Origin of the sequence: Cohnella thermotolerans DSM 17683 (genome assembly GCF_000429825.1) — a bacterium.
GTDB lineage: Bacteria > Bacillota > Bacilli > Paenibacillales > Paenibacillaceae > Cohnella > Cohnella thermotolerans.
In genome coordinates this window covers 1-57049 of record NZ_AUCP01000023.1, presented here as the reverse complement: position 1 = coordinate 57049, position 57049 = coordinate 1, and the positions used below count along the sequence as shown (strand labels likewise).

At 60.3% G+C, this 57049-nt stretch carries 54 protein-coding genes and 1 riboswitch (1 of these 55 cut by a window edge); of the genes, 43 read left to right on the top strand and 11 right to left on the bottom strand.

Going from position 1 to position 57049, the window contains the following annotated elements:
• On the top strand, positions 1-2901 hold the 3' end of the coding sequence (locus G485_RS25125) for an S-layer homology domain-containing protein (protein ID WP_169732294.1). Its footprint begins 3513 nt before the window's first position; the window shows 2901 of its 6414 coding nt (coding positions 3514-6414); its start codon lies beyond the left edge, outside the window; the stop codon is at positions 2899-2901.
• 75 nt (positions 2902-2976) lie between these two features.
• Here G485_RS25125 and G485_RS0104950 read toward each other — a convergent pair whose 3' ends face one another.
• Positions 2977-3336, bottom strand: coding sequence for a phage holin family protein (locus tag G485_RS0104950; protein ID WP_027091641.1), 360 nt, complete (start codon positions 3334-3336; stop codon positions 2977-2979).
• 147 nt (positions 3337-3483) lie between these two features.
• Between G485_RS0104950 and G485_RS0104945 the strand changes: the two genes are divergently transcribed.
• The 17 genes from G485_RS0104945 (at position 3484) to G485_RS0104855 (ending at position 17712) form a co-directional block, all read left to right on the top strand.
• The gene (locus tag G485_RS0104945) at positions 3484-5847 is read left to right on the top strand and encodes an endonuclease MutS2 (protein WP_027091640.1); all 2364 of its coding nucleotides are present in this window, start codon (positions 3484-3486) and stop codon (positions 5845-5847) included.
• A 22-nt stretch (positions 5848-5869) separates the two neighbouring features.
• Positions 5870-6301 carry a DUF350 domain-containing protein gene (locus G485_RS0104940; protein WP_027091639.1) on the top strand — a complete coding sequence of 144 codons (432 nt, stop codon included), beginning with the start codon at positions 5870-5872 and terminating at the stop codon, positions 6299-6301.
• A 109-nt stretch (positions 6302-6410) separates the two neighbouring features.
• Positions 6411-6959, top strand: coding sequence for a hypothetical protein (locus G485_RS0104930; protein WP_027091638.1), 549 nt, complete (start codon positions 6411-6413; stop codon positions 6957-6959).
• Positions 6956-7873, top strand: coding sequence for a cysteine synthase A (gene cysK, locus G485_RS0104925; RefSeq protein WP_027091637.1), 918 nt, complete (start codon positions 6956-6958; stop codon positions 7871-7873). The genes G485_RS0104930 and cysK overlap by 4 nt, the downstream gene beginning before the upstream one ends.
• Positions 7874-8177: 304 nt before the next feature.
• Positions 8178-8429, top strand: a complete 252-nt coding sequence (locus G485_RS0104920) for a spore coat protein (protein WP_205620115.1) — start codon at positions 8178-8180, stop codon at positions 8427-8429.
• 28 nt (positions 8430-8457) lie between these two features.
• On the top strand, positions 8458-8856 hold the full coding sequence (locus G485_RS25120; protein ID WP_051318032.1) for a spore coat protein: 399 nt from the start codon (positions 8458-8460) through the stop codon (positions 8854-8856).
• 186 nt (positions 8857-9042) lie between these two features.
• Positions 9043-9534, top strand: coding sequence for an Lrp/AsnC family transcriptional regulator (locus G485_RS0104910; RefSeq protein WP_027091635.1), 492 nt, complete (start codon positions 9043-9045; stop codon positions 9532-9534).
• Between the two features lie 31 nt (positions 9535-9565).
• A complete protein-coding gene (locus G485_RS0104905) occupies positions 9566-10783 on the top strand; it encodes an aminotransferase class I/II-fold pyridoxal phosphate-dependent enzyme (RefSeq protein ID WP_027091634.1) in 1218 nt (405 codons plus the stop codon).
• A gap of 115 nt (positions 10784-10898) precedes the next feature.
• On the top strand, positions 10899-11150 hold the full coding sequence (locus G485_RS0104900; protein WP_169732293.1) for an aspartyl-phosphate phosphatase Spo0E family protein: 252 nt from the start codon (positions 10899-10901) through the stop codon (positions 11148-11150).
• Positions 11151-11226: 76 nt separating this feature from the next.
• Positions 11227-11823, top strand: coding sequence for a bifunctional adenosylcobinamide kinase/adenosylcobinamide-phosphate guanylyltransferase (locus G485_RS0104895; protein ID WP_027091632.1), 597 nt, complete (start codon positions 11227-11229; stop codon positions 11821-11823).
• 251 nt (positions 11824-12074) lie between these two features.
• A complete protein-coding gene (locus tag G485_RS31205) occupies positions 12075-12209 on the top strand; it encodes a hypothetical protein (protein ID WP_276203337.1) in 135 nt (44 codons plus the stop codon).
• A 112-nt stretch (positions 12210-12321) separates the two neighbouring features.
• Positions 12322-12912, top strand: coding sequence for a cob(I)yrinic acid a,c-diamide adenosyltransferase (locus tag G485_RS0104880; RefSeq protein ID WP_027091631.1), 591 nt, complete (start codon positions 12322-12324; stop codon positions 12910-12912).
• The gene (locus G485_RS0104875) at positions 12909-13883 is read left to right on the top strand and encodes an RluA family pseudouridine synthase (RefSeq protein WP_027091630.1); all 975 of its coding nucleotides are present in this window, start codon (positions 12909-12911) and stop codon (positions 13881-13883) included. The genes G485_RS0104880 and G485_RS0104875 overlap by 4 nt, the downstream gene beginning before the upstream one ends.
• Positions 13884-13900: 17 nt before the next feature.
• On the top strand, positions 13901-14266 hold the full coding sequence (locus G485_RS0104870) for an arsenate reductase family protein (protein ID WP_027091629.1): 366 nt from the start codon (positions 13901-13903) through the stop codon (positions 14264-14266).
• A gap of 223 nt (positions 14267-14489) precedes the next feature.
• A complete protein-coding gene (locus G485_RS0104865; RefSeq protein WP_027091628.1) occupies positions 14490-15569 on the top strand; it encodes a site-2 protease family protein in 1080 nt (359 codons plus the stop codon).
• 59 nt (positions 15570-15628) lie between these two features.
• Entirely contained in the window at positions 15629-16819 is a 1191-nt protein-coding gene (locus tag G485_RS0104860) for an aminotransferase class I/II-fold pyridoxal phosphate-dependent enzyme (RefSeq protein ID WP_027091627.1), read from the top strand.
• A gap of 23 nt (positions 16820-16842) precedes the next feature.
• Positions 16843-17712, top strand: coding sequence for a 5'-3' exonuclease (locus G485_RS0104855; RefSeq protein ID WP_027091626.1), 870 nt, complete (start codon positions 16843-16845; stop codon positions 17710-17712).
• A gap of 65 nt (positions 17713-17777) precedes the next feature.
• Here the strand turns inward: G485_RS0104855 and G485_RS0104850 are convergent, their stop codons facing one another.
• From G485_RS0104850 to G485_RS0104840, 3 genes are read right to left on the bottom strand one after another with little or no spacing between them, the layout of a single operon-like run.
• Positions 17778-18035 carry a hypothetical protein gene (locus tag G485_RS0104850; protein ID WP_027091625.1) on the bottom strand — a complete coding sequence of 86 codons (258 nt, stop codon included), beginning with the start codon at positions 18033-18035 and terminating at the stop codon, positions 17778-17780.
• A 52-nt stretch (positions 18036-18087) separates the two neighbouring features.
• The gene (locus G485_RS0104845; protein ID WP_027091624.1) at positions 18088-18384 is read right to left on the bottom strand and encodes a DUF3055 domain-containing protein; all 297 of its coding nucleotides are present in this window, start codon (positions 18382-18384) and stop codon (positions 18088-18090) included.
• Positions 18385-18413: 29 nt separating this feature from the next.
• The gene (locus tag G485_RS0104840) at positions 18414-19535 is read right to left on the bottom strand and encodes a nitric oxide synthase oxygenase (RefSeq protein WP_051318030.1); all 1122 of its coding nucleotides are present in this window, start codon (positions 19533-19535) and stop codon (positions 18414-18416) included.
• A gap of 294 nt (positions 19536-19829) precedes the next feature.
• Here G485_RS0104840 and G485_RS0104835 point away from each other — a divergent pair, with 294 nt between their 5' ends.
• A complete protein-coding gene (locus tag G485_RS0104835; RefSeq protein ID WP_027091622.1) occupies positions 19830-20828 on the top strand; it encodes an HRDC domain-containing protein in 999 nt (332 codons plus the stop codon).
• 107 nt (positions 20829-20935) lie between these two features.
• On the opposite strand, the gene corA is transcribed toward G485_RS0104835, so the two are convergent.
• A complete protein-coding gene (corA, locus tag G485_RS0104830) occupies positions 20936-21871 on the bottom strand; it encodes a magnesium/cobalt transporter CorA (protein ID WP_027091621.1) in 936 nt (311 codons plus the stop codon).
• A 338-nt stretch (positions 21872-22209) separates the two neighbouring features.
• Positions 22210-22332: riboswitch (SAM riboswitch) on the top strand.
• 102 nt (positions 22333-22434) lie between these two features.
• Between corA and metA the strand changes: the two genes are divergently transcribed.
• The 5 genes from metA to mqnC all read left to right on the top strand — a co-directional run bounded on the left by metA (position 22435) and on the right by mqnC (position 28603).
• Positions 22435-23352 (top strand): homoserine O-acetyltransferase MetA, encoded by a 918-nt coding sequence (gene metA, locus G485_RS0104825; protein WP_027091620.1) that lies wholly within the window; start codon positions 22435-22437, stop codon positions 23350-23352.
• A gap of 218 nt (positions 23353-23570) precedes the next feature.
• The gene (locus G485_RS0104820; protein ID WP_027091619.1) at positions 23571-24731 is read left to right on the top strand and encodes an aminotransferase class I/II-fold pyridoxal phosphate-dependent enzyme; all 1161 of its coding nucleotides are present in this window, start codon (positions 23571-23573) and stop codon (positions 24729-24731) included.
• 5 nt (positions 24732-24736) lie between these two features.
• Entirely contained in the window at positions 24737-25903 is a 1167-nt protein-coding gene (locus G485_RS0104815; protein ID WP_027091618.1) for a trans-sulfuration enzyme family protein, read from the top strand.
• Positions 25904-25993: 90 nt separating this feature from the next.
• The gene (locus G485_RS0104810) at positions 25994-27370 is read left to right on the top strand and encodes an EAL domain-containing protein (protein ID WP_027091617.1); all 1377 of its coding nucleotides are present in this window, start codon (positions 25994-25996) and stop codon (positions 27368-27370) included.
• Between the two features lie 93 nt (positions 27371-27463).
• Positions 27464-28603 (top strand): cyclic dehypoxanthinyl futalosine synthase, encoded by a 1140-nt coding sequence (mqnC, locus tag G485_RS0104805; RefSeq protein ID WP_027091616.1) that lies wholly within the window; start codon positions 27464-27466, stop codon positions 28601-28603.
• Between the two features lie 17 nt (positions 28604-28620).
• On the opposite strand, the gene G485_RS25115 is transcribed toward mqnC, so the two are convergent.
• A complete protein-coding gene (locus G485_RS25115) occupies positions 28621-29736 on the bottom strand; it encodes a GGDEF domain-containing protein (RefSeq protein ID WP_051318029.1) in 1116 nt (371 codons plus the stop codon).
• 146 nt (positions 29737-29882) lie between these two features.
• Between G485_RS25115 and ytxC the strand changes: the two genes are divergently transcribed.
• The 6 genes from ytxC (at position 29883) to G485_RS0104770 (ending at position 35711) form a co-directional block, all read left to right on the top strand.
• On the top strand, positions 29883-30755 hold the full coding sequence (gene ytxC, locus G485_RS25110; RefSeq protein WP_051318028.1) for a putative sporulation protein YtxC: 873 nt from the start codon (positions 29883-29885) through the stop codon (positions 30753-30755).
• Between the two features lie 454 nt (positions 30756-31209).
• Positions 31210-33150: a threonine--tRNA ligase gene (thrS, locus tag G485_RS0104790; RefSeq protein WP_027091615.1), complete on the top strand. Its 1941-nt coding sequence runs from the start codon at positions 31210-31212 to the stop codon at positions 33148-33150.
• Positions 33151-33216: 66 nt separating this feature from the next.
• Complete coding sequence (locus G485_RS31200; protein ID WP_276203336.1) at positions 33217-33876, top strand: 3D domain-containing protein; 660 nt, start codon at positions 33217-33219, stop codon at positions 33874-33876.
• Between the two features lie 106 nt (positions 33877-33982).
• Positions 33983-34507 carry an RNA polymerase sigma factor gene (locus tag G485_RS0104780; RefSeq protein ID WP_027091614.1) on the top strand — a complete coding sequence of 175 codons (525 nt, stop codon included), beginning with the start codon at positions 33983-33985 and terminating at the stop codon, positions 34505-34507.
• Between the two features lie 336 nt (positions 34508-34843).
• Entirely contained in the window at positions 34844-35197 is a 354-nt protein-coding gene (locus G485_RS0104775) for a hypothetical protein (RefSeq protein ID WP_027091613.1), read from the top strand.
• Positions 35198-35354: 157 nt separating this feature from the next.
• Complete coding sequence (locus G485_RS0104770) at positions 35355-35711, top strand: nucleoporin (protein WP_027091612.1); 357 nt, start codon at positions 35355-35357, stop codon at positions 35709-35711.
• Between the two features lie 16 nt (positions 35712-35727).
• On the opposite strand, the gene trhO is transcribed toward G485_RS0104770, so the two are convergent.
• The 3 genes from trhO to G485_RS0104755 all read right to left on the bottom strand — a co-directional run bounded on the left by trhO (position 35728) and on the right by G485_RS0104755 (position 38333).
• Positions 35728-36627 carry an oxygen-dependent tRNA uridine(34) hydroxylase TrhO gene (gene trhO, locus G485_RS0104765; protein ID WP_027091611.1) on the bottom strand — a complete coding sequence of 300 codons (900 nt, stop codon included), beginning with the start codon at positions 36625-36627 and terminating at the stop codon, positions 35728-35730.
• 167 nt (positions 36628-36794) lie between these two features.
• A complete protein-coding gene (locus G485_RS25100; protein ID WP_084423111.1) occupies positions 36795-37313 on the bottom strand; it encodes a bactofilin family protein in 519 nt (172 codons plus the stop codon).
• 3 nt (positions 37314-37316) lie between these two features.
• Positions 37317-38333, bottom strand: coding sequence for a M23 family metallopeptidase (locus tag G485_RS0104755; RefSeq protein ID WP_027091610.1), 1017 nt, complete (start codon positions 38331-38333; stop codon positions 37317-37319).
• Between the two features lie 190 nt (positions 38334-38523).
• Here G485_RS0104755 and G485_RS0104750 point away from each other — a divergent pair, with 190 nt between their 5' ends.
• A complete protein-coding gene (locus G485_RS0104750; protein ID WP_027091609.1) occupies positions 38524-39624 on the top strand; it encodes a ParM/StbA family protein in 1101 nt (366 codons plus the stop codon).
• A gap of 261 nt (positions 39625-39885) precedes the next feature.
• Here the strand turns inward: G485_RS0104750 and G485_RS0104745 are convergent, their stop codons facing one another.
• On the bottom strand, positions 39886-40530 hold the full coding sequence (locus G485_RS0104745) for a metal-dependent hydrolase (protein ID WP_027091608.1): 645 nt from the start codon (positions 40528-40530) through the stop codon (positions 39886-39888).
• 125 nt (positions 40531-40655) lie between these two features.
• Positions 40656-42032 carry an MATE family efflux transporter gene (locus tag G485_RS0104740; protein ID WP_027091607.1) on the bottom strand — a complete coding sequence of 459 codons (1377 nt, stop codon included), beginning with the start codon at positions 42030-42032 and terminating at the stop codon, positions 40656-40658.
• A gap of 151 nt (positions 42033-42183) precedes the next feature.
• On the opposite strand from G485_RS0104740, the gene G485_RS0104735 reads away from it, so the two are divergent.
• The 12 genes from G485_RS0104735 (at position 42184) to G485_RS0104680 (ending at position 56421) form a co-directional block, all read left to right on the top strand.
• The gene (locus G485_RS0104735) at positions 42184-43065 is read left to right on the top strand and encodes a helix-turn-helix transcriptional regulator (protein ID WP_027091606.1); all 882 of its coding nucleotides are present in this window, start codon (positions 42184-42186) and stop codon (positions 43063-43065) included.
• Between the two features lie 96 nt (positions 43066-43161).
• Positions 43162-44148, top strand: a complete 987-nt coding sequence (locus G485_RS0104730) for a Gfo/Idh/MocA family protein (protein ID WP_027091605.1) — start codon at positions 43162-43164, stop codon at positions 44146-44148.
• A gap of 100 nt (positions 44149-44248) precedes the next feature.
• Entirely contained in the window at positions 44249-45409 is a 1161-nt protein-coding gene (locus tag G485_RS0104725; protein ID WP_338027729.1) for a type III polyketide synthase, read from the top strand.
• On the top strand, positions 45402-46127 hold the full coding sequence (locus G485_RS0104720; protein ID WP_027091603.1) for a methyltransferase domain-containing protein: 726 nt from the start codon (positions 45402-45404) through the stop codon (positions 46125-46127). The genes G485_RS0104725 and G485_RS0104720 overlap by 8 nt, the downstream gene beginning before the upstream one ends.
• 95 nt (positions 46128-46222) lie before the next feature.
• Positions 46223-47389: an NAD(P)/FAD-dependent oxidoreductase gene (locus G485_RS0104715; RefSeq protein ID WP_027091602.1), complete on the top strand. Its 1167-nt coding sequence runs from the start codon at positions 46223-46225 to the stop codon at positions 47387-47389.
• A 310-nt stretch (positions 47390-47699) separates the two neighbouring features.
• Positions 47700-49610 (top strand): LTA synthase family protein, encoded by a 1911-nt coding sequence (locus G485_RS25095; RefSeq protein ID WP_051318027.1) that lies wholly within the window; start codon positions 47700-47702, stop codon positions 49608-49610.
• 56 nt (positions 49611-49666) lie between these two features.
• Entirely contained in the window at positions 49667-49807 is a 141-nt protein-coding gene (locus G485_RS29710) for a hypothetical protein (protein ID WP_156922117.1), read from the top strand.
• 137 nt (positions 49808-49944) lie between these two features.
• Positions 49945-50970 (top strand): LacI family DNA-binding transcriptional regulator, encoded by a 1026-nt coding sequence (locus tag G485_RS0104700; protein ID WP_027091601.1) that lies wholly within the window; start codon positions 49945-49947, stop codon positions 50968-50970.
• Positions 50971-50988: 18 nt separating this feature from the next.
• A complete protein-coding gene (locus tag G485_RS0104695; RefSeq protein WP_027091600.1) occupies positions 50989-51711 on the top strand; it encodes a ThuA domain-containing protein in 723 nt (240 codons plus the stop codon).
• 30 nt (positions 51712-51741) lie between these two features.
• Positions 51742-52821, top strand: coding sequence for a Gfo/Idh/MocA family protein (locus tag G485_RS0104690; protein ID WP_027091599.1), 1080 nt, complete (start codon positions 51742-51744; stop codon positions 52819-52821).
• A 190-nt stretch (positions 52822-53011) separates the two neighbouring features.
• The gene (locus G485_RS0104685; protein WP_027091598.1) at positions 53012-53824 is read left to right on the top strand and encodes a phospholipase D family nuclease; all 813 of its coding nucleotides are present in this window, start codon (positions 53012-53014) and stop codon (positions 53822-53824) included.
• A gap of 158 nt (positions 53825-53982) precedes the next feature.
• A complete protein-coding gene (locus G485_RS0104680) occupies positions 53983-56421 on the top strand; it encodes a beta-mannosidase (RefSeq protein ID WP_027091597.1) in 2439 nt (812 codons plus the stop codon).
• Positions 56422-57049: the final 628 nt, after the last annotated feature.

The window sequence follows — 57049 nt, the reverse complement described above, 5'->3', positions numbered from 1 at the left end:
AAAGTGTACGTCGACAATACGGCGCCGTCGATCGCGGCCTCCGTGGAAGACGGGAAAACGTATCGGGGCCCGTTCGAGCTGAAGGCGACGATTGCGGACGCGTTGTCCGGCGTTAAGTCGACGGAAGCGACGCTGGACGGCAAGAGCGTCGAGCTGCCTTACGCCACTTCCTCCTCGAAGCTGGGAGGAGGCACGCATGTTCTGGTCATCGCGGCTACGGACAACGTGGGGAACAAGGCGGAGAAGACGATCTCCTTCTCTGTGCCGAACGAGAATCCTCTCCCTCCCGAGCTGGTCGCTCCGGCGAACGATTCGAGCGGCGTCGATGCGAACGGGAAGCTGACCGTCAAGGTGACGGATCCGTCCGGGGATCCCATGAAGGTAAGCTTTTATAAAGGCTATAAATACGATGCGGCGCATCGGGCGGGAATCGCCGGGTACCGCAACGCTTCCGACGTGGAGCCTCCGAAGACGATCGCTGCCGCCGGCGAGCAGGCGCTGACCGAAGAGGAGTGGGCCAAGCTCGCGGCGGAAGACGGCAATTATTTGACGGAAGATTCCAAGGAGAAATTTCCCTATCATCGATTCGACGTCGAGCTGGACAAGTCGGTTCAAGCGACCGACGAAGTCGTCATCGATTGGAAAGGCAAATCTTTGGAAGGGCGCAAGGTCAGCCTCTACGCATGGAGTCCGTCCGAGAGCAAATACGTTCAGCTCGACAGCAAGATCGCCGGGGCGGAGCCCTTCGCGCTGAGCGCTTCGGTGGAAGCCGGCGAATACGCTCCGGACGGCAAGATTCACGTCCTCGTGCAGGACGAGCGTCCGGTGTCCGAGGATCCGTACGATTTCTCCTTCGTATGGATGTCCGACACGCAATATTATTCGGAGAGCTATCCGTACATTTACTCCGGCAACACCCAGTGGATCGTCGATAACAAGGACAAGATGAACATCAAGTACGTGCTTCATACCGGCGACGTCGTGGACGACTGGGATCAGGAATATCAGTGGATCGAAGCGGACAAGGACATGAAGACGCTGGAGGCTGCCGGCATTCCTTACGGCGTTCTGGCGGGCAACCATGACGTAGACCATCAGTACTCGGATTACTCGCAATTCTATAAGTATTTCGGCGCCGACCGGTTCGCGAACGTGCCGACTTACGGCGGGACCTATCTGAACAATCGCGGGCACTACGATCTCATCTCGGCCGGGGGAGTCGACTTCATCGCCATCTACATGGGTTGGGACATCCGCGATCAGGATATCGAATGGATCAATGAGGTGCTGAAGCAGTACCCCGACCGCAAGGCGATTCTGAACTTCCACGAATACTTGCTCGTATCGGCCAACCGGGCGCCGATCTCGGACGTCATTTACGAGAAGGTCGTCGTGCCGAACAAGAACGTCTTTATGGTTCTCTGCGGGCATTACCACGATGCCGAAGATAAAGTCGACATGATCGACGACGACGGAGACGGAGTGCCGGACCGCGAGGTCCACCAGATTCTGGCGGACTATCAGGGAGCGGAGAAGGGCGGACTCGGCTACATTCGTCTGCTTCAATTCGATACCGCGAACAACAAGGTGCACGTGAAGACGTATTCGCCTTATCTGGACGACTACAACTATTACGATCCGAAGGAATATCCGGGCAAGGACGAGTTCGACATCCATACGGACCTGAAGGCGATGGACAAGCAGGTGGCGACCGATTACTTCGGCGTCCGGGTGTACTCTTCCACCGCGATCGGCTCGCAGAGCGAAGCGGCAAGCGGAAGCGCGGCCTCCGTGAGCTGGACGGGGCTGCAAGCGGGCGCGTATTACCAATGGTACGCGACCGCCGAAGACGCGAACAGCGGGTTTACGCGATCCGATATTTGGGGCTTCACGGCGGGAGAAGGCAGCGGAGCGTCGGATACCGCCGCACCCGCTTGGGGTACTGGAGCGAAGCTGACCGCGAGCGCCAAATCCTCCTCCGCCATCACGCTGAAATGGCCGGCGGCCAAGGACGATACGGCGGTATCGGCGTACCGGATTTATAAGAACGGCCAGCTGGCGGCGACCGTATCCGGAAGCGTCTTAAGCTACCGGGCAACCGGATTGGCAAGCTCGACGGCGTACCGGTTCAAGGTGGAGGCGGGCGACGCCGCGGGCAACTGGACGACGGACGGCCCGGAAGCAACGTTCCGCACGAATGCGAAATCGGAGCCCGGAGATGCGAATGCCGGCACGCCGGATTCGTCCGGATCGAACGGAACGACGGAGCCAACCGCGCCTACCGTTCCTGTGACTCCTGCCGAACCGACGGAGCCGACCGAGCCGCCCGTTCCTGCCGGCGAGCTTCCGTTCAAGGATGTGGACGGCAAGGCCGACTGGGCGAAGGAAGCGATCGGAGCGCTTTACCGGCTCGGAATCGTTCAAGGCACTTCGCAGACCACGTTCGAGCCGAAGAAAAACATTACGAGAGCGGACTTCATGGCGCTGCTCGTGCGGCTGCTCGATCTTCGCGCCGACTTCGATTCGAACTTCAGCGACGTCAGCCCGAGCGATTACTATTACGATGCGATCGGCGTCGTTCGCCGGCTCGGCATCGCGACGGGAACCGGCGGCAACCGGTTCAATCCGCGGGAAGAGATTACCCGCCAGGATATGATGGTTCTGCTGGCCCGCGCTCTGGAGGTTACGGGCAAGCTGAAGCTGTCGGGGACGGCGTCCGATGTGAGCGGCTACCGGGACCATTCGGCCATCGCCTCCTATGCGGCAGACGCCGTCGCTGCGATGGAAGGTGCCGGAATCGTCGAAGGCGACGGCACGGCGCTTCGTCCGACCGGCAAAGCGACCCGGGCGGAGACGGCGCAGATCGTCTACCGGATTTACGGCATGCTGAATCCGCAGTAAGGAGCGGCTTCGGCACGCAAGCGACAAGAAAGCCCCTGCATCCCGAGTGGATGCAGGGGCTTTTTGGCGCCGGCGTTAGCTTTGCTTCGCTTGACCGGCCCGGAAAGGGTTGCCGATCGGAATAAACAGGTCGATTATTCCGATCACCAACGCGGCCAGCAAGGCGCCGAGAATCGTGGCGTGCACGTGGCCGACGACGAATTGCGCCAGCCAGATGACGACCGCGCTCGTCAGAAACCCGACGATGCCCCGGCCGAACGGAGTGACCCTTTTGCCGAAAATGCCCTCGATAATCCACCCGAGCAAGGCGATGACCAGAGCAAGCAGCAACGCGCTCCAGAAGCCCCCGACCGAGAAGTTGGGCACAATGTAACCGACGATCATAATGACGATCGCGGAGACGACGAAGCGCACGACATGTCCGAGGAATTTCACAGACGAACCTCCTTCAGCCTTATAATTACTCCCGGTTGATCCCGGTAATGGAACTAGTTTAGCCTTAACGAGGCGGGACTATGAGTGGAAGGTTTCGCAAGCGGCCGCCGCTGAGCTATAATGTGGGGGAGAGGAGTTGGGCCTCACTTGAACGACAAGGCGCTCATGACATTGGAATACGACAAAATCATTCTCCGCCTGACGGAGGCCGCCGCCACTTCGCTCGGCAAGGAAGAGGCTTCCAAGCTTCGTCCTTCCGCGAATTTGGCCGAAGTGCGGCGCCGGCTCGCCGCAACGGACGAAGCGGTCCGCGCGGTCGCGCTCAAGGGCGTTCCGCCGTTCGGCGGCATCACCGACGTCCGGCCTTCGCTCGGCAGAGCGAAGCTCGGAGGCGTGCTGGGGCCTTCCGAATTGGCGGATATCGCCGGCCTCATTATGGGTTCCCGGAGAATCCGCAAATATATGGCTGCCGTAAACGACGAGATCGACATCCCGCTGCTGAGCGATCTGTGCGAGCCGCTCATCGACGCCAAGCCGATCGAGGACGAAATTCGCCGCTGCATCGACGAGCAGGGGGAAGTTATGGACGCGGCCAGCCCGGAGCTCGCCTCCATCCGCCGCGACATCCGCATTTACGCGGACCGCGCCAGGGAGAAGCTCGACAGCCTCATCCGCTCCTCATCGGTGCAGAAGATGCTGCAGGACGTGCTGGTGACGATGCGGGGCGACCGCTATGTCATCCCGGTCAAGCAGGAATACCGCTCGCACTTCGGCGGCATCGTCCACGATACGTCGGGCAGCGGCGCCACCCTGTTCATCGAGCCGGAAGCGGTCGTGCAGATGAACAACAAGCTGCGGGAGCTGAAGCTGCGCGAGCAGGACGAGATCGAGCGCATTTTGCGCCGGCTCAGCGGGCTCGTCGGCGAGAAGGCCGAGCTGCTCGCTTCGGATGCGGAATCGCTCGGTTATATCGATTTTATTTTCGCCAAGGCGGCGCTGGCCGATTCGATGTTCGCCACGCTGCCCGAGGTGAACGGCGACGGCGAGCTGCGGCTCAAGCGGGCCCGGCATCCGCTGATCGACCCGAAGCGCGTCGTTCCGATCGACGTCGAGCTCGGCGGGGCGTATTCGGCGATCATCGTCACGGGCCCGAATACGGGCGGCAAGACGGTCTCGCTCAAGACCGTCGGCTTGCTCAGCCTGATGGCGATGTCCGGCTTGTTCATTCCGGCCGACGACGGCAGCCGGATGTGCGTCTTCGACGGCATTTACGCCGACATCGGCGACGAGCAGAGCATCGAGCAGAGCCTTAGCACCTTCTCCAGCCACATGACGAATTTGATCGGCATGCTCGGCCAGGTGACTTCGCGCAGTCTGGTGCTGCTCGACGAGCTGGGCGCGGGCACCGACCCCGCGGAAGGCTCGGCGCTGGCGATCGCCATTCTCGAGCACCTGCACCGGATCGGCTGCCGGATCCTCGCCACGACCCACTACAGCGAGCTGAAGGCGTACGCCTACAACCGCGAAGGGATCATCAACGCCAGCATGGAATTCGACGTGGCGACGCTCCGCCCGACGTACCGGCTGCTCGTCGGCGTTCCGGGCCGAAGCAACGCGTTCGCCATTGCCGAGCGGCTCGGCCTGCCGCGGTCGATCATCGAGCATGCCCGCGGACAGGTGAGCGAGGAAGAGCTGAAGGTGGATTCGATGATCGCTTCGCTGGAGCGGGACCGGCGGCTTGCCGAATCGGAGCGGCAAACCGCCGAGAGGCTGCGCAAGGAGATCGAGTCGCTTCGGCAGCAGCTCGAGGACGAGCGCTTCAAGTTCCAGGAGCAGAAGGCGAAGCTGCTGGAGGATGCCCGGGACGAAGCGCGGCAGGCGGTCGCCAAAGCCCGGCGCGAGGCGGAGGAGATCATTGCCGACCTGCGCCGGATGGCGATGGAGGAAGGAGCTTCGCTCAAGGAGCATAAGCTGATCGAAGCGCGCAAGCGGCTCGAGGATTCGGTGCCCGACCCGGTGGCGAAGCCGCGGCGCACCGGTCACGGCAAGGAGAGCCGGATCGAAGCCGGGGACGAAGTGAAAGTGTTCAGCCTGGGCGGGCAGAAGGGGCACGTCGTCGAATTGGCGGGCGGCGAGGCGCTCGTCCAGCTCGGCATTCTGAAGATGAAGGTGCCGCTCAGCGATTTGGAGGCCGTTCGCAAGTCCGCTTCGGCCGCTCCGGCGAGGACGCCCGTCAACGTGACGACCGTTCGGCGCTCGCGCGAAGACGTCCGGACGGAGCTCGATCTGCGGGGAGCCACGCTGGACGAGGCGCTGGTGGAGACCGACCGGTTCCTCGACGAAGCGTTCCTGGCCAACCTGGGAACGGTCTACATCATTCACGGCAAAGGGACGGGAGCGCTCCGCACCGGCATTCAGGAGTTTCTCCGCAAGCACAAGCACGTGAAAAGCTACCGGTTGGGCAACTACGGGGAAGGCGGCGCGGGCGTTACCGTGGCCGAATTGAAGTGACGAGGCGGGAGGTGCGGGGCGCATGCAGGATACCGGAGCGGTCGACACGCTGATGTCTCATCCCCTGGCGGCGATGCTGGCCTATTTCTCGGTCGGCATCCTGATGCTGATCGTTTGCCTCGCCTGCTTCGAGTGGGTGACCAAATACAACTGCTGGAACGAAATCCGCAAGGGCAACGTAGCGGTCGCGATGGCGACCGGGGGCAAAATTTTCGGCCTCTGCAACATCTTCCGCTTTTCCATCCAGGCGCAGGATACGATTTACGAAAGTTTGCTTTGGGCTTCGATCGGTTTTCTGCTGCTGCTGGTCGGTTACTTTATGTTCGAATTTTTGACGCCCGTGTTCAGGATCGACGAAGAGATCGCGAAGGACAACCGGGCGGTCGGCTTGATCGCGATGCTGTTATCGGTTTCGCTGTCTTACATTATCGGAGCCGCGGTGATCTACGCTTGACGCCGCCGGCGGGAGGTTTGACGAATGAAGTATCTTTGGGGCACGTTATTCGCGTTTGCCATCCTGTTTTTCGCCATCGGGATCGTTTATATGGTAAAGGAGGGATAACATGGCGGTCATCATCTGCCCTTGGTGCCAAAGCGAAGTGACGCAGGAGGAAGGCCAGGAACCGGAGAAGTTCTGCCCGATCTGCGACAACGAGCTGGGCGGCTACCGGACGATGCGCATCGACATCGACCGTTACGAGGACGATCCGGACGAGGCGGAGGAGCGGTCGGAACATTCGGAAGCGTACGAAGACGAAGAGGAAGAGCTTGACTGGAAGCGGGACGACGGCCTTCGGGAAAAGGACGAAAGCCTGCTTCGCTTCGAAGAGGCGGTCGAGAGGCTGTTGGACGAGCAGGAATTCGTGCCGGAATGCCCGCAATGCCGCGAATATATGCTGGAAGCGGGCGAGCGGATCGTGAGCGCGGAAGGGTTCCGCCCGCGCACGCCCGAAGAGCTCGGACGGCCGCTGCTGGAAGCTCCGTTCGCGATGACCGTCTACGTCTGTCCGTCCTGCTTCGTCGTGCAGCATACGCTGTCCGAAGGCGACAGGAACAAGCTGGCGCACAAGCTCGGCGAGAGCGCAGCGGATAGCGGGGAGCCGATCCGATGAGGGGCATGTACCAATCGGTAACGGAGCTTATCGGCGATACGCCGGCGGTGCGGCTGAACCGGCTCGTCTCCGAGCGGGATGCGGAAGTGCTGGTGAAGCTGGAGAAGATGAACCCGAGCGGCAGCGTCAAAGACCGCGCCGCCTTCGGGTTGATCTCGGAAGCGGAGAAGCGCGGGCTCATCCGTCCCGGCTCGGTGATCGTGGAACCGACGAGCGGCAACACCGGCATCGGCCTGGCGATGAACGCCGCAGCCAAAGGGTACAGGCTCATCCTCGTCATGCCGGACAACATGACGAAGGAGCGCATCGCGCTGCTCCGTGCCTACGGCGCGGAGGTCGTGTTGACGCCGGCCGCGGAGCGGATGCCCGGCGCGATCGCGAAGGCGCGGCAGCTGCTGGAAGAAATTCCGGGCAGCTATATGCCGAACCAGTTCGAGAACGCCGCCAATCCGGACATCCACCGGACGACGACCGCGCTGGAAATTATGGAGCAGACGGAAGGCCGGCTCGACGCTTTCGTCGCCACGGCGGGCACCGGCGGCACGATCACGGGCACCGGCGAGACGCTTCGGGCCAAGCTGCCCGGGCTGCACATCGCCGTCGTGGAGCCCGACGGCTCGCCCGTCTTGAGCGGCGGCCAGCCCGGCCCGCACAAGCTGGTCGGAACGAGTCCGGGCTTCGTTCCGCCGATCTTGAACACCTCCGTTTACGACGAAATTATTCGCGTCAAGGACGAGGACGCGCTGGAGACGACCCGCCAGCTCGCGCGGAAGGAAGGGCTGCTCCTCGGCCCGTCGTCCGGCGCGTCCGTCTGGGCGGCGCTCCAAATCGCCCGACGGTTCGGCCCGGGCAAGCGGGTGCTGTGCATCGCCCCGGACACGGGGGAACGGTATTTGAGCATGGATATTTTCTGAACGTTACAGAAAGTTTAAGTTCGCTAAAGCGCTAAAGTAAATGAAAACTTTCTGTACCTGGAAAAACTTCCGCAATGGTAAGGTGTCCCCAAAAAGTATTCGGAATAGGCTGCGAAGGTTTACGTCACTTTTTGGGGTAAGAGAGCGGTCGCTCATACCTGAGAGACTTCGATTGAAGTTTATCTTATCGGCAGCCGCCGCTCGTTCGGCCCCTTCGGGTCCGTTCGGGCGGCGGCTTTTGGTTAGGCGGGCGATTCGTGCATATTTTCGGAAGCGGAGCGGCAAACTACGGCTGTTAACCCGAATGGTAAAAGGAGGAACGAACCGTTTGAATTTGCAGCCGCTCACCGCGAAGGAGCTCGAATACATCGCGGATTCGATGTCGAACGAGGACTTGCTGATCAAGCAGTGCACATCCGCCGGGCTGACTTGCACCAATCCGCAAATCCGGCAAGTGCTTCAGCACCAGTCTCAGGTGCATATGCAGCACTATCAGGCGCTGCTGAACTGCTTGCAGCAGCATCAGCCGCTCGCCCCGACCCAGCCGCAAGCCTGACCGTCAAACAAGAGGAGGAGTTCAACGAATGTACGCCCCGCAATCGCAGCCGTTTCTTCCGGACGAGGATTTGGCTCATACGGTGCTGTCCGATCTCAAGCGGGTCACCCGCGAATACGCGACCGCCGCGACGGAATCGGTCTGCCCGACCGTGCGGCAGCAGTTCACGCAGCTGCTGAACACGACGCTCGCCATGCAAGGCGAGCTTTATAACGCGATGAGCCAGCAGAAAATGTACAACGCCGCGTCGCCTGCGCTGAAGCAGGAGATTGACAAGCAGCTCAAATCGTATCAGAGCACGCAGCAGAAGACGAACCAGTTCGTCCAGCAGCGCAAGAGCGCCGCGCCCGGCCAGTCGCCGCAAGCGTTCGGCGATTGGGCTTACCAGCCGGCGCCGCAGTGGCAGCCGCCGAACAATTACATGTAACGAGTTCGTATTCGGAGGCACTCTCCTTCGGCGCCCGCGCGCCGGCTCGGAGGGTGCCTTTTCCCGTCCTTTTGAGTATGTGCGGCGGCGAGTGTCCCCGAAGGAAATCCCTTTCGTTTCGCGAAATGCTCCTTTCCATCCGGCCTGTATTTGATGTAATATGAGAGTTATTCAGGAGGGATCCCCATGAACGAATTGAAATCGAAAATTTTGGATCTGCTCAAGGAAGACGCCCGTCTCTCCCCGGCGACCATCGCCACCATGCTAGGCGCCGAAGAAGCGGAAGTGTCCTCCGCCATTGAAGAGATGGAGCGGGATCACGTCATCGTCAAGTACGCGGCGGTCGTCAACTGGAGCAAGGTGGACGACGAGAAGGTGACCGCGCTGATCGAGGTGGAATGCTCGCCCGAGCGCGGCCGCGGCTTCGAGAGCATCGCCGAGCGCATTTATTTGTACCCGGAAGTGAAGTCGGTTTATCTCATGTCGGGGGCTTACGATTTGTGCGTGGAGATCGACGGGAAGAACTTGAAGGAAGTCGCGTCGTTCGTCTCGAACAAACTGTCCACCATCGAATCCGTCATTTCGACCAAAACCTTTTTCATCTTGAAAAAATACAAACAGGACGGCATCATTTTCGAAGAATTCGAGGACGATCATCGTCTCCTGGTCTCGCCGTAACCTGACGGAAGAAAGAAGGAACCGAAGAACCATGATCAAAGACGTGGAAAAACAGCCCGAGACCCGAACGAAGCCTGGCGGCATGGAGCGTTATCTGGCGGCCGGAGCGCGGGCCATTCCCCCTTCGGGCATCCGGCGTTTTTTTGACTTGGTCAGCGCCAGCAAGGACAGCAGCATCATCTCTCTCGGCGTCGGCGAGCCGGATTTCGTCACGCCGTGGCGTTATCGCGATGCCGCCGTCTATTCGCTCGAGAAGGGCAAAACGCAATATACGTCCAACGCGGGCTTGCCGGAGCTGCGCGAAGCGATCGCCCGATATTTGCACGACCGCTTCGGCCTCGACTACGATCCGGGAAGCGAAATGCTCGTCACCGTAGGGGGCAGCGAGGCGATCGACCTCGCGATTCGGGCTCTGATCGAACCGGGAGACGAGATTCTCATTCCCGAACCGACGTATTTGCCGTACAATCCGATCTCGACGCTTAGCGGCGGCGTTCCCGTCGGCATCGAGACGTTCGCCGAGGACCAGTTCAAGCTGACCGCGGAGAACCTCAAAGCCGCCATCACGCCCCGGTCGAAGGTGCTCGTCCTGTGCTACCCGAGCAATCCGACCGGCGCCATCATGACGCGGGAGGATCTGCTGCCGATCGCTAAGCTCGTCGAGGAGCACGATCTGATCGTCGTCTCCGACGAGATTTACGCCGAATTGACGTACGGCCCGCGCCACGTCAGCTTTGCTTCGCTGCCGGGCATGCGCGATAGGACGATCGTCGTCAGCGGTTTCTCGAAGGCTTTCGCCATGACGGGCTGGCGGATGGGCTATGCCTGCGGGCATCCGGATCTGATCGCCGCCATGCTGAAGATTCACCAATACACCGTCATGTGCGCTCCGATCATGGGCCAGGTCGCCGCGCTCGAGGCGTTGACGAACGGCATGGAAGAGATGCACCGGATGATCGAATCGTACAATCAGCGGCGGCGGCTGGTCGTTCAGGGCTTCCGCGAGATCGGGCTCGACTGCCACGAGCCGCAGGGCGCGTTCTACGCGTTCCCGTCGATCCGGTCGACCGGGCTGTCGTCCGAGGAGTTCGCGTCCCGGCTGCTTCGCGAAGCGAAAGTGGCCGCCGTGCCCGGCTACGTGTTCGGGAAGGGCGGAGAGGGCTTCATCCGCTGCTCGTACGCGACGTCCGTCGCGCAATTGACGGAAGCGCTGGAGAGGATTGACGATTTTTTGAACAAATTGCGATAAAATTGCAATTTGCTCCAAAAAGATAGGTTTTTTCCGCTCGTTCTGCTATAATTACCCTTGTTTTTTCATCCCGCTTGATGGTTATTCGTCATGAGAAAGGGGAGAGAGCATGGAGATGGCGGAACAGCAACCCTCATCAAGCCCGGATACCGCGATCCATTCCATCTCATCCGCGCTGCTTGACCGGGACAGGACCTCCATCGGCGCGAGCCGCAGGCTGGAGGAGGAAATCGACGAATTGCGGAAAAGCATGACGGAAGCGTTCCTGCGGGAAGAATCGTTCACCGCGGACACCGTCATGGAAATCAGCCGGATGCTGGATGCGAAAATCATCGAATATATGAAACAAATTACGGTTAACCGTTAGAGCCCCGTCAATTCCGTGACTGGGCTTTTTCTTTTTGCTATAGTAAAACGTATGGAGGCTCGAAGGAGGGAAAGTTATGCTCTGGATCGTCACCGGCGGCATCGGCAGCGGGAAATCGGCTTTCGCTGAAGCGTGGGCCGCCGCCCATGGCCGGGAGGCGATTAAGCTGGCTTGTCCCCCCTGGCCCGGAGCTTGCGGTGCCGGCGAAGAAGGGGAAGCCGCCGGGAGCGCAAACAGGGGACGGCGGACGCTGTTGCCCGCGGATCGTGCGCTGGCGGAGCGGCTGAACCGCATCAATCTGCTGTCCAATCCGTTCCGGGCGAGCGATAGAGTCGTGATCGTGGACAGCTTGTCGGGCTGGCTGAGACAGGCGGTCGAAGAGATCCGGAGCGTTTCGCCGGAGGAGACGGAGGAGACGTTCCGGCTGCGCACGGCGAAGCTCGAAGCGGCTTTGCGCGAGGTGGTAGGCGCGCTGCTGGGCTTCGAGGGGCGGCTGCTCGTCGTCACGGAGGATACGCCCGGGGGGCTCGCCCGCGACCCTTGGGAGCGTTGGTATTTGCGGGAGCTGTCCGGCGCGAACCGGAGGCTCTCCGACGCGTGCGACGGCTTGCATCATCTCGTCGCCGGCGTCGCGACGGAGCTGAAGAGCCCGCGGAAGAAGCTCAAGAATTGAGCTGCATCGGCGGGAATCCGGCGGTATGCGCGAAAGAGGCTCAAGAATTGAGCCACATTAGCGGGAATCCGGCGGTATGCGCGAAAGAGGCTCAAGAATTGAGCCACATTAGCGGGAATCCGGTGTGGTAGGCGAAAGAGGCTCAAGAATTGAGCTACATTGGCGGGAACGCGGTGCGGCGGGAGAAAGAAGCTCAAGATTTGAGCTACATTGGCGGGAACGCGGTGTGGTAGGCGAAAGAGTCTCAAGATTTGAGCTACATTAGCGGGAACGCGGTGCGGTGGGAGAAAGAAGCTCAAGATTTGAGCCACATTAGCGAGAATGCGGTGTGGTGGACGAAAGAGTCTCAAGATTTGAGCTACATTAGCGGGAATGCGGTGTGGTAGGCGAAAGAGTCTCAAGATTTGAGCCACATTAGCGAGAATGCGGTGGTATGCGCGAAAGAACCTCAAGATTAGAGCCACATTGGCGGAACTACGAAACGGAGGACAAACGACGATGAAACTATATACCCGAACCGGAGATCAGGGCCGCACTTCGGTCATCGGGGGACGCGTATCCAAGAACGACGCCAGAGTCGAAGCGTACGGCGCGATCGACGAGCTGAACGCATATGTCGGCCTGGCGGCGGTCTGGATGGCGGACGCGAAGGACGCCGCCTGGGACGGTCTGCTGGAGGAGCTTGGCGTCATTCAGCAGGAGCTGTTCGACTGCGGCTCGGATTTGTCGTACGCGAATCCCGAGGCGTCGCAATTGAAAGTGTCGGCGGACATGACGGCGCGGCTGGAGGCGTGGATCGACCGCCATCAGGCGTCGCTGCCGCCGATCGAGCGCTTTATCCTTCCCGGCGGGAGCGAGCCCGCCGCCCGGCTGCACGTGTGCCGGACCGTCTGCCGCCGGGCGGAGCGCCGGATCGTGACGCTCGCCGATTCGGGCCAGCCCTGTCCCGAAGAAGTGCTGCGCTACGTCAACCGGCTGTCCGACTATTTCTTCGCGGCGGCGCGGACAGCGAACGTTCTGGCGGGCGTCGCGGACACGGAATACGAACGCGGCGCCCGCGTGTTCGGACGGAGGCCGCAAGCGGAATGAGCGACGGCTATTACGAGCCGGTCGTGCATGTGGCGGACGAACGGGACGAAGGCCGCATGCTGCGGGACGTGCTGCGCGACCGGCTGGGCGTCTCCAGGCGGCTGTTCGTCCGGCTGAAGCAGTCGGAGGAAGGGCTTGCGGTGAACGGGGAGAAAGCCTTCCCGAGCTACAGGCTCGCGGCGGGCGACGTCGTCGAGTTCCGCATGGAGCGGGAGACGTCCGAGGACATTTATCCGCAACCGATGGCGCTCGACATCGTATTCGAAGACGAGCATCTTCTCGTGCTGAACAAGCCCGCCGGCATCATTGTCCATCCGACGACCGGGCATTATTTGAACACGCTCGCGAACGGGGTCGTCCATTACTGGCTGGAGAAGGGCGAGCGCCGCCGGTTCCGTCCGGTTCACCGGTTGGACGAGGATACGTCCGGCCTCGTCATCGTCGCCAAGCATCCTTACGCTCACCAGCAGTTGTCCGAGCAGATGGCGAAGGACGAGGTAACCAAGCAATATCGCGCTTACGTCTTCGACCGCCCGCCGGCTGAAGAAGGAGAAGTGAACGCACCGATCGGCCGCGTGCCCGAAGACCCGCACCGCCGGGCGGTGCGCGAGGACGGCGCCCCTTCCCTGACGTACTACCGGGTCGCCGCGAGCTACCCATGCGGGGCGACGGCGCTGGACGTCCGCCTCGGCACGGGACGGACGCACCAGATTCGCGTTCATCTCAGCTCCGTCGGCTGTCCGCTCATCGGCGACGCCTATTACGCCGATCCGGCCTGGGAGCGGACCGAGCTCGCCCGCGCGCTCGAGGGAGCGATCGGCCGGCAGGCGCTGCACGCGTCCATGCTCGCGTTCCGCCATCCGGTGACGAACGCGCCGATGGAGCTCGAGGCCGGGCTGCCGCAAGACCTGCAGACGCTGGAGGCCAGGCTGTCCGAGCTTCCGCCCGGGCTTGACGCGCAGAAGGTTTGAGGAGGATAACAGACTGCATGAGCAAATCTTTGACCGTTTATCAATACCCGTCCTGCAGCACCTGCCGCGGGGCGGTCAAATGGCTGAAAGAGCAAGGCTACGAGCTTGACCTTCGGAATATCGCCGAAGCGCCCCCTTCACCGGAGCAGCTCAGCGAGTTGATTCGCCTAAGCGGCTTGCCGATCGCGAAGTGGTTCAACGTATCCGGCGAAGTTTACAAGCGGCTCGGCTTGAAGGATAAACTCGCCGGGATGTCCGACGAGGAGAAAGTCCGGCTGCTCGCTTCGAACGGCATGCTGATCAAGCGTCCCGTCATTACGGACGGAAAGCGCGCGACCGTCGGCTTCCGCGAGGACGCGAAACAAGCGTGGCAAGCCGGCTGATCCGCCGCAAACGCTTGGCAAGCCAGCCGACCCGCTTGCGTTCGCGCAAACGAAGCGACGGGTCCGCCGATCCGTGGAGACGCCGTAAATGTTGCGGCAACTAGCCGTTCCGTTTGCGCGAATGCGAGCATCGCGGTACAAATCGGCCGACCCGCTTGCGCTCGCGCAAACGATAACCGCCGAATCGCCGGAATCCGGCCGAGCAGAAAGAAGGTGCGATCCGTTGTCATTAGAACCGGAATCCCGGAATCGGGAAGCGAGGAGCAGAGGCAGGAGGGGGCCGTGGGCCTGGGGCGCGGGCTTGCTCCTCCTGCTGTCGAAGGGCAAGGGCGTGCTCCTGGCTTTGCTCAAATTCGGGAAACCGCTGTTGTCGATTCTCATTACAGTCGGCGCCTACGCGCTCATTTATCCATGGACGTTCGCACTCGGCTTCGTCGCCCTTATTTTCATTCACGAGATGGGGCACGTCTGGGCGGCCAAACGCCGGGGCTTGCCGGTCACGGCTCTCGTCTTCATTCCGTTCCTCGGCGCGATGATTATGCTCAAGCGGCACCCCAAAGACGCCGAGACGGAAGCGTACATCGCGCTGGGCGGTCCGCTGCTCGGCTCGCTCGGGGCGCTCGCCTGTTTCGGGATATGGGCGTGGACGGACGCCGAGATTTGGCTCGCGCTCGCTTACGTCGGCTTTTTTCTCAATCTGATCAATCTGCTCCCCTTGCATCCGCTCGACGGGGGACGGATCGCCGCCGCCGTCAGCCGGTGGCTCTGGGTGGCCGGAGCGGCCTTGGGGCCGTTCGTCGTCTGGTACACGCACAGCATTCTTTTTCTCCTCATCTGGATTTGGTTTCTGTGGCAGATGTACCGGCGCTTCTTCAGCGGAAGCAAGGGCGGCAAGCGGCACTATGCGGAGGGCGTGTTCCAGGCGGACGTCGATCCGTCGCTGCCGGCCTGGTACTTGTCGGGACAGTCGCACAAGCGCGAGCTGCCGTTTACCGCTTACTGCCGGCTGGACGGCCAGCACGTCGTGGAGTTCTGGTGGGATACGCTGAACTTTCGGGGCGAGCTGGAGATCAACCAGCCTTGCACGATTCATGGCGTCTCGATCGTTCAGGTGGGCGAGCCGGACGCGGAAGGACGCGTCATGCTGCGGGTCCGGGCCGAAGGCGAGCTTTACGAGCCGTCCAATTATTATGAAGTGTCCAGGGGCGCGAGATGGCGCTACGGCTTCATGTACGGCGGTTTGGCCTTGTTCCTGGCCGTCATGATGGGGTGGATTCAGGAATCGGGGCTGACGCGGCCGTAACTGCCGAATGGCCTTTGCCGCCGGCGGGAAGACGCACGACAGGAAGGAAGAACGCACTCATGGTTAAGAAATGGAGATCCCGGCGGCTGGACCGGCTCGGTTCCTCGATATTCGCAGAGGTTATCGCGTGGAAAAACGAGGCCGCCGAACGGGGACTCGACGTCATCTCGCTGGATATCGGCACGCCGGCCTGCCCGCCTTCGGAGGAAGTCCGCTCCGCGCTCTCGGAAGCGTGCCTCGTTCCCGGCCATTACCAATATCCGGGCACGCACGGATCCCCCCGCTTCCGGGAAGCCGCGGCGCGCTGGATCCGCCGCCGCTTCGGCGTCGAGCTCGATCCGAACCGTGAGGTGCTGTCGCTCATGGGGACGCAGGACGGCTTGGGCCACCTGGCGCTTGCCGTTACCGATCCCGGCGACAGCGCGCTGCTGCCGGACCCCGGCTACCCGGTGTATCAGGCCGGGCTTGCCGTCGCCGGCGTAGAGACCGTGCCGCTTCCCTTGCTCGAAGAGAACGGCTATTTGCCCGATTTCGACGCCGTGCCGGAAGAGGCGTGGAGCAAGATCAAGTTCATGCTGCTCAATTATCCGAGCAATCCGCTGTCGGCGGTCGCGGATCGGGCGTTTTTCGAGCGGGCGGTGGCGGTGGCGCGCCGGCGCGGCGTCCTGCTCGTGCACGACAACGCGTACAGCGAGATGGCGTTCGACGGCTTCCGGCCGCCGAGCGTGCTGGAGGTTCCGGGGGCGATCGAGGTCGCCGTCGAATTCCATTCGATGTCGAAGTCGTTCCACATGGCCGGCAGCCGCATCGGCTTCGCCGTCGGCAATCCGGACGTGCTGGGGACGCTGCGCGCGCTCAAGGAAAACCTCGATTTCGGCGTGTTTCTCGCCGTGCAGGAAGCCGCGGCCGTCGCGCTTGAACGCGACATCGAAAATCCGCAGCCGGCTTCCGCCATTTACGAGCGGCGGCGCGATCTGTTCGTGAACGCGCTTCGGGCGGAGGGCTGGGACGTGCCGTTGCCGCGGGCGACGATGTTCGCCTGGACGCCCGTCCCCGCCGGCTGGACGTCGCGCGGCTTCGCAAGGCGGCTGCTTGAAGCCGAAGGAGTGGCCGTCGTTCCCGGCAACGCGTTCGGGGAACGGGGCGAAGGATACGTCCGCATAGCCGTCGTGGAGCCGGAGGAACGGCTGCTCGAAGCGGCGCGGCGTATCGGCCGCTTCCTTCGGGAGAACGGACCGGTCCCCGGTTGACGGGATCGTCCAGGAGAGGGGAAATGAAGGTGCCTTTGAACGAACCGAAACTGTTGATTGTGGACGGAATGGCCTTGCTTTTCAGAGCCTACTTCGCCCAGGCCTATCCGAGAAGATTGGCGGACGGAACGCCGACGAACGCGGTCTTCGGTTTTCTCCAGTATTTGTTCGACGCGGTGAACACGTTCAAGCCGTCGCATGTCGTCTGCTGCTGGGATATGGGGAGCAAGACGTTCCGCTCCGAGCTGTACGACGGCTACAAGGCCAACCGTCCGGAAGCGCCCGAGGATCTTATTCCGCAATTCGATCTCGTGAAGGACATTGTGGCGGCGCTCGGCATTCCGAACGTGGGCTTGCCGGGATTCGAGGCGGACGATTGCATCGGCACGTTGTCGAAGCGGTTGTGCAAGGAAGCCCACGTGTACGTACTGTCGGGGGATCACGATTTGCTGCAGCTCGTCGAGGAACGGATTCATGTCGTCATCATGAAGAAGGGGCGCTCGAACTATTGCGTCTACGATCCGGCGTTTCTAAAAGAGGAGAAAGGGCTGCTTCCGCACCAGATCGTCGAATTGAAAGGGCTGACCGGGGATACGAGCGACAACTATCCGGGCGTCAAAGGAATCGGCGAGAAGACGGCGATCAAGCTGCTGCTCGAATACGAGAGCATCGACGGCATTCTGAACAACCTGGAGACGCTCTCCAAAAGCGTGCGCGCCAAGATCGAGAACGATCTGGACATGCTCCATCTGTCGAGGGATTTGGCCCGCATCCGTCTGGACGCTCCCATTGCTTGCGAGCTGGACGAATGCCGGTGGATCGCGCCGCCGGAGTCCGCTTATCCCGTTCTCGAGAAGTTCCGGTTAACGTCGCTGTTGAAGCTCATCGGTTGAGGAGAAGAAGCCGCCCGCAGCGCTTCGGCATCCGGGCGGATCGGCTGTAGGCGAAAGCGGCGGGTTTATTGCTGCTCCGCCTCGTCGTGCAGTTCGTGGTCGCCGGGATAGCCCCGGTTGAGACCGGCGTGCAGCTCCCGGTTCTCGTACGTGTAGCTGTTCGGAGGACGCTGCTCTTCCCTCCACGGCGTGCTCTTGCCGAGCGACGATTGGATGTCCGCTCCGTACGGTCCGTCGGGAAACTCCTCGGCGGTCAGATCGTTGCGCTGCGACTCGACGGTGGACAGATCGGCATTGGGCGCCTTGCGCCTGAACAACGGCATGGGATTCCCTCCTCGCGAATGCATTCACGTTAGGATATCCCCGCCGGCCGATTTAATCCGTGAAATGGGCGTCGCCGAGCACGAGCGTCAGAAATTGCGCCAGCTCGGCCGCTTCTTCCTCGCCGATTTTAAACACCGACTCGAGCGTTCCTTCTTCCTCCAGGTCGTCTGCGCCGAGCACGCCGCTCCGGCCGGACTGCATGTCGACGACGAGCTTTTTCCCATAGAAACGGTTGGTCGTCATGACCGCCAGGTCGAACCGCCTGAGCCCGGGCGTAATGAAGGTGACGAAACGGGTGGACGTCGTCTCCGTGCTGTCGGAGAGGAAATCGAAATCTTTTAATTGCATGAGCGAACGGGCCTCCTCGGGAAAATGGGCTAATCGGAATAAGGCTTGGCCTGATGCATAAAGCCGGGCATCACGACCTTGTCGTCGAAGCTGCTGTGGAAAATGTCCGTCAGCGCCGGAGAGAGCGGCGGGATGAGCCACGACCAACGTCCCGTCACTTCCCGTCCCTCCTTCTCCTCGTTGCGCCGGAACATTTTGAATTGCTGCGCCGCCGTATGATGGTCGACGATGCTGACGCCCGCTTGCCGGAACGAATGCAGCACCGCCACATTCAGCTCGACGAGCGCTTTGTCTTTCCATAAGGTGGCGTTGCTGGCAGTATCCAGCCCCATATTCGCGGCGATATCCGGCAGCAGGTTGTAGCGGAATTCGTCGGCCAGGTTGCGGGCGCCGATCTCGGTTCCCATGTACCAGCCGTTGAACGGGGCGGCCGGATAACGGATGCCTCCGATCTCCAGCGCCATGTCCGACAGAATCGGCACGGCATACCAGCGTGCTTCGAGGCCTCGGAACAGATCGAGCTCGGGATGGGAGAGGGGCACCTGCAGGACGGACGACTCGGGCAGCTTGAACCAGCGCGGTCTTCCGCCTCCCGTCTGAACGACCAGCGGAAGCACGTCGAACGGCGTGCCTTCGCCCCGCCAGCCCAGCTTCATGCATGCCCGGGTGAAGCTTGCCGACGCGGGATCGCCGACGATGCCGTTCTCGGTCTCGTAGCCCGCGTACCGAATCAACTGATGGTTCCAGATGCGTACGGGCTCGCTTCCGTCCGAAGCGGCGGGCTTGAAAACCGTAATCGTCGGGCGGATCTCCCCGCCGTTCGTCGCATATTCGATATGCCCGAGCAGCGCTTCGTACACGTCTTCCGCCGTCTCGCAGCTCCGGGCGTCGAACACGTGCAGACGGTTCCAGAACAGCCTGCCGATGCAGCGGTTCGCGTTGCGCCAGGCCATTTTCGCCCCGTGGGCCAGCTCCTCATACGTATGATCGTAAGATCCGGTCAAGTCGATCTGTCGGGCGATATCCGCCAGCCTCGCCTCGGCTTGCTCCTCGGTTCGGCCGAGCTCCCGATAACAGGTCCGGATGAAATCTTCTGCTTCGGCAAGCAGCCGTCCGGCGCCCTGAATGCGTTCTTGCGCGCTCTGCGTCATGTTGTCTTCGTCCTTCCTCGGGCATGCGGTTCCGGTTGATCTGTAGCGTTTGAAATAACATTAACATAGTTGAAAGAAGCCGCGCAAAAGACAATCGTGTGACAAAGAAGCGTCGGGCAACTATTGCCAGGGCGAGCCAATTCTGCTAGACTTATCTTAAATAGTTCGGGTTGCTCGGATTGAGGAAGCACCTCTCCGCCTTGTGCGGAAGGGTGCTTTTTTTGCGTCTTCCGTTCACGGCCGCGCCGGAACGATCATATTGCGCCATCGAAGCGCAGAAGGAGGACAGGTCGTATGGAGATCGTGTTTTTGAATCGGTTCGAACGCGCGGAAGGGGTGGCCGATGCGGAGCGGGGACAGGTGTTCATCGGGGAGGACCAGGGAATATGGACGGCGGGCTGGCATGTGCTGGCGGACGCCGGAGAGAGGGAGCAGGATACGTGGTACGAGGGCATGAGCTGGGAGGAGCTGTTGGCGGCGTTCCGCTTCGGCGTCGCGCGCAAGATGCGGGAAGGCTTCCGTCCGCTGCTCGACGGCATGCTGGAGGAAGCGCCGTTCTGGGAACGCCGGCCGCCGATGCCCGCGCTGCTGCAATGCTACGCCGATCGGATCGACAAGGAGGAGGCGCTGGCCCCGCTGCGTTCCTGGCGGCGAGCCAAGGCGGTGGAGGAGAAGCGGGCGGCTTATATGATCGCGACGAACCGGGAGCTTCAGCTGCTGGCGGTGTTCGTGCCGAGAACCGAAGCCGAGCTGCTGCAAATTCCGGGCTTCGGCAAGATGAAGGTTGAGAAGTACGGCGCCGAGCTGCTCGGCTTGCTTCGCGATCTTCCCCGCGACCACGCCTTCCCGCTCGATTGGGTGGAGGCGGCCGTCTCCGGCGAGGCGCTGGCCGACTGGACGTTCAGGCAGCGGGAGGAGAAGTACGGCAGAGATCTTGCTTCCGTTCAGGAGAAGAAGAAGCTGCTGACGGGCATTCGCCAAGGCCGAACGCTCGCCGAACTGGAGCAGGAGCTGGGCGTTCCGCGCCGGGTGCTCGCGGAACGGATCGATCGCCTGGACGAAGAAGGCTACGACGTGCTGCCGCTTGTGGAGCGCGAGTTGGCCGAGCTGGACGGCGAGGAGCTCAGCCAGGCCGAGGCGGCGCTTCGCGAGCTTGGCGACCGGTATTTGAAGCCGTTGTATCAACGGCTCTACGGGGCCCGCGAAGCCGCGGCCCAGGAGGCCGAGCGGCACTACGAGAAGCTGCGCCTGCTGCGCATCCGGTTCCGCCGGGCGCGGGTGCAAGCCGTGTAAGGCCGGCGGGGGCGACGAAGGTCGCCGCAATAAAACAAGGAACTCCAGGCCGGAAGCCGAGCCGGAGTTCCTTGTTTTCGCCGCAGCGGGCCGTGCAGGCACGCCCGTTACAGCCAATCTTTTTTGCGGAAAAAGTAAAACATGCCGAGACCGAGGAAAGCCATAATGACGAGCAGGACGATCGAGCCGTAACGATCGTGCATGCCGGGAATATAATCGAAGTTCATCCCGTATACTCCGGTAATAAACGTCAGGGGCATGAAGATGGTCGTGAGCGCGGTGAACACGCGCATAATTTCGTTGGCGCGGTTGGCGACGCTCGATTGATAAGCTTCTCGCAAGTTCCCCATGAGGTCCCGGTACGTCTCGAACGTTTCGTATATTTTGACGGCGTTCTCGTAAATGTCCCCGAAATATTTCTGCAATTGGACGTCGAACAGGCGAAGCTCCTTCTTGTTCAGGGCGGCAATGACGTCGCGCTGGGGACCGAGCACTTTTTTCAGCCACAAAATTTCGCTTCGCAAGCCGATGATTTCCGTCAGATGCGATTTTTTGGTGTGCATCAGAATGTCTTCTTCCAAGCTTTCGATTCGCGCTTCGATCCGGTCGCCGACGAGGAAATAGTTATCGACGACCAGGTCGACGAGGTGGTACAGCAGCCGATCGGCGCTGTTCACTTCCTCTTTCCACAAGATCGGCTTGATGGCGCGGAGCTCGTTGATTTTCTGCTTGGTGACGGTAATCAAATAATGACGCCCGAGGAACATGTTGAGCGCTCTAAGGAAAATTTCTTCGTCGTCGAACCGGATGCTGTTGATGACGATAAAATAATGGTTTTCGTACACTTCGAGCTTCGGACGCTGTTCTTCTTCCGTCAGGCAGTCCTCCACGGCCAGGTCGTGAATGCCGAACAGCGGCTGCAGATCGAGCAGGTCTTCGTTGTCCGCATCGATCCAGTAAAAGCCGTCGGAAGGCGGAATGAGCGTTTGCGTAACGTCTTCGATGGGTGTAAAAACGCCGTTTTGTACCAACCGGATTTTCATCGGAATCCGCTCCTTATGCATGCTTATTCATGCAGGGCGTTATTCCGCACGCGAACAAAGGATCAGACGGCGGAGCCGGTCCGCGAATCACCTTCTGCGGCGCTGTTGCGTCCTGCATATGCGTTCTTCAAGCTGCGACTCGGCCCAGGATGATCACCTTCCACAACCGGCTCCCCCCTTTCGACACCGCTTTTAAATCGTGTGCAATCCGTGATAAGTATAATCTTCCTCCAGGCCCCTTTCAAGAATATTTTCAGGCCGGATCGTCGTCTTGACGACAAGGGGTTTTTGGGGTACATTAATTTTAGTTTGAACAAGACAATCGAATATGATTAGCCATCTTATCAAGAGCAGGCGGAGGGACTAGCCCGATGAAGCCCGGCAACCGGCGTTCGCTGCGAACGCACGGTGCTAATTCTTGCTGGATGCGCGGCGGTTGCCGCGTTTCCGAGAGATGAGAGAGGCGCGCGTACGAGTTCCGACGACGACCCTTTCTCAAGCGAAGGGTCTTTTTTATGCCTGCTTGACGGGTGGCGTTTAATTGCAGAAGGAGGAGACCTACAATGCCGATCAAAGTGCCCGATCATCTGCCGGCTAAGGAAATTTTGGCGGGAGAAAATATTTTCGTCATGGATGAGAGCGTCGCCTTCCATCAGGATATTCGGCCGCTGAGGATTGCGATCCTCAACTTGATGCCGACGAAGGAGACGACGGAGACGCAACTGCTCCGCCTGATCGGCAACACGCCGCTGCAAGTGGAGATCGTGTTGCTGCATCCGAAGACGCACATCTCCAAAAATACGTCCGCCGAGCATTTGGCCACCTTTTACAAGACGTTTGACGAGATCGCCCACCAGCGCTACGACGGCATGATCATTACCGGCGCCCCTGTCGAGCAGCTGCCTTTCGAGGAAGTGAATTACTGGGAAGAGCTGAAGGACATCATGGATTGGAGCATTCGTAACGTGACCTCCACCTTCCATATATGCTGGGCGGCGCAGGCAGGATTATACCACCATTACGGCGTGCCCAAGTACGATCTCGAACGCAAGCTGTTCGGCGTTTTCCCCCATACGGTGACGAAGCGCAACATCAGCCTGCTCCGGGGCTTCGACGAAATCTTTTTCGTTCCGCAATCTCGCCACACCGAGGTGCGGAGGGAAGACATCGAGAAGGTGCGGGAACTGGAAATATGGTCCGAATCGGAAGAGGCGGGCGTTTATATCGCCGCTTCCAGAGACGGCAAGCAAATCTTCGTAACCGGACACTCGGAATACGATCCGCTGACGCTGAAGTGGGAGTACGACCGGGACAAAGCGAAAGGGTTGCGGATCGACGTGCCGGTCAATTATTTCCCGAGCAATGATCCGACCAAGATTCCGGTATCGAGCTGGCGGGCGCATGCCAATCTGCTGTTCTCGAACTGGTTGAACTACTACGTCTACCAGCAAACGCCTTACGACCTTGGCGCCGGCATTTGACGGGCGAGGCGCCCGCTCGCGCGAGAGCAAGGCGGGAGGCGCCTAAGCTTGGCTGCGAAGCGGCAAGAGAAACCGCTGTAAGCCGCAGATAGCGGGTTACAGCGCTGCTAACCATGCTGCAAGCCGACCATGGCAGTCTCTAATCAAGTTGTTCCTTGACCGAACGATCGCCGGACGATCGTTATCCACTACCTGATCGCAGGAGGCCCATCGAACCGATGAACATTGAAAGCCGTTTAGCCCAAATCGGATCCCAGAACGATCCTCAAACGGGAGCTGTCAGCTACCCGATCTATCACGCCACCGCGTTCCGCCATCCCCGGCTCGGGCAGAGCACGGGCTTCGACTACTCCCGAACGAAGAGCCCGACCCGGTCGGTGCTGGAAGCGGCCGTGGCCGATTTGGAGAGCGGCGACGCCGGCTTCGCCTGCAGCTCCGGAATGGCCGCGCTGACGACCATTTTTGCCTTGTTTAGCCAAGGGGATCATCTTATCGTCTCGATTGACCTGTACGGCGGCACCTACCGGCTTCTGGAGAAAATTTTGTCCCGCTACGGCATCTCGGCCTCCTATGTGGACACGAACGATATCGACGCGCTCGAAACCCACTGTACGGCCCAGACGAAAGCGGTGCTCATCGAGACGCCGACCAATCCGCTGATGATGATTACCGACCTGGAGAAGGTGGCCTCCTGGGCGAAGCGCAAAGGGCTGCTGACGATCGTCGACAACACGCTGCTGACGCCGTTCCTGCAGAGGCCGCTCGAATTAGGCGCCGACATCGTCATTCACAGCGCGACCAAATATTTGGCGGGCCATAACGATGTGCTGGCCGGCTTGATCGTCACGAAAGGCAAGGAGCTGTCCGAGCAGATGGCGTTCCTGCACAATTCCCTGGGGGCGGTGCTCGGGCCGCAGGATTCGTGGCTTTTGATGCGGGGCCTCAAGACGCTGGCGCTGCGCATGGAGCGGCATCAATTCAATTCCGTCCGCATGGCCGAGTGGCTCAAAGCCCATCCGGCCGTCGAAGAGGTGTACCATCCGGGCTTGCCGCATCACCCCGGTTACGACATTCAGCGGAAGCAAGCTTCCGGCAACACGGGCATTTTCTCTTTTAAAATGAAGGACGCCCGGACGGTCGAGCCGATCCTGCGCCATCTGAAGCTGATCGCCTTCGCGGAAAGCCTCGGCGGCGTCGAGTCGCTGCTCACGTATCCGGCCGTTCAGACGCATGCCGACATTCCGGAGGAGATCCGGCGCAAGGTGGGCGTGGACGACAAGCTGCTTCGTTTCTCGGTCGGCATCGAGCATATCGACGATCTGATCGCCGATTTGGGCGGGGCCATCGACGCGGCGCTGAAGGAAATCGAAGAGAGGTAAATCACATGAGCCAAACGAACCCGAATCACGAGGAAAAGCAGTTTGCGACGAAGCTGATTCATTTCGGCCAGGAGATCGACGAGGCGACCGGCGCCTCCAGCGTGCCGGTTTATCAGGCTTCGACGTTCCATCATTTCGATCTGGACCAGCCTCCGAAGCACGATTACAGCCGCTCCGGCAACCCGACGCGGGAAGCGCTCGAACAGTACATCGCCTTGCTGGAAGGAGGCGCGCGCGGCTTCGCGTTCGCTTCCGGCATGGCGGCCATCTCGACCGCGTTCCTGCTGCTGTCGGCCGGCGATCACGTCATTGTGACGGAGGACGTCTATGGCGGTACTTACCGCCTTCTGACGACCGTGCTGAATCGGCTGAACATCGATTCCACGTTCGTGGACATGACCGACTTCGAGCAGGTCAAAGCCGCGTTGCGGCCGAACACGAAAGCGGTGTTCCTGGAGACGCCTTCCAATCCGACGCTCAAAATTACGGACATCGCCGAGATCGCTGCCTGGGCGAAGGAGCGCGGTTTGCTGACGATGCTGGACAATACGTTCATGACGCCGTATCACCAGCGGCCGATCGAGCACGGCATCGATATCGTCATTCATAGCGCGACCAAGTTCCTCGGCGGTCACAGCGACGTGCTGGCGGGTCTGGTCGTCACGGCCGACGATTCCCTCGGGCGCCGCGTGAAGCAGCTTCAGAACGGGCTGGGCGCGGTGCTCGGCACGCAGGAAAGCTGGCTGCTGATGAGAGGCATGAAAACGCTCAAGGTGCGCATGGAAGGAAGCGAGCGGAGCGCGGCCAAGCTGGCGGAATGGCTGAGCGGCCACCCGGGCGTCGTCAAAGTCTATTACCCGGGCCTTGCCGACCATCCCCGCCGCGAGGTTCATGAGAAGCAATCGAAAGGTTACGGCGCCGTCGTCTCGTTCGACGTGGGCAGCGGAGAGCGCGCCCGCAAGCTGCTCGGCCGCGTGAAGCTGCCGCTCGTCGCCGTCAGTCTGGGCGCGGTGGAGAGCATTCTCTCGTATCCGGCCATGATGTCCCATGCTGCGATGCCTCGCGACGTCCGGCTCGCGCGCGGCATAACCGACGGCCTGGTCCGCTATTCGGTCGGCCTCGAGGATATCGACGATTTGATCCGCGATCTGGAGCAAGCGCTGGACGATTAACTGCACGAACCGACAATATTTGCTATTCAGCACGTCGACGTTCATGATACAATATCCATAATGTTCCACGACGAGGGTGGCTGATTTACTGTGAACGTCCGACTGTTGCTTGATCGCATAGCCCTGGGGGCCAAGCTGTTCTTGACCGACCGCTCGCTCAAATATTTTCCTCCGGACTTTACGTTTCGGCGTCCCTTGCTGTCTCTGCTGGACAAGCATATGAAGCGGGGCGACGAATGCTACTTGGCCCTGTTCCGCTGGGAATGTCCGGCCGCATATGCGGATATGCGGAACGATCTGCTGCCCGTCCTGCAGGAGTGGATGCGGCGGCAGCTGCGAAAGCTGCCCTCCCAGTTGGGCGACGAGCGGGATCTGATCGGCATGGACCAGTACGGTCCGCAGGAATTCGTCGTCCTGATCCGCGGGGATCGTCCGGCCGAGGACGAATTCGTCCCGGCTTCGCTTTACCGGAAGCTCGACCGTTACCGTCATGCCCTCGAGCTTGGGGCGGCGGGCGTTCTTCCCGAGCATTGGCTGCATCTGAAGCTTACCGGAACTTACGTTCCGTTGAAGTCCGTCTATCAGGAAGGCGGAACAACCGCCGAGGAACGGCTGAAGGACGCCTATCAATTCGCCCTGGCGCTGGCGACCAACCAAGTAACGCCGCAAGTCATTACGGCGCGCCGCCAATTGGACCAAATTTTGCAGAAGGGCGACATCTCCGTCCTCGCTCAGCCGATTATGAATCTGAACAACGGGGATATATTCGGCTGGGAAATTCTGACTCGAGGCCCTGCCGCGAGCGTCTTTCATTTGCCCGATCAACTGTTCCGCTTCGCCAACCAGAGCAAGCAGCTCAGCAAGCTGGAATTTCTCGTCGTCAAGCATGCGCTGGCCGAAGTCGCTTCGCGCCGCATTCGGGAACCGGTGTTCCTGAACGTAACGGCCGTAACGCTCGGTCATCCGATGTTTCTGTCCCATGTGCTGCAATGTTTGGAGAGGCATCCGGCGCTATTTCCTTCCCAGATCGTGTTCGAAATTACGGAGCGGCACGAGGTGGAAGATTTCCGGGCGATGGTCCAGACGCTGGAAAGGTTCCGCAAGTTCGGCTTCCGCTTCGCCGTCGACGACATGGGGGCGGGTTATTCCAGCCTGCAATGGATCGGCGAGCTCGTTCCCGAGCTCATTAAGATCGACCGCTCCGTCATTCAGTTCGTCGACCGGTTCGCGGTCAAGGAGAGCCTGCTCCGCGCCATCGTGACGGCGGCCCGCGAGATGAGCTGCGAGGTCGTCGCCGAAGGGGTCGAACGCGAGGAAGAAGCCGACGTGCTGTTCCGGCTCAACGTCGGAATGGGACAAGGCTATTATTTTGCCAAGCCGAACGTGCTTCTTCGGGAAGAAGAACGCGAAGCTTTCCAAGAGACGAAGGAACGGATTCAGTGCCGCCGCGATCAGGTCGCCTCTTAAGGTGACTGCGGCGGTCTTTTTGTGCTAGGATAAAGGGGATAGAAACGATCGTGCCGCAAGAAGACACGGATTCAAGGAGAGGAGAGTGCGGCGTTGAGCAACGTGGACCGTATTTTGCAGCGAGCCCTCCAAGGCGAACGGATGATGCAAGAGGACATTGTCGCGCTGTTCGAAAGCGATGAAATCGAAAAAATCGGGGATACGGCCAATCAGCTCATGCTGCGGCGGCATCCGGAACCGATCACGACGTTCGTCGTCGGACGGAACGTGAACTATACGAACATTTGCGACGTCTATTGCCGCTTCTGCGCGTTCTATCGGGCGCCCGGCTCGAAGGAGGGCTATGTGCTCCCCGACGAGACCATTTTGCAGAAAATCCAGGAAACGGCCGACGTAGGCGGCACCGAGATTTTGATGCAGGGCGGGACGAACCCGGACTTGCCGTTTACGTATTATTTGAATCTGCTTCGCAAAATCAAGGCCAGATTCCCGAACATTACGATGCATTCGTTCTCGCCGGCCGAAATTCGCAAAATGCAGGAAGTGTCGGGCGGCTTGTCGCTGGAAGAGGTCGTGCGCCAGCTGCACGAAGCCGGGCTCGATTCGCTGCCGGGCGGCGGGGCCGAAATTTTGGACGATCGCACCCGCAAAAAAATCAGCCGCCTCAAAGGCAGCTGGCGCGATTGGATGGACGTCATGACGACGGCCCACAAGGTCGGGATGACGACGACCGGCACGATGGTCATCGGTTTCGGGGAGTCGATGGAGGAGCGCGCCCTGCATCTGCTCCGCATCCGCGACGCGCAGGACGAATGTCTGAACAACGGTTATCCGTCCCGGGGCTTCCTCGCGTTCATTCCGTGGACGTTCCAGCCGGACAACACGAACCTGAAGCGGGAGAAGGCTTCGCCCGAGGAGTATTTGAAGACGCTGGCCATCAGCCGGATCGCGCTCGACAACATCGACAACTTCCAGTCTTCGTGGGTCACGATGGGACCCGAGATCGGCAAGCTGTCGCTATCCTACGGCGCCAACGACTTCGGCAGCACGATGATGGAGGAGAACGTCGTCTCCGCGGCGGGCACGACGCATAAGGTCAATATCGAGGCGTGCCTGAGAATCATTCGCGAAGCCGGGAAAATTCCCGCCCAGCGGAACACGCAATACGAGATTCTGAAAGTGTTCGACGATGTAAACGAGAAGGTCGAGCGCGACTTCATTATGCAGAACTAAATGGAACGGAGCGGCTCTCAAGCGGAGCCGCTCCGTTCCTGCTTATCCGCGGAGGCGAAAACCGTCCGGTTGCGGCCTTGCCGCTTGGCCTCGCCGAGCGCCCATTCGGCCTGGCGGAAAAACGCCTCCTTCCCCTGTCCGCTTGTATAAGTCGCCAAGCCGGCGCTAACGGTGACGCTTTGCATGAGCAACGCTTCATGGGGCAAGCCTTCGACCGATTGGCGGATCTCCTCGATTCGATCGTAAGCTTCCTGGAACGTCTGATCGATGAACAGCAGCGCGAATTCTTCGCCGCCGTAGCGGGCGGCGACATCGTGGGCGCCGATTTTCGAACGGACGATCGAGCCGATCCGGCGAATGACGTTGTCGCCCGCCTGGTGGCCGTAAGTGTCGTTCACCGATTTGAACCGATCGATGTCCAGAAGAGCCAGATGCAGGCCGGTTCCGTTCAAATTGCCTTGCTCGACGAGCCGGTCGAGAAATTCGTGAAAGGCCATATGGTTGTATGTATCCGTAAGCGCGTCGGTTTTGGAGAGCCTGTCCATCCGAATCGTTCGGACGAGCAGCTCCCGGTTCGCTTCGAAGGAGGCGCTGAGATGCGCCGTCAACTCCCGCCCGCGCAGCAACACCCCCGCCGCTACGGCGCTGAAGAGAACGAACATGCTGACGAAGCCCGCGATCGACCCGGGCGTGACGGCATGCAGCAGATCTTGGTCGAACAGGCAGAGGGCCGTAAACGAAATGGAGCTGTTCGCGAAAGCGTAAAACAGCTTCTGAAGCTGGAAGTAAAAGGTGCTCACCATGATGGGGAAAAAAAACGCAAACAGGAGGTACGTTTCATCCGGATTGAAAACAATGAGCACCACGGCTATAAGTGTTGAGGCCGAAATGAGAATGTAGTCGTGATGTCTGGGGAGAAAGCGAACGCCGGCTTCGGCCAGCAGGATGACAGCCGCGAGCAGAAGGGAAGGACGAACCATAAAGAGCCCGATAAACCGGCCGGCGTCCTGCTGCTCCATTTTCAAATAGACGAATTCCACCGCAATGGAGAGCAGCAGCACGAACCAATAGGCGAACAGGAGCAGACGGTTCCATCTGATCTGGTTGTAATCGGTCGGGAGGTTGTCGTTCATCGCAAACGCCTCGCCTTTCCGGAAGCTTATCCTCAATTTTCCATCGTGCCATTCATAAAATATACCATAACGAATCGCCGATCGTATATCCCCTTTTCGGCCACCATATAGTAAGAACAGGGGAAGCCGGAGGTGATCAGGTGAAGATGGACGAATGGACGATCATGCCGGGCACGGATCTCGCTTCCGCGCAGCGGCTGGCGGCGATGCTGAATCAACCGTTCGCCGGATTGAAGGGAAGCGGCGGGGAAGGTCCGTGGGCGCTCTCGGCGGAAGACGGCGCAATCCGCTGCTGTCTTACGATCGAGAAGGGGCGGGAGCAATTTTGCGCCAAGACGGGCGCGGCCTTGTCCGAATACATGGTGACGGAGAGGGAGCCGGCGCTGCTTCGCGCCATCATCCACAAGAAGCTCGGCATTAAGCCGGACAGCGTGGAAGCCGACGTGATGATCTCGGAAGCCATCGGGTTGCTGGACGGCGAGCCCGAATCCGAAGGGCAGACGGTCGGCCGGGGCCGAAGCAGGCGAATCCGCAAATGGGGACAGTCGTTCGCCGCGTATTTGAAGGACAAGGCCGTTTTGCATTTGGAAGGCTTCATCCGGTTCAGGTTAAAGGATTACGAGGCCGAAGTTCGGGAAGCGGCGGAGACGGCCGTCGAGGAAAGGCTGATGGAACGGCAGTATCAGGAATTCGTCACGCTGCTTCAAGCCATGGTCGAATGGCAGGAGGTTCGCGTGCCGGCCGTTCATTTGCTTCATTCCGGGGGACATGCCTTCCGGCTCCTCGACGACAAGATGCGCCCGCTCGACAGGGAAGCGGAGACGTTTGCGGTTTTGCCCGCAACGCCCGGGGGGAGCGTGGACGAGCAGGAGGAGGAGAGCTTGCTCGTCAGCAAGCTGCTGGCGGCCTCGCCTCGGCACCTGTACATTCATACGCGGGAGCCCGAAGCCCAAGTGATTCGCACGCTGCTCGGCATCTTCGGAGACCGGGCCGCCTTATGCCCGGACATGCCGACGTGAGACGGAGCGCCCGCGGCTTGACGGAACGAAGCGTCAAACGTTATAATTTCGTTAATTAGCCTTGAGTAATCCCGGAGTTCGACAGGCTTGGCGTCGGCTCCCCCATAAAGTAACAGCGATGAGAAAGCCACCGATGCCCGTTATGGACGGCCCAGAGAGAGGAACCCCGGCTGAAAGTTCCTTCCGGTACCGACAGGCATTGACCCCTTTCGAGCTGCAGCGCAGAACCCGTTCTCTCCTCTCCAAGAGCGGCTGAGACGTCATTAGGCGCTGCCGGATCATGACCGTTACTCATGCCTGAGAATCGGCTTGAATTGGCTTCAAGCCGGTTGAAGAAGGGTGGAACCACGAGAAGCGAACGTACGAGCACTCGTCCCTGCGGGGACGGTGCTTTTTTTGTTTGTCGGGGATTACTCGGGAGAAGGCGACTTATCACAGGGAGGCATTGCGCACAATGGCACTGCAAATCAAGCTTCCGGACGGCTCCGTCCGGGAATATGCCGCTGGAACCACCGTTGCGGACGTGGCCGGCTCGATCAGCCAGGGACTGAAAAAAAACGCCGTCGCCGGCAAAGTGAACGGCAAGGTCGTCGATTTGAATACGGAGCTTACGGAAGACGCTTCGCTTGAAATTTTGACGCTCGATTCTCCGGAAGGCCTGGAAGTGATGCGGCACAGCACGGCGCACTTGATGGCGCAGGCGATCAAGCGCCTGTACGGCAACAAGAGCGTCAAGCTCGGCATCGGGCCGGTCATCGAGGACGGCTTCTACTACGACATCGATATGGAGCGTTCGATTACGCCGGAAGATCTCGCGGACATCGAGAAGGAGATGGAGAAGATCGTCAAGGAAGATCTTCCGATCGTCCGCCGCGTCGTCTCGCGGGAGGAGGCGCTTCGCATTTACCGCGAGCTGGAAGATCCGCTGAAGATCGAATTGATCGAAGGCTTGCCGGAAGACGCCGTCATTACGATTTACGACCAGGGCGAATTTTTCGATTTGTGCCGCGGGCCGCATCTTCCTTCGACCGGGCGGATCAAGGCGTTCAAGCTGCTGAGCGTGGCGGGCGCCTACTGGCGCGGCGACAGCAAAAACAAAATGCTCCAGCGCATCTACGGCACCGCGTTCGCCAAGAAGTCGCAGCTTGACGAACACCTTCATTTCCTGGAAGAAGCGAAGAAGCGCGACCACCGTAAGCTGGGCAAGGAGCTCGGCATGTTTACGTTCTCCCGCGAGGTCGGTCAAGGGCTGCCCCTCTGGCTTCCGAACGGGGCCAAGCTGCGCCGGACGCTGGAGCGCTATATCGTCGATCTGGAAGAGAAGCTGGGCTATCTGCATGTCTATACGCCCGTTTTGGCCAACGTGGAGCTCTACAAAATTTCCGGCCACTGGGAGCATTACAAGGACGACATGTTCCCGCCGATGGCGCTCGACAACGAAGAACTCGTGCTGCGCCCGATGAACTGCCCGCATCATATGATGGTTTACAAGAGCGAAATGCGCAGCTACCGGGACTTGCCGATGCGCATCGCCGAGCTGGGCATGATGCACCGGTACGAAATGTCCGGGGCTCTTACCGGCCTGCATCGCGTCCGCGCCATGACGCTGAACGACTCTCATATTTTCTGCCGGATGGATCAGATCAAAGAGGAGTTTACCCGCGTCGTTCAGTTGATTCAGCGCGTGTACGAGGATTTCGGCATCAAGGAATACCGCTTCCGCCTGTCTTACCGCGATCCGCAGGATAAAGAGAAATATTGGCCGGACGACGAAATGTGGGAGACGACGCAGCGGATGCTTCGCGAAGTGGTCGAGGAACTCGGCCTGCCGTTCTTCGAGGCGGAAGGCGAAGCCGCCTTCTACGGTCCGAAGCTGGATGTTCAGGTGAAGACCGCGCTCGGCAAGGAAGAGACGCTGTCCACCGCGCAGATCGACGTCCTGCTGCCGGAGCGGTTCGAGCTCGAATACGTCGGCGACGACGGCAAGAAGCATCGTCCGGTCGTCATTCACCGCGGCATTATCAGCACGATGGAGCGGATGACCGCCTTCCTGCTTGAAAACTTCGCGGGAGCGTTGCCGCTGTGGCTGTCTCCGGTTCAGGCGAAGGTCATTCCGGTCAGCCTCGCTTACGAGAGCTATGCCCGCGAACTGACCGAGAAGCTGCAGGCAGCCGGGGTTCGCGTCGAGAACGATCTGCGCAACGAGAAGATGGGCTACAAAATCCGCGAAGCGCAGCTGGAGAAAATTCCGTATATGCTGATCGTCGGCGAGAACGAAGCCGCGAGCGGCACCGTCTCGGTCCGCCGCCGCGGCGAAGGCGACATCGGCGTCCAGCCGGTCGCCGAATTTATCGCCCGCGTGACGCAGGAGATCGCCGCCAAGCGTATCGATTGACGATTCGCCGTTCCGCATAAAGCTTGCCGGCATGGGGCACCCTTCCGTACAGGGGAGTGTGCGACTATGTCAGCAAGCTTTTTCATCATGCCCAAACGCTTCGGCCGCAGATGGATCGTGCTGCCGGCATTGCTCGCTCTGATCGGTCCCGCGGACGCCGAAGCGTTCGGGGAACGCGAATCGGCCGGCGCTTCGGTCTTCGGAACGCCGTCCGGCATCGTAGCTGCGCCTGTCGTCCGATCCGCCCATACGTCTGAGGCCGCTTCCGGCGCGAAGAAGGAGGCAGGGGCAGCGGAATCGCGCTCCGCTTCGAGCTTCTCCGTCGCCGGGCAGACGATCAGGGTCGTCGCGACCGGCTACACGGCCGGCGTGGAATCGACGGGCAAGCGGCCGGGACATCCGCTATACGGCATAACTTACTCCGGAGTTAAAGTTCGCAGGGGGAAAATATCGACGATCGCGGCGGACCCGAAGCTGTTCCCGATCGGGACGGTGCTGTACATTCCCGGCTACGGCTACGGCATCGTGGCGGACACCGGCTCCCGGATCAAGGGCAAAAAGATCGATCTCTACTTTCCGTCCAAAAAACAGGTGTTCCGGGAGTGGGGCAAGCGCACGGTGGACGTTCGAGTCATCCGCAGAGGCACCGGCAAAGTAACGGAGACGATGCTCGATTCCATTAGCGACGTCATTGCGGCTCAGAACGGAAAACCGTGGACGGGTTAGATTTGTCGTATTTTTCCTATTATGTGGAAAATATTCTCTTTTGATGTCGTTTGTGCTACAATGGTCGAAGACTCATACGTTTTCTCCAAGGAGTGACCTCTCTGCAATGACGTACTTCCTTCGAGATTCCGAATCTTCGGACCGCATGAACCTGGAAGAAGACACACTAGACGAACTATACAAACAGATGGTGCGGGTAGTCCGTCACAAGTTGCATTGCAAAAGCGATGTTGGAGACGTCGTTCAGGAAGCCTGGGTGCGCATCTTGGAGAAAATGGATACGCTTCGCGAATCGGACAAGCTAATCCCCTGGGCCAAGACGATCGCTTCCAATCTGGCGTCCAACGCCAATCGTGCGAGGCGCATTTTGTCCTCCTACGACAGCGCGGAAAACTATGAATCCGTCTCGAAGTCGGGAGCGAATCCGGAACTGATGACGGAACTGTCGGACCTGCTCGGACGGCTGGACCCGACGACGAGAACGCTGCTTTTGTACAAATTTTATTACGGGTTCAAGGACGACGAGATTGCGGCCACGCTCGATTTGCCGGTCGGGACGATCAAGTCCCGCATCCATCGCGGAAGGGAACGGCTAAAGGCCCAGCAGGAGGAAGACCCGACAACGAAGTGACGGACGGCCGTATGATTTCCGAATAGATGGAAGGGACGCAAGAGGGACCTGACGGTCCTTCTTTTCTTTTGGCGAAATGAAGCGTATAACGGCCGGGACGCAGCGGAGCGCTTGGGGGAGTCGTTAGGGTATCCGAAGAGGCCAAACATGCCGCGGCAGTGTGTCACCGTCTCGGTGCCGCTTGTCGGAGCGGATCGCCGCCGATCGGGGGCGTCGGAATCGACATTGTCGTATCCAACTAAAAATACCTTACATAAAAGTTCTCAAAACGGTCTTTTTCCTGTACAATATATGTAGTTGTCATGAAAGTTAACAGGAATAGACAGGTGATATCTCATGAATGAACCGGCGAATTCCGTTCCTGCGGCGAACGTTTCTTCCAAACGCCGAAGCGCAGAGGTGTACTCGTTCCTGGAATCGCTAATTGAGAAACGGCAGCAGGAGATCGCGGAAATCGAACAAATGGTCGAGCGTTACGAGCGCCGGGTTCGTATGGAAGAGCAGGCTTACCGGACGATGTCGCCCATTCGTCGAATGCTCGCCGGCAAGAAGCCCCCTCACCACGTGGCTGTCGAATACATTCATTACGTGAAGAAGCCGATGGAGAAGGCCAGGCTTCTGCGCGCGGAGATCGCCAAATATCGCGAGATGCTGAACGGCACGGTGCCGATCGACATCTCCGATCTATAGATCCAAGCATAAGCTCCCCTCCTCGGGAGGCTTTTTTTGTACGAAGCCGGGTTCGGCTCATTTGTAAAAATTTGGATATCCAACTGATAACGATCCGTCTCGCCGGGCAGCTTGCTGCTGGAATTCGGGGGCGTGTGCCGGCCAGGAGAGGCTTGGCTTGGAATGCACCGAGGAGGCTCAGCCGTTGAGCCTCTTTGGAGCGTATACGGCGGAAATGGCCAAAGAAGCTCAATCTTTGAGCCTCTTTGGAGCGTATGCGGCGAAAATAGCGAAAGAGGCTCAATATTTGAGCCTCTTTGGAGCGTATATGGCGGAAATGGCCAAAGAAGCTCAATCTTTGAGCCTCTTTGGAGCGTATACGGCGGAAATGGCCAAAGAAGCTCAATCTTTGAGCCTCTTTGGAGCGTATACGGCGAAAATAGCGAAAGAGGCTCAATCTTTGAGCCTCTTTCGTGTGTGTGCGGTTTGTTGGCTCGCATCCGGTCGATGGAGCATTCTCCGCACAGCTTCTTAGCCCCGCAAGCTTGCCCTCAGCCGGCCATTCGGTCGTGCGCGGCGCATTTGTCCGAGCAGTAGCCGGCATGCTCCGCTTCGCACTCTTCGCAGCAAATGTGCTGCAGGTGGCAGGTGTCGTCGGCGCAGTTGATGTAGCGGTCGGCCGGCTTGCCGCAGTGATGGCACCGCCCGACGACGACGTCCTCGTCCGTATGGTTGATTCGCACCGAGATGCGCTCGTCGAACACGTAGCACTTGCCGTCGAACAAGCGGCCTTTGACTTCCTCGTCCTTGCCGTACGTGACGATGCCGCCATCCAGCTGGTACACTTCCTTGAAGCCTTCCCGAAGCAGAAATCCGCTCAACTTCTCGCAGCGAATGCCGCCGGTGCAATACGTCAGCACCGGTTTGTCTTTAAGCTCGCTCATATTTTGGCGAATCCACTCGGGGAATTCCCGGAAGCTATCCACGTCCGGACGGATGGCGCCCCGGAAATGGCCGAGATCGTATTCGTAACCGTTGCGCCCGTCGAGCACGATCACGTCGTCCCGCTGCAAATATTCGTGGAACTGCTTCGGACTGAGCCGGGTGCCGCTGATGACGTTCGGATCGAGCTCTTCCTCGTCGAACCGCAGCGTGACGAGCTCCTTCTTGTACCGGACGAACATCTTCTTGAACGCGTGGCCTTCCGCTTCGTCGATTTTAAAGACGATATCCGCGAACAACGGATTGGCGCGAAGGTCGCGCATGTACGTTTCGGTCTGTTCGTACGTGCCCGACAGCGTGCCGTTGATCCCTTCGTTCGCGACGAGGATGCGGCCCTTGACGCCGAGCTCTTTGCAATAGGCCAGGTGGTCCTTGGCGAACTGCTCGGCATCGGGGAGGTTGACGTATTTATAGAAAAGCAAAACGCGGTATGGTTGTTTCGCATCCATGATGCTCTCACCTTCTTCGATTGTCATTCGGATAAACCGCCTATAAGTATATCACATTTGGCGCGAAGGAGAGGAAGCGAACGTCTGGAAAGCCGACCGAAAAACGAAGGGCCGCCCCGTCGGTCCAACGATCTGCAGGGGCGGCCTTTTGCCGGCTGACGCTCGGTTTACCACGCTTTGAAAACGTCGGAAACGTTGATGTTCGGGCCCGCATTCGCTCCCGCCGCCGAACCCGAGCCCGAGCCGTACGGCGGACTCGCGGCATTCAATTTATCCGAAGACGGCGACGGCGCCACGGTCTCCGCTTCTTGCGTTTGCGCAAGCTTCGCGGCGCTTTCTTTGTCTTCCATTTTACTCATCCCCTGGAAGAAGCCGCCGGATTCGATCGTCAGCTCCGAAGCGCTAAGGTTGCCGAACAGGTGCCCCGTCGATTTGATCGTCAGTTTGCCCTTGGCGGTGACGTTGCCGTGGACTTTGCCGGCCAGCACGATGTTGCGCGCCGATACGTTCGACTTGGCCACTCCGTTCTCTCCGATAATGACGTCGCCTTCGCAATCGACGTCGCCCGTCACTTCGCCTTCCAGCCGGATGCTGGCCCGGGATTTGATTTTGCCCTCGAACGTGCTTCCTTCTCCGATTAGCGTATCGGTCATGCCCGGATCGATTTTCGTTTTTTTTGCAAACATCAATTATTCACCGACCTTTCTCGTAGCTTTGAGATACGTTCTCGGATCGCTCGGCTCGCCGTTCAGCACGACCTCGTAATGCAGATGCGGGCCCGTGCTCCTTCCGGTCGAGCCGAGTTCGCCGATAACATCCCCTTTCTCGACCTTGTCCCCAACCTGGGCGATCAGCCTGCTCAGATGCATGTACCGCGTCCGGATGCCGTTCCCGTGATCGATCGTGATGTTGTTCCCTTCGGCCGAATCCCGCCCGGAATGAACGACGACGCCGTCCGCGGCCGCATAGACTTCGTCTCCGACGCTGCCCGCGATGTCGATGCCCGCGTGAAACCTCGCTTTCCCGGTGAACGGGTCTTTCCGAACGCCGAACAAAGACGTAATCCTGCGGTTGTCCGTCGGCCAGATGGTCGGAGTCGTTCGCAGCGCCTTCTGCGCTGCTGCGACGGCGGCCTTCGTCTGCTCGAGACGTTGTTTCAGCTGTTCGAGCTGAGGGCCCAGCGCCGCAAGATCGGTTCGCGTGGACGTCGTCAAAGCGGTCATCTCCGCGTCGGTAACGGGCAGGTCTTCGCCGCCCATCCCGCCGTCCGACGGGTCGCCGTCTTCGACCAGCCCGTCCACAGCCTCGGCGCCTCCGGCATCGCCTTTGGACGAACCGGAAGAAGGAAGGCCGACCATATTCTTCACCTGATTTTCCAGCTTGTCGACTTCATCCATTTTCCGCTGGATCGACTTTGCTTGCTCCGACAGTCCGGCCACTTGCGTCTGCAGCGATTCGATGCTGTCGTTCTTGTCCGCCAGCATTCGTTCGTAGCGGGAAGAGGAATCCGACAGCTTGTGCCGAAGCGAGCTGATCGAACCGGCGCTGTTGTGATAAAGAAGATATAAATAAATAACGGAAAGGGCGAGGATGAGAAAAAGGATGGGAATAAACACAAGCACGACGGCGGATATATGGACCCGCTTAACCGAACTGTTCGCGTCCGGAATGATCACGAACGTGAACCGTTTCTTGCTCCACTTCATGTCTGGCCTCCTGGTCTATGAGCAGCATCGTCAAGAAATAGGGGTTCGACGCCATGGGACAAAATTCCTTTAAACTCGGAAAAACTTTCAAAAAAACAATCGCTAAAAGAGGAATTTGTCGGACGAAGTCGAAAAGCTAGAGGTATATGGTATTAATTTGGATACTCATACCGTTTACAGGAGGAAGATCATGATTAGATTAGCAGGCATCGACATCGGGAACGATAGTGTCAAATTGGTCGTAAACGGCCAAGGCGAGCCGACGATCATCCCGAACGTCGTGTCGCCCGGGTACGAGAGACTGGTTCTTCAGGAGGAAGATTCGCCGCTGAAGGCGCTGGACGTCATGGTTTACAGCCCGAAGCTCAGGAAAAAGAGCGCCCGTTATTTCGTCGGCTTGATCGCCTCCGAAGACCCCGACAATTCCGAACAGGAAGAGACCGACAACAAAGCGACGAGCGACCAGTCGCTGATCGTCGCTTTGACCGCTCTCGCCTATGCAAGCGTAACGGGACCGAGCGTCCCCCGGGAACCCGGCCAGACGACCGAGGAAGCGGAATATGTCATCGGAACCGGGCTGCCCGTCCGCGCCTACGCGAGATACCACCAGACGTTCGAAGAGCGGCTCGTAGGCGAGCACGAGGTAACGTTCCTGTCGACGCCGAAGCTGCGCGGACGGACGGTGCGGCTCTTCATCCGCCGGGCGATCGTCTCTGTCGAGGGGGCTGCGGCGCTGTTCAACATGGCGACCCACGACAATCTGCAAGTGCGGGACGAAGAGCTTTATTACGGCTGCATCGGCATATGCGAGATGGGCGCGCTGACGACCGACTTCCCGGTCGTGAACCGGATGAGCATCGACAATCAGTTCAGCACCGGCGAACAGCTCGGCCTCGCTTCATATTTGGATTCGATCGTGCGCGACGTCGAGGATCAGTTCGGGTACCGGTTCCCCAGCCGGACCAAATTGGTCCAGCGGATTCGCCGGAACGAGTATTTGATCCAGCGGGTCGGCGAAGGGCAAGCGGACATTCGTCCGATTGTCGACGCCTACTTCAACCGGGCCGCGCAGAAGATCGTCGACCTGATCCGCAAGCGGTGGAAGAAGTACCCGGACATCCAATGCTTCTACGTGTTGGGCGGCGGCGCGGCGGCCCTCAAGCCGTACATTCTGGAAGCGGCCGACACGATGCGGCTCCGCTTCGTCGAGAACAGCGAGCTGCAGAACGTATACGGCTACTTGAAGCTGGCCAAAAACAAAATGAGCCAGCTGGAAGCCGGCTCGCTTTGACAGACGCGTGCAAATAAAGCCCCAAGGCCGCTCGGGCCTTGGGGCTTCTTGTCCGCAGAAGAATAAACGATTTCTTGCGCTTCTGACGTCGCCGTCAGAACGTTCCCGACGGGAACGTTGATGAGCCAAATATCGATAGGCCGAAAAAAAGCGGCCCGCGTCCTTGCCGCGCGAGCCTCAAAATCTATATATCAGAAGGGGTCGTGAGAACATCATAGCCCCCGATCCTTAGCCTAAACTGAGTGCAACGTTAATTTTTCATTAAAATGAGAGCTTGATCGATTTTTTTACGATCGGATACAGCCATTTCACTCCGCCAGGCGTCAGCGTATCGGCGACCAGGTGGGACAGATAGCCTGCGGTGGCCGCAGCGCCCAATCCTTCGACATGGAGCTGGCGTTCGAACGCGGCCGCGATGAACGCCCAGGCGAGTGCGGCCCATACCGTATGGGTAAGGCCCCGATGGTTCAGCCACGGCGCCCAGGCGACGAAGACGCCGAGTCCGATCAGGCCGGTCGAATGAGAGCGCCATCCCGCGTACAACAGCCCGACGCCGCAAAGACTGACCAGCGCGTTGCGCACGGCGCCTTCCTTCAGAATGAGACCGAGCAGCACGAGCCCGATGCCGCCCGCGGCGAGCGCCGGATAATTCGGGTTGCCCGCGGAATACAGCCAGCCGCCCGCGCCGAGCGCGAGCAAGCCGAGCCAAAGGGCGGATTCCCGAATCCGGTGCGACACTTTGCCGAGCTTGCTGCTCAGCATGTTCGTTCCGTCGAGATCGGCGCTTATCGCCGAGAAGGCGGAAGCCGCGACGTAATAAGCGGCATGCACCGGGTCGAACGGGTAATAGATCGAGGCGGCGATTCCGATCGCCGTTCCGATCGCGAGATGGGTGGATCCTTTCATGCGCCCTCCTTGGAGACGGACGGGATGCCGGACAGGGGCGCCGGCATCCCGAACGTATGTTTGCTCGACCATTATACACGGTTTGGCAAACGGCCGCAAACGGCCGCAAACGGGCGCGGCGGATCTCAGACGGTAAAGGACGGCTCCGCCCCCGTTTGCTGCTTGGCGGCTTCCGCTCTCCGCAAAAATTTGCGCTCTCTCCAGCGCAGCAGCGACAGGATGCCGCGCGCGTATTCGTCCGCGATCATGCAGCAGTAGATGCCGATCAGTCCCCAGCCCATATGGATGCCGAACCAGTAGGAGCAGCCCGTCGCGATCAGCCCCATCGAAGCTAGCGATGTGTACATAATATAACGCGTATCCCCGACGGCGTTCAGCGCGTTGCCGAGCGCCATGTTCAGCATTTTGCCGGGCTGGAGAAGCAGGTTGAGACCGAGCAGAGAGACGCCCATCGCCAAAATTTCCGAATCCGAAGTGAACAGGCCGAGCATTTGCCTGCCCAGCGCGAACAGAATCAAGGCGTTGGCCATGACGAGGGAGAGCCCGAGCCCGAGCGCGCGGTAAGCGGCTTTGTAGGCGTCCTTCGTCCGGGAAGCCCCGTACAGATGCGCGATCTGGATTTGCACGGCCAGCGCGAAGGCGTACCCGAGCATGAAGCAGAACGATTCCAGCGTGTTCATGTACGTGCGCGCGGCGAGCTCCTTGGCGCCCAGTATCGCGAGGAAGGAATAGATGGCGAGCTGGGAGAACACCCAGCAGCTCATGTTGACGCCCAGCGGCCAGCCGATCCGCAAAATTTCCTTGAACAGCTTCGCGTTGAACGTGCGGAATTCCGCGAACCGGATTTTGCGCTCGAAAGCGAACAGGAACATGTACAGCAAAATAGCCGACGACAGGAAGCGGCAGACGTTGTCGGACACCGTGACGCCGGTCAGCCCCCATTTCGGGAACCCGAACGCTCCGAAAATGAACACGTAGTTGAGCACGATGTGCAAAAGGTTGATCGCGATGCCGGTGTACATCGGCCCTCTCGTGTTGCCGGTGTTGCGGATAACCGTGCTGAGCGCGGCGGTCATGGCGACCATGAACATCCCGCCGCCGACGTACGAAATATACGTGTCGGCCAGCGGCATCAGCTCGTCGGACAGATGCAGCAACCGCGCGATGGCGCGCGGCTGGGTGTAAAGCAGCGCGCTGAGCGCGAGGCCGATCGCCGTGCTGACGGTCACCCCCATTATGGCGATCGTCCGCGCATCCTCGCCGCGCCTGGAGCCGAGCCGCTGCGCGACCAGAATGCCGGTCCCTGCGGCGATCGTCATGAACAGCGTGTTCAAGGCGTTGAACAGCTGGTTTGCGAAGCCGACGACGGCGACGGCGTCGTCCGAGATGCGGCTAACCATGACGGTGTCGACCGTTCCGAGCATCGTCTGCAGCAGCACTTCGATAAAGATGGGCCAGGCGAGCGCCCACAGCGTAAATTTGTTGTCGATGGATTTCACCATTCCAACCCCCCGGATGACATTCCAATGGTTGCGGGCAACCCGTATCCGACTTATGTTCAGAACAAATTATAGATGCTATAATTCGGATCATGTGTCATTTTTCAAACGGATACTTTCATTTTTACAACCTTCAGTGATGGGGGGATGGGCTTTGAATCTGCTGCAATTTACGCTGCCGCCGTTGCCTCATTACATTGTGAGCGGTTACACGACCAACCGTCCCGGCGACCGCCACGTCAGCCGGCGCAACATCGAAGTGTTCGATTTGCTCTTCGTCAAGGAGGGCTGCCTTTATATCGGGGAAGAAGACCGGAAATACGACGTGGCCGAAGGCTGCGCGGTCATTCTCAGGCCGGACTGCTACCATTACGGGGCGGAGGCCTGCAGGGAGCGGACGAGTTACTTCTGGCTCCATTTTCAGACGACGGGCAACTGGACGGCGACCGACGTCATCCCGCAAGCGGGCCATCCCGAGCCGCACGACGAGGCGACGCTCAGCAGAGTGTTCGCGGCCCGCTCGTTTCCGCTCCTGCTGCCCCAGTTCGCCAAGGTGAAGCATCCCGGCAAAATGGAGGAGACGCTGCGCCAGCTCATCCAGCTCGCGCCCAGCGCCCACTTAAGCGCGGCCCGGTTCGAGCAGCAGGTGCTGTTCCAGGAGGCGGTCCGGCTGCTGTCCGCTTCGATCGAATCGCCCCGCTCCTCCCCCGCCACCTTGTGCGCGGAGAAAGCGGCGGAATATTTGCGCAGCCATTACCGGGAGGAGATTACGGCGAAGGAGCTCGGGGAGAAGCTGAGCTTCCATCCGGTGTACATCGCCAGGTGCATGCAGCAGGAGTACGGCTGCTCGCCGATGGAATATTTGCTGCGCTACCGGATCGAGCAGAGCAAGCTGCTTCTGCTGCAGACCGACTATACGGTCGCGCGCATCGCCGAGGAAGTCGGCTTCAATCAGACGCCTTACTTCAGCTCGCGCTTCGCCCGGTACGAAGGCATCTCGCCGCGGCAGTACCGGCAGCGCTTTTCCCATCGGTGAAGGCCGTTCGTCTCACGCCCCTTTGTGCGCGGAAGCGTCGGGCTGGTATGATGGAGTCGGTTAGTCTAACAATACAGGCAAGGCGAGGTTGAGAACATGGTGAGATTCGGCGTTATCGGAACGAACTGGATTACGGAGGCGTTCATTCAAGCGGCGAGGGAGACGACGGGGTTCGAGCTCGCGGCGGTTTATTCCCGCACGGAGGAGAAGGCGCGGGCGTTCGCGGACAAGCATGGGGCGAACCGCATTTATACCGATATCGGGCAAATGGCCCGAAGCGGGGACATCGACGCGGTCTACATCGCAAGCCCCAACAGCTTGCACGCGGAACAAGCGGTGCTGTGCATGGAGCACGGCGTGCACGTGCTGTGCGAGAAGCCGCTCGCCTCCAACGCGCGGGAGGTCCGTCGCATGACGGAGGCCGCGTCCCGCCACGGCGTCCTGCTCATGGAGGCGCTCAAGTCGACGCTGCTGCCGAATTTCGGCGTCATCCGGGAGCGTCTGGCTTCCATCGGCCGGGTCCGGCGTTATTTTGCGAACTACTGCCAGTATTCCTCCCGGTACGACGCTTTCCGCGCGGGGACGGTGCTGAACGCCTTCAATCCGGAATTTTCCAACGGGGCGCTAATGGATTTGGGCATTTACTGCCTGTACCCGGCGATCGTGCTGTTCGGCAAGCCTTCGGACGTCAAGGCGAACGGCTTCATGCTGTCGTCGGGCGTGGACGGCGAGGGCAGTCTGCTGCTGAAGTACGAAGAGATGGAAGGCGTCGTTCAGTATTCGAAAATTTCCAATTCTTATGTGCCCAGCGAAATTCAGGGGGAAGAGGGCAGCATCCTCATCGACAAAATCAGCCAGCCGGAGCGGGTGGAAATCCGCTACCGGGACGGCCGGACGGAGGAGCTGACCGTTCCGCAATCCGCCAATAGCATGAAATACGAGGTGCAGGAGTTTATCGATCTGATCGGCCGCGGAGCGAAGGAGTCTGCGGTGAACACCCATGCGCGGTCGCTGGCCGTTATGGAAGTGATGGACGAGGCGAGAAGGCAGATGGGGTTGATCTATCCGGCGGACCGGAAGTAACGGACGGCATTCGGATCGTTTGGTCTACATCCGCTCGCGGCTTCATACCATGTAGGAAAGGACAAGTCGCCTTTCCGGCGGTTAAGGAGTGAGAACGGATATGGAGATGAACCATAGCAATCCCGTCTTGCGGGGGATCGGCACCGCGGTCCCGCCGAACGTGCTTCCGCAGGAAGACGTGACGGCCCGATTGGCGGAAGCGCTCGCCGGTGCGGGCGATGCGCCCAGGTGGGCGCGGCGTATTTTCAGGCAGTCGGGCGTGGACCGGCGCTACACGTGCGAGCCGAATCTGCTCGAGACGGCCGGACTGTGCCGCTATGCGGCGAGCGCCGACCCCGGGGAAGTTCCGACGACGGCGGAACGGATGCGCCTGTACGAACGGGAGTCGGTTCCGCTTGCGCGGCAGGCGGCGGAGCGGGCTTTGCTGGACGGCGAGACGAGCCCCGGCGACGTTACGCATCTCATTACGGTGAGCTGCACCGGGCAATTCCTGCCCGGACTCGACGTCGCGCTTGCAAAGGGGCTCGCGCTAAGGCCCGACGTGCGCCGCATTCCGCTGACGTTCCTCGGCTGCGCGGCCGGGCTGACGGCGATCCGCCTGGCCAGGGACATCGCCAAGGGAGAGCCGGCGGCCGTCGTTCTCGTCGTCTGCGTGGAGCTGTGCACGCTGCACATCCAGCCTTCCGCCGACCGGCAGGCGCTGTATGCGACGGCGTTTTTCGGCGACGGCGCGTCCGCGTGCGTCATCGCCGGAGGCGGCAAGGGCGTCTTCGCGCTGGGGGACGGACGGACGCTGCTGTTCCCCGACTCGGCGGACGAGATGGTATGGAAGCTCGGACCGACCGGCTTCGATCTGTATTTGTCTCCCCGGATTCCGAGCCTGATCGGACGGGCCGTTCCGCCGGAGCTGCAAGATTGGCTCGGCGGCGGGGAGCCGCCCCGGCTGTGGGCGATCCATCCCGGCGGCCGGGGCATCGTCGATGCGCTGCAGAGCGCGCTGGCGCTGACGGACGAGCAAACGCGGGCGAGCCGCGCCGTCCTGCGCGAGTACGGCAATTTGTCGTCCGCCACGCTGCTGTTCGTGCTTCAGGACATGCGGCGGGAGCTCGAAGCGCGGGACTTATCGTCCGCGCAGCCCGAGACGGGAGTGGCGATCGCCTTCGGTCCGGGCGTCGGGGCCGAGATGATGAAGATCGCCTATCTTCCGGCCGCGCCCGCGGAACGGGAGGAGCTGGCGCTAGGGGGCGCTGCGCATGCTTAGCCGGACGACGCTCCGGGAGCGCGCCCGCGAGCCCGAGCTGATGGACGACTTCGCGTCGGGCGGTCCGGAGCTGAGGGAGGCGCTGAAGCATCTGCGGCGGCTGAACCGTCTGTTCGGCGCTTCCGGCCCCGCCCTCTACGGAGTGAAGCGGCTGTGGCGGGAGGCGGGCCGTCCGGCCGCGTGGACGCTGCTCGACGTCGGCTGCGGGTCGGGCGACGTCAACCGCGCGCTGCTCCGTTGGGCGGGGCGCAGCGGCGTCGACCTGCGCATCGTGCTCGTGGACGTCACGGACGAGGCGTGCGAGGAGGCGCGCGAGCTGTATAGGGGCGAGAGCCGCGTCGAGGTACGGCGGGCGGATCTGTTCGCGCTGCCTCCGCGGAGCGCGGACGTCGTCACGGCGAGCCAGATGGCGCACCATTTCGCCGACGACGAGCTGCAAGCCGCGCTGGAGAGGATGTTGGACGTCTCCCGCGCCGGCGTCGTGCTGGCGGACATTCACCGCAACTGGATCGCCTGGCTGGCCGTGTTCGCGGCCACCCGCCTGCTGTCGCGCAACCGGTACATCCGGCACGACGGTCCCCTGTCGGTGGCCAAAGGGTTTCGGAGCGAGGATTGGGCGCGGTTGGACCGGCGGATGGGGGAGGCCGCCAGGCTGGAATACGCCTGGCGGCCGTTGTTCCGCTATGCCGCCGTCGTGACGCGAACGCAACAGTCGTAAGGAAACGCAGCGATTGCAAGGCGATCGCAATCGTGAGGCGAAGGCAGCAATCGCAAGGGGAACTGTAAGGAGCGAAAAGCGAAGGAGCGGTCGGCATGGAGCGTCTGTACGACGCCGTCATTCTCGGCGCGGGCGTCGCCGGCTCCGCCATGGCCCATGCGCTGGCGGGACGGGGATGGCGCACGCTGGTGGTGGAACGCGGCGGCACGCCGAGGCATAAGGTATGCGGGGAGTTTCTGTCTCCCGAATCCCGAAGCAGCCTGAACGCGCTCGGCCTGGACGAGATCGTCGGGCGGCTTCCCGCCTGCCCGATCGAAGCGGTGCGGATCGTGGCGGCGTCGGGGCGCCAGCTCCGCTTCGGGTTGACCGAGCCCGCCCTCGGCGTTAGCCGGCCGGAGCTGGACGGGGCGCTGCTCCGTTCGGCGCGGGAGCGGGGCGCCGAGCTGCTGGACGAGACGACGGCGCTGTCCGTCGCGCCGGAGGGCGGGCGTCTCCGCATCGAAGCGCGGGGACGCAGGGATGCGGGCGAGCGGACGCTGTACGCGCGCGCGGTCATCGGCGCCTGGGGGCGCCGCGCGCCGGCGGGACTGGCCGGACAGGCGGGGGCCCGGCCTCGCCAAGCCGGAGGCGAACGCGTCGGCTGGAAGGTTCATCTCGAAGGCGTCCGGACGGAGCCGGAGGTCGAGCTTTATTTTTTCGCCGGGGGATACGTCGGCATCGCCCCCGTGGGGGAACAGACGGCCAACGTAGCCGCTCTCGTCGACGCGGCCTTCCTGCGGGAAGCCGGAGCCGATCCCCGGGAGTGGCTCCGGCTCGCGGCGGCGCGCAGCCCGGCGTTCGGCCGGCGGATCGCCGGAAGCCGGGCCGTCGCGGGGACGGGCAAGGCCGTCGCGCCCGTCCGGATCGGCCGCGGTCCGCGCGCCTGGGAAGGCCGGGTCGCGCTTATCGGCGACGCGGCCATGGTCGTGCCGCCGCTGTGCGGGGACGGCATGGCGATGGCGCTGCGGTCGGCGGAGCTATGCGCGCCGCTGGCGGACGAATATTTGCGGGGCCGCTCGAGCCTGGAGCAGTGGGGGCGCGCCTACGAAGAGGCGCTTCGCAAGCCGTTCGCCGACCCCGCGAGATGGGGACGGCTGCTGCAGACCGCCTTGGGCCGCCCGGCGCTCGCCTCCCTGCTCGTGGGGCTGGGCGGAGCCGCGCCGGAGCTTGCGCGCCGCGCTTTCCGGGCGACCCGGCTGCCGCCGCCGCCTTCTCCGCGATGAACCAAAACGAGCCTGGAAGCCGCGACGCAGCCGCGGCTTCCTTGCGTTTCGCCCTGTCACCACCCGGATCGCGGCCGCATATGAATGGTACAAGCGGTGTCCGAGGGGCCCTGTTTCAACCGCTCCTAAAATGTTTATAAAATCGTACTGTCGGAATAAGTTTCTTTTTGACAAAATAATAATTGAGTAGCATAATGTCTCTATCATTGAAGCACGTTCACATGTGAAAATGTACCGAAACAAACGCACACCAAAACAGGCTGCATACTATTCAGCCTGTCTTTTGTGCGCGGAAGGAAGGGGAAAAGGAATGTCTGTTATTCGGGCGTTACGCAACAGACCGTTCATTTTTTTCACAATTATCCTGTTGCTGAAGGGCGCTCTGGCTTGGTTCGTCGTATTCGACGACGGGCCCTCGTGGATGACGATCGTCACCGAAATCCCGTTCTTCTGGCTCGTGTTCTGCGTCATCGAATGGTTCGCGACCAAGCGGAAATTTCTCTACTATATGATCGTGAACGCGCTGCTCACTTTGCTTTATTTTGCCGTACTCATGTACTACAAATACTATGGCGTCATCGTAACTTATCATGCGTTGAATCAGGCGGATAAAGTGACGCAAGTCGGCGACAGCACGTACTCGCTGCTCGATCCTTATTACCTGCTCATTTTTATCGATATCGTCATTATGGGCATCTTCATGCTGCGGCCGAAGACGATCGCCAGACTCAAAAACATCGGCATGAGAAGGCGCGTCAACCGGCGCTTGCTGCTCGGGGCGTTCGTGCTGTCTTTGGCGCTTTGCATTTTCAGCATTTGGCCGAACCACGCGAGCATGAACGAGCTTAAAAAAGCGGAAGGCATGGGCATCCTCAATTACGAGGTTTATACGATCTTTGCCGATTCGACGTCGGAAGAGGAACTGATCGACAAGAAGGATATTACCCAGAGCGCGATCGATCAGCTCAAGGGTATCCAGGAGCCCGCGACGCCGGCGCACTTTGGCGCGGCCAAGGGCAAGAACCTGATCATTATCCAGATGGAATCGTTTCAGAACTTCCTGATCGGACTGAAAATCGACGGGCAGGAAATTACGCCGAACATGAACAAACTGGCGGCCGAAAATTTCCACTACGACAATTTCTATACGAATGTCGGTTCCGGCACGACTTCGGACGCCGAGTACGTGGTGAACACTTCGCTGTACGTGCCCCAGCACGAGCCGGCGACCCAGCACTACGTCGACAAGGCGCTGCCGAGCTTGCCGAAGCTGCTCGCGGCCAACGGTTACGCGACGGCGACGTTCCATACGAACGACATCAGCTTCTGGAACCGCACGGAGCTGTATAAGTCCATCGGCTGGCAGAAATATTACGACAAAAAGTATTACGGCGACGACGACCACGTCGCGTTCGGCGCGTCGGACGAAGTGCTGTACGCGAAGACGATCGGCAAGCTGCAAGAGATGGACAAGAGCGAGCAGCCGTTCTACGCGATGATCATCTCGATGAGCGCGCATCATCCGTTCAACCTGCCGGAGCGAAAGTACAAGATGCAGCTGCCCGAACGCTTCGAAGGGACGATGGTCGGCGATTACATCCGCGCCCAGAACTACGCCGACTACGCGCTCGGCCAATTCATCGAGCAGTTGAAGTCGAGCGGACTGTGGGACGACAGCGTCGTCCTGCTGTACGGCGACCATCAGGGCCTCTCTTTGTACGCGCTCAGCAACAAAGAGAAAGACTTGATGAAGGAAATTTACGGCCGCGATTACGGCTACACCGACATGTTCAACATTCCGCTTATCATGCACGTGCCCGGCGTAACGTATCCGGCCAAGCTGGAGCAGACGGGCGGACAGATCGACATTTTGCCGACGGTGGCGAACCTGCTCGGAGTGTCCTTGAACAATCAAATCCATTTCGGCGAGGATTTGCTGAACCAGTATACGAACCTGCTGCCGATGCGGCATTTCCTGCCGACCGGCTCGTTCATCAACGATACTAGCGCGTTCTTGCCCGGTATCTCCTACGAGGACGGCACGAACTATTCGCTGCTCGACAACAGCGAGATCGCGAACGGTTCGACGGAAGATCAATACAACCGCGCGCTCAAGCTGCTCAATATGTCCGACAGCTACGTCAAGCAGCTTCCGGACAAGGACGAGAAGAGCGGGCCGATCGACGGCAGCACGGACAGCGACGAATCCTTCGGGCCATGAGCCCGAAGGATTTTTTTTCGTGGACGTGCCCATAGCGGCACGGGGAAAGCGCGCGGTTGACCGGATGGGGCCAAGCGGCTGCCGGAACGGGCTTCCCGGGCAACTCCGGGCAGCAGGAGCGCGGCGGGAGCTCGACCGATCGGTCCGAAGGCGCTGCTGCGGGGCAGCTCAAGCTCGGCCGTATTCCGGGCGGCTGAAGGCTGCGGAGCCCGATCATCCGAGATGGCGATTGCGCATAAAATCCGTTGACGGGGGGCGGCCCGGATGCGATAATGTACGCGTGTACATTACGTTGCAAATACGCTGACAACAGATTGGTGGGATGCGAAAAGCGATGGCGACGCGCAAAGAAGTGGCGGAGCTTGCCGGCGTGTCGGAGGCGACGGTATCCCGGGTGCTGAACGGCGTCGGGCCGATCAAGGAGTCGACCCGCATCCGCGTCCGGGAAGCCGCCGAACGTCTCGGATACCAACTGAACGCGGTGGCGGCCAGCTTCGCCCGCGGGAAGAGCGGGAACATCGGAGTGGTGCTTCCTCACGTACCGAAGGTCCACCTATTCTCGACGTATTATTTCTCGGAAATTTTAAGCGGAATCGGCGAAGCGGTGCGGGAGTCCGGGCAAGGGCTGTTGCTTCTGTACCGGGACCCGGGCGCGGCGTACGACTACGTATCGTTGTTCGCCACGCAGCGGGTGGACGCGTGCTTGGTGCTTGGCGCAAGCTCCCTTCCGCATGAACGGGAGGCGATGGAGCGCTTGGCGGAGCTGGAACTGCCGTTCTGCGTCGTCGACCAGCGGTATGACGATCCGCGGATTCCGTCCGTCTGCGCCGATCATGTGACGGGCAGCTATCTGGCGACCAAGCATCTGCTGGACGCGGGCCATCGGCGCATCGGCTTCCTGAACGGCTCGGCGCATTATTCGAACAGCGCGGACCGGGCGGAAGGATACCGGCGGGCGATGGAAGAAGCCGGGATGGCGCCGGACGCCGGCTTGATCTACGAAGGGAATTACAGCCGCACGAGCGGCTACGAAGCGGCTGCCGCCGTGCGCCGCGATCTGGAGCGGCTGGATGCGCTCGTATGCGCGAACGACCGGATGGCCATCGGGCTCATTCAAGGGCTGCGGGATGCGGGCTGCCGGATCCCCGAGGAGCTTCCGGTCGTCGGCTACGACAATTCGGACGCCGCTTCGTGGTTCGATCCGCCGCTTACGACCGTCGAGGTTCCTTTTTACGAGATGGGGAAGCTTGCGGCGGAGAGGCTGCTGGATGGAGCGGCCACCGGCCGCGGCCGGCATTCGGAAGTCGTTCACGAGAGGCTCGGCACGCGGCTTATTGTCAGAAAGTCCAGCCAAAACTAGAGGAGAGCGGGTGCTCAAATGAGAAAAGCGTTGATCGTATGGGGCGGGTGGGACGGCCATCAGCCGCGGGAGGTCGCGGCCATTTTCAAGCGCATTCTGGAGCGGGAACAATTCGAGGTGGAAGTGTCCGACACGCTGGAAGCGTTCTCGGACGGCGAGAAGCTGAAGACGCTCGACCTGATCGTTCCGGTATGGACGATGGGGAAGATCGAGCAGACGTGGGTCAACAACGTGTCGGCGGCTGTGCAGGAGGGCGTCGGCCTCGCCGGCTGCCACGGCGGCATGTGCGATGCGTTCCGCGAGAACGTCGACTGGCAGTTCATGACCGGCGGACAATGGGTCGCCCATCCCGGCAACGACGGCGTCGAGTACGTCGTCAACATCAAGCACGGGTCCAGCCCGCTGACCGAGGGGATCGAAGATTTCCAAGTGAAGAGCGAGCAGTATTACCTGCACGTCGACCCGGCGGTCGAAGTGCTGGCGACGACGCGGTTCCCGGTCGTTCCGGGGCCGCATTCGCTCAACAAGGCGGTCGATATGCCCGTCGTCTGGACGAAGCGCTGGGGCGTCGGCCGCGTCTATTACAATTCGCTCGGCCACCAGGCGAACATCGTCGAGATGCCGGTCGTGACGGAGCTCATGCGGCGCGGCTTCCTCTGGTGCGCGGAAGGTAAGGCGGCGGCGGGACGGGCTTCGTTTTCCGGCGCAACTTACACGGGAATGGCGGACAGTCAACTATAACGTTTCGACTCTTGAGAGGAGCATAGGCCAATGGGGAAAATTAGAGCGGGCATTATCGGGACGGGCAACATCAGCGGAATCTATTTCAAGAACGGGAACCGGTTCGATTCGATGGAGATCGTCGCCTGCGCGGATCTGAACGTGGAGCGCGCCCGGGAGAAAGCGGCCGAATACGGCGTAAGAGGCAGTTCGGTGGAGGAGCTGCTGGCCGCTTCCGACATTGATATGATCATCAACCTGACGATTCCGCAGGCGCACGCTTCGGTATGCATCCAGGCTTTGGAGGCGGGCAAGCACGTCTACGTGGAGAAGCCGTTGTCCGTGACGAAGGAAGAAGGACGGCTCGTCCTGGAGACGGCCCGCAAGCGCGGTCTGCTCGTCGGCGGGGCGCCCGACACGTTCCTCGGCGGAGGCATTCAAACTTGCATCAAGCTGATCGAAGACGGCTGGATCGGCACGCCGATCGGGGCGACGGCGTTCATGATGAGCGGCGGTCACGAGAGCTGGCATCCGGATCCCGAGTTTTATTACAAGAAGGGCGGCGGCCCGATGTTCGACATGGGCCCGTATTACTTGACCGCCCTCGTAGCGATGCTGGGCCCGATCTCGCGGGTGACCGGGTCGGCGCGCATCTCCTTCCCGGAGCGGAAAATAACGAGCCAGCCGAAATACGGCCAGACGATTCAAGTCGACGTTCCGACCCATGTGGCGGGCATTCTCGATTTCGCCGCGGGCCCGGTCGGAACGATTCTGACGAGCTTCGACGTCAAGGGCGGCTCGCAGCTTCCCCGCATCGAGGTGTACGGCAGCGCGGGAACGCTTGAAGTGCCGGACCCGAACACGTTCGGCGGACCGGTTCGGATTTGCCGGGCCGGTTCCAGGGAATGGATGGAGCTTCCCCTTACGCACGGCAACGCCGACAACGCCCGCGGCATCGGCGCGGCGGACATGGCGGCGGCCATCCTGTCCGGCAGGCCGCATCGCGCGAGCGGCGAGCTTACGTTCCACGTGCTCGAAGCGATGCACGGTTTCCATGAAGCCTCCGAACGGGGAACTCACTATACGATGACGAGCGCTTGCGAACGGCCGGAGCCGCTGCCCCTCGGTTAAGCGGGCTAAAGCCCGGAACTCCGCCTCTCGAGGGACTCGGATGAAGACCCGAGAGCATCCCCTCGGATGAGACGCCGAACGACCGGCGCGCTTCCTTCCTCTCGTTGACTTGCCGCCCGCCCGGTGGGATAATTTACATTCGGGCCTTCGGGGGCTCAACCGCAGAAGACGAGAGGAAGGTAGACAAGGCATGCGCGGTTGCAAGGCGTTACTCATCTTATTCGGCGTCGTTTGGCTTCTCGGCGGCTGTTCTTCGGCGGTCCAGTCCGGTCGGGACGTATCCGCAGGCACGCTCCAGGACGGCCAAGTGGAGTGGGCTTTTACCCAGGCGGACCAGCATCCGGAGAAGAAGCTCGTTCAAGTGATCGACGGCGCGTCCGGCACGCTCGATATGGCGATCTACAGCCTGACGTACCCCGATATCGTGCAGGCGATCAAAAACGCGGCGAAGCGGGGCGTCCGCGTCAGGATCATCACCGATCGCATCCAGTCGAACGGCAAGACGCAGAAGGAAGCGCTCAAGCTGCTCGGCAGCGCCGGCATCCCGCTCAAGATCAACACCCACAGCGGACTGATGCATTTGAAAATGACCGTCGCCGACGGCCGGGTCGCGACGACCGGGTCTTTCAATTATTCGAAGTCGGCCAGCACGACCAACGACGAGATGCTGGTCGTGTTCCGCGACGAGGACATCGCGAAGTCGTTCGAGGAGCAGTTCGAGGCGATGTGGAACGACTCCGAACGGTTCGAGACGCTGAAAGCGAGCATCGCAATGCCCGAGGAAGACGGGCGGGCGCAGAATACGGACAGCGACGGAGAGGAGACAGACGCCGCGGTCCCCGCATCGTGCGCCAACCCAAAGATCAAGGGCAACATCAATTCGAAGGGCGACAAAATCTATCATGTGCCCGGCGGGGCGCAGTACGACAAGACGAAGGCGGAAGCTCTGTTTTGCACCGAAGCCGAAGCGGAGGCCGCCGGATTTCGGAAGGCCCAAAACTAACGTTAGGCGGAATTATTCCGCTCTTTCAAATAAAAAACGCCGAAAGGCGTTTTTTTTGTTTGACTTTTATCTTAAAATCTTAGATGATATGCCTAACTGTAACCTTATTTCAAGTTATATTTAACAAACAAAACGTTTTGTATGGCAGGTGTGATGAAATGCGAATCGTAGAATTAAACGGGCTATGGGAAGCGACCAACGCTCGAACGAACGAGAAATACCGGGCGCATGTCCCGGGATTTATTCAGAAGGATCTCATGGAGCAGGGGGCGATCCCGAACGAATACGACACGCTGTTCGAATCGAAGATCGAATGGGTCGAGCACGACGATTGGGTTTACAGACGGACGTTTGAACTGAGCGAGGACCAGTTGCGCTCGGAGGCGCTTGAGCTCGTTTTCGACGGCGTCGATACGTTTTCCGAAGTGAGCTTGAACGGAACCGTTCTCGGACGCACGGAAAACATGTTTCTCGCCTATCGCTTCGACATTAAGGGAATTGCCCAAGCGAACAACGAGCTGGTCGTGCGCATTTTCTCCCCGACGGAGACGCTGAAGGAGAAGGAGAAGGCGTTCGGGGAATCCCTTTTCCTCTGGAACGGCATTTCGCCGCGTTTGTTCGGACGCAAAGCCCAATACGGCTACGGATGGGACTGGGGAGCGCGCGTCGCCACCGTCGGCATTCACAAGCCGGTACGGGTGGAAGGCTACGACGCCGTTCGCAGCGCGCATCTCGGCTACCGCATAGCGAGCATCGCTCCGGACAAGGCCATTATTACCGCTTGGCACAAAGTGGTGGGAGCCGGCCAACAGCCGATCGACGCGGACGTAACGTATCGGATATACGATGGAAATACCGTTGTTGCGGAAAAATCCGAGAAGGCTCGCATCGCGGTCGGAGAGCGGACGTACGAGGCCAGTCTGGAGATTGCCGGTCCGAAGCTGTGGTATCCGGCCGGGCACGGCGCTCAGCATCTTTATCGGCTCGAAGTCGAAGTCCGAACGGCTTCCGCCTCCTGCTCGAACGAGTGTACGGTCGGCATTCGCGACGTGAAAATCCGCATGCCTTACGACGAGCAAGGACGCAAATTTTTGATCGTCGTCAACGGCATCGAAATCTTGTGCAAGGGCGTCAACTGGATTCCGCTGAAGCTGTTCCCGAATCTCGATACGGCTGAGGAATACCGCGCCGAGATCGAAGACATTGCCGCCGCCAACATGAACATGATCCGCGTTTGGGGCGGAGGCACGTACGAGAACCACGACTTTTTCGCAGAATGCGACCGGCTCGGCATCATGGTATGGCAGGACTTCATGTTCGCTTGCGGGGATTACCCGGACGACGACGCGTTCAGCGAGCTCGTTCGCGCGGAGGCCGATTATGTCATCGACGAGTTCGGCTACCACCCGAGCATCGTGCTCTGGTGCGGCAACAACGAGAACCAGTTCTTTATCGAACGGAGCCGGAAACACCGGAAGCACGGCTTCGGCGAGAAGCTCTATTTCGATGTGCTCAAAGAAGCTTGCGAGAAAGACACGCTGCGGCCGTATTGGCCGACGAGCCCGTTCTCGCTTACGTTCGACCACTCGAAATACGAGGGCGACTACGGCGATTTGCACTCCTGGTATGTATGGGGCCAAACCCATCCGTACGAAGAATATCGCGAGGTCAACGGCCGCTTCCTCTCCGAGTTCGGCATGCAGTCGTATCCTTCCACGCTCGTCCTGGATCGGGTCGATCCCGCGGCGGACTTGCGCGACCCGAAGTTCGACGCGATGCAGAAAGCGCCGAACGGCATCCAGCGGCTGTTCTACTATACGGTCGGAGATTACCGGCTGCCGGCGGAGAAGAACGATTTCGTCTACGTCAATCAGCTCATGCAGGCGAACGCGCTCCGATACGGCGTGGAGCACTGGGTATCGCGCATGCCGGATACGTCGGGCGCGCTCATCTGGCAGTGGAGCGACCTGTGGCCGTCCATCAGCTGGGCGCTGGTCGATTACGGCAAAGTCAAAAAGCCGTCTTACTATTATATGAAGCGCAGCTTCCAATCGCCGAACGTTATTGCCAAAATCGCGCCGGGACAGCCGGAAGCCGATCTGTACGTCGTTCACGACCACGGCGATTTCGAGGGCAAAGTCGTCGCGGAATTTTACGACCTGTCGACCGATCGAATCGTTCGAACGGAAGAAAGAGCGGTCGCAGGCCAAGGGTATCGCTCGACTGCGGTCGGCAAGCTGAACGTCGAAGGCTTCGATGCGGCCAGGACGATCGTCTTCGTCAATCTGTACGCCGACGGGAAGCGGCTGGCGCGGCAAGCGTATTTGCTCGGCAAGCCGTATCAGCTGCAACTGAAGCCGGCAAACATCCGGGTCACCAGCCGGTCTCTCGACAACGGCGATACGGCGTTCACGATCACGACCGATGTTTTTGCCAAAGACGTCGGACTTCCGAACGTGCCCGGAACGTTTAGCGACAACTATTTCGACCTCTGCGCCGGCGAAACGCGCGAAATCGTCCTGAGCGGCTCCTTGCCGGAGGGCGTTCGCCTCGAACCGGTTTGCTTGAATCAAATTAAAACGATCAGCTACGTTTAAATGTGGCTTACCGGGGGTCCCACCAGAACTTCCACCAGACCATCCACCAGGACTCCCATCAGGACTCCCATCAGGACTTCAACTAGGGCTGGCTTCAGGGCTGCCGCTCCTTCGGCGGCAGCCTTTTTCTTCCAGCCTGCTCCTCTCTCCCCCTCAATCATGACTCCTCCCATTATCCCCTTCGTTCAGAAAGGAGAACGCGGAACAGTCTCGGTTTCGGTATCGGGGAATTATACCATTCTCTCAGGAACTCTGCATTCCCCCTTTTCCAGTCATCCTACAACCGGGTTCTGTGAATCGAAGAGAAGGCACAAACTAGAAGGTTCTAGGCAGAAATAAGTTAGGCATAAAGAAAGTTCGGTCCGTGCAAAACGAAACGGGAAACAAGCCTCTTCCGAAAGCGTCGAAGGAAATGAAGCTGGGGATTCCGCAAATGGAGGCAGAGAGTCGTAGCCTACCCGATGCGCCAAATAAAGGATGTTGGTAGTGAATGGCATCACGCCCCCCAAGCGCTGAAGTGCCGAGCTTTCCATTTCGCCCTGCTGCCCCACAAGCGCCAGGGAACGGGGAGCACCGGCTTGTCCCGCGTCAGCTCTTTGTAAATCAGCACCGGCGTCGAAGCGCACCA

Excerpts from the sequence above, each read along its gene's own strand:
- G485_RS0104895 (WP_027091632.1), top strand. The coding sequence starts at position 11,227 with ATGCTCTGGATCGTCACCGGCGGCATCGGCAGCGGGAAATCGGCTTTC.
- G485_RS25120 (WP_051318032.1), top strand. The coding sequence starts at position 8,458 with ATGTACGCCCCGCAATCGCAGCCGTTTCTTCCGGACGAGGATTTGGCT.
- G485_RS0104900 (WP_169732293.1), top strand. The coding sequence starts at position 10,899 with ATGGCGGAACAGCAACCCTCATCAAGCCCGGATACCGCGATCCATTCC.
- G485_RS0104940 (WP_027091639.1), top strand. The coding sequence starts at position 5,870 with ATGCAGGATACCGGAGCGGTCGACACGCTGATGTCTCATCCCCTGGCG.
- G485_RS0104850 (WP_027091625.1), bottom strand. The coding sequence starts at position 18,035 with ATGCCGTTGTTCAGGCGCAAGGCGCCCAATGCCGATCTGTCCACCGTC.
- cysK (WP_027091637.1), top strand. The coding sequence starts at position 6,956 with ATGAGGGGCATGTACCAATCGGTAACGGAGCTTATCGGCGATACGCCG.
- G485_RS0104750 (WP_027091609.1), top strand. The coding sequence starts at position 38,524 with ATGATTAGATTAGCAGGCATCGACATCGGGAACGATAGTGTCAAATTG.
- G485_RS0104745 (WP_027091608.1), bottom strand. The coding sequence starts at position 40,530 with ATGAAAGGATCCACCCATCTCGCGATCGGAACGGCGATCGGAATCGCC.
- G485_RS0104685 (WP_027091598.1), top strand. The coding sequence starts at position 53,012 with ATGCGCGGTTGCAAGGCGTTACTCATCTTATTCGGCGTCGTTTGGCTT.
- G485_RS25095 (WP_051318027.1), top strand. The coding sequence starts at position 47,700 with ATGTCTGTTATTCGGGCGTTACGCAACAGACCGTTCATTTTTTTCACA.
- G485_RS31200 (WP_276203336.1), top strand. The coding sequence starts at position 33,217 with ATGTCAGCAAGCTTTTTCATCATGCCCAAACGCTTCGGCCGCAGATGG.
- G485_RS0104930 (WP_027091638.1), top strand. The coding sequence starts at position 6,411 with ATGGCGGTCATCATCTGCCCTTGGTGCCAAAGCGAAGTGACGCAGGAG.
- G485_RS0104715 (WP_027091602.1), top strand. The coding sequence starts at position 46,223 with ATGGAGCGTCTGTACGACGCCGTCATTCTCGGCGCGGGCGTCGCCGGC.
- G485_RS0104910 (WP_027091635.1), top strand. The coding sequence starts at position 9,043 with ATGAACGAATTGAAATCGAAAATTTTGGATCTGCTCAAGGAAGACGCC.
- G485_RS0104780 (WP_027091614.1), top strand. The coding sequence starts at position 33,983 with ATGACGTACTTCCTTCGAGATTCCGAATCTTCGGACCGCATGAACCTG.
- G485_RS0104730 (WP_027091605.1), top strand. The coding sequence starts at position 43,162 with ATGGTGAGATTCGGCGTTATCGGAACGAACTGGATTACGGAGGCGTTC.
- thrS (WP_027091615.1), top strand. The coding sequence starts at position 31,210 with ATGGCACTGCAAATCAAGCTTCCGGACGGCTCCGTCCGGGAATATGCC.
- G485_RS0104905 (WP_027091634.1), top strand. The coding sequence starts at position 9,566 with ATGATCAAAGACGTGGAAAAACAGCCCGAGACCCGAACGAAGCCTGGC.
- G485_RS0104695 (WP_027091600.1), top strand. The coding sequence starts at position 50,989 with ATGAGAAAAGCGTTGATCGTATGGGGCGGGTGGGACGGCCATCAGCCG.
- trhO (WP_027091611.1), bottom strand. The coding sequence starts at position 36,627 with ATGGATGCGAAACAACCATACCGCGTTTTGCTTTTCTATAAATACGTC.
- G485_RS0104845 (WP_027091624.1), bottom strand. The coding sequence starts at position 18,384 with ATGCAATTAAAAGATTTCGATTTCCTCTCCGACAGCACGGAGACGACG.
- G485_RS0104880 (WP_027091631.1), top strand. The coding sequence starts at position 12,322 with ATGAAACTATATACCCGAACCGGAGATCAGGGCCGCACTTCGGTCATC.
- G485_RS0104860 (WP_027091627.1), top strand. The coding sequence starts at position 15,629 with ATGGTTAAGAAATGGAGATCCCGGCGGCTGGACCGGCTCGGTTCCTCG.
- G485_RS0104820 (WP_027091619.1), top strand. The coding sequence starts at position 23,571 with ATGAACATTGAAAGCCGTTTAGCCCAAATCGGATCCCAGAACGATCCT.
- G485_RS0104725 (WP_338027729.1), top strand. The coding sequence starts at position 44,249 with ATGGAGATGAACCATAGCAATCCCGTCTTGCGGGGGATCGGCACCGCG.
- G485_RS0104775 (WP_027091613.1), top strand. The coding sequence starts at position 34,844 with ATGAATGAACCGGCGAATTCCGTTCCTGCGGCGAACGTTTCTTCCAAA.
- G485_RS25100 (WP_084423111.1), bottom strand. The coding sequence starts at position 37,313 with ATGTTTGCAAAAAAAACGAAAATCGATCCGGGCATGACCGATACGCTA.
- G485_RS0104840 (WP_051318030.1), bottom strand. The coding sequence starts at position 19,535 with ATGACGCAGAGCGCGCAAGAACGCATTCAGGGCGCCGGACGGCTGCTT.
- G485_RS0104700 (WP_027091601.1), top strand. The coding sequence starts at position 49,945 with ATGGCGACGCGCAAAGAAGTGGCGGAGCTTGCCGGCGTGTCGGAGGCG.
- G485_RS0104755 (WP_027091610.1), bottom strand. The coding sequence starts at position 38,333 with ATGAAGTGGAGCAAGAAACGGTTCACGTTCGTGATCATTCCGGACGCG.
- G485_RS0104870 (WP_027091629.1), top strand. The coding sequence starts at position 13,901 with ATGAGCAAATCTTTGACCGTTTATCAATACCCGTCCTGCAGCACCTGC.
- G485_RS0104815 (WP_027091618.1), top strand. The coding sequence starts at position 24,737 with ATGAGCCAAACGAACCCGAATCACGAGGAAAAGCAGTTTGCGACGAAG.
- ytxC (WP_051318028.1), top strand. The coding sequence starts at position 29,883 with ATGGACGAATGGACGATCATGCCGGGCACGGATCTCGCTTCCGCGCAG.
- G485_RS0104680 (WP_027091597.1), top strand. The coding sequence starts at position 53,983 with ATGCGAATCGTAGAATTAAACGGGCTATGGGAAGCGACCAACGCTCGA.
- corA (WP_027091621.1), bottom strand. The coding sequence starts at position 21,871 with ATGAAAATCCGGTTGGTACAAAACGGCGTTTTTACACCCATCGAAGAC.
- metA (WP_027091620.1), top strand. The coding sequence starts at position 22,435 with ATGCCGATCAAAGTGCCCGATCATCTGCCGGCTAAGGAAATTTTGGCG.
- G485_RS0104720 (WP_027091603.1), top strand. The coding sequence starts at position 45,402 with ATGCTTAGCCGGACGACGCTCCGGGAGCGCGCCCGCGAGCCCGAGCTG.
- G485_RS0104920 (WP_205620115.1), top strand. The coding sequence starts at position 8,178 with ATGGTAAAAGGAGGAACGAACCGTTTGAATTTGCAGCCGCTCACCGCG.
- G485_RS0104835 (WP_027091622.1), top strand. The coding sequence starts at position 19,830 with ATGGAGATCGTGTTTTTGAATCGGTTCGAACGCGCGGAAGGGGTGGCC.
- G485_RS0104690 (WP_027091599.1), top strand. The coding sequence starts at position 51,742 with ATGGGGAAAATTAGAGCGGGCATTATCGGGACGGGCAACATCAGCGGA.
- G485_RS25115 (WP_051318029.1), bottom strand. The coding sequence starts at position 29,736 with ATGAACGACAACCTCCCGACCGATTACAACCAGATCAGATGGAACCGT.
- G485_RS0104740 (WP_027091607.1), bottom strand. The coding sequence starts at position 42,032 with ATGGTGAAATCCATCGACAACAAATTTACGCTGTGGGCGCTCGCCTGG.
- G485_RS0104855 (WP_027091626.1), top strand. The coding sequence starts at position 16,843 with ATGAAGGTGCCTTTGAACGAACCGAAACTGTTGATTGTGGACGGAATG.
- G485_RS0104875 (WP_027091630.1), top strand. The coding sequence starts at position 12,909 with ATGAGCGACGGCTATTACGAGCCGGTCGTGCATGTGGCGGACGAACGG.